The following is a 57671-nucleotide window of genomic DNA, read 5'->3' on the forward strand; positions in this document are numbered from 1 at the left end:
GCTTTTTGACTCCCCAATCGGGACGTTTAATCCGCTCGGTAATCAACCAATCACAAATCCATTGTGGTGTCGCATTGGGGCGGTGATGAGGCTTTCGAGAAAGCTCTTTCAAGCCATTAAATCCCATCTGTTCGTGGCGTTTAATCCATTTATCAGCCGTTGGACGACTAATGCCAAACTGCTGACACAGACTGGTTTTTGTATAATCTTGGGACAACCAGGCTTTAATAAATAACACTCTTTGTTCCATTATATTCGTTTCTTTCCAAGGCATCTTATTTCTCCACGAGAATTTTGATGCAAGTTTACAAGATTGTAATGTAAACGATGTATTTGGGTTATGATGTAAAGGATGTTATCAGGTTGTACCCGCAGGCGGAGGGGGGAAAAGAGCGGTTACTTTTCACTGAGTTTTTGCAACTTTGTTGCAATCCCCCTTAAGGTGCCGCCTCGCTCCCTGTAAAAGGAGGGAGCGAAAAATTATCTATTTGTGCAACTGCTACATAATGCCGTATATTCTGACCGCACTTTTTCTTCAGCCGGTATTGTCAAAAATAATGATAATAGGATTTATCGGTACTCAAGCCGATTTTGTGTCGCTTAACCGTTGAAGTTTACGCAAAATCACACTCAATACCACACCGTAAGCGGGAACGAATAATAAAATGCCGATAAATAATTTGAATAAATAATCGACAAATCCCAGTTCAGTCCAGTGTGCCGCCATAAAAGGATCGGTGCTTTGATAGAAGGCAACACTGAAAAACACAAAAGTATCCGCCATGGAGCCTAACGTCATCGAACAGCTTGGTGCAATCCACCACGTTTTGAGCTGCCTCAAGCGATTAAATACCGTCACATCCAATAATTGCCCCACCACATAAGCCAAAAAACTCGCCAATGCAATGCGGAAAACAAACATATCAAAGCCACCTAACGCCTCTATGCCTTGATATTGGGAATTGGAGAACAACACGGAAATAACATAGCTGACAATGAGGGCAGGAATCATCACGATAAAAATAATCCAACGGGCTTCTTTGGCACCAAACACGCGCACCGTGAGATCCGTGGCAAGAAAAATAAAAGGAAATGTGAGCGTTCCCCAAGTGCTATGAAATGAAAAATCTTGTGCTGCACCAAGTACGGTCAGTTTTAGGGAAATTTCAAAGGGAATTTGCACTAAATAATTGCTTGCCGCAATAATGAGAATATGGAAAAAACTCAACCAAATGAGCGCATTACGCTTTTGTTGCGCATTAAAAATTGGATAATTAATGTTCATATTTACCTTTTTGAATAGAAAATCGGGGTGAGGGAACCCGAGAGTAAAAATCAGAGGCGAATAATACGCAGATTTATTGAGATTGCAAGTGAAGAGAAAAAAATAAATGCTTAATTTTTGTCATTTGGGTCGCTTGACATTAAATGCAAAAAAAAACGATAATAATTATCAAATTTGTAATCTAAGGATAAAAATATGAAAAAAATCAAGTTTACGTTGCTCCCGTTAAGCGTATTTGTCGTGTTGAATGTGCAAGCAAATTCCGATCAACTGGATACGATTGACGTTGTGAGTGACAACTATTCCCCCCAAGTATCCAATGTAGCCGCAAAAGGTGTGGTGAAAGTTCGCCAAGCGACAAAAATGTCAGATGTATTGCGCACTGTGCCGGGTGTCAATGTGAACGGCGGGCGTTCGGTTGTCGAGCGTTATAATATTCGCGGTGTATCGGAAGAATACTTAACGGTGACGGTTGATGGTGCGCGCCAAAATGGCTATGCATTCCATCATTCCGGAAACTATGGTATCGACCCTGAAATTTTAAAACGTGTGGATATTGATGTCGGTTCCAACTCTGTTGTTGCCGGAGCCGGTTCATTAGGAGGATCAATTAAATTTGAAACCGTTGATGCGGCGGATATGCTTGAAGAAGGTCAAAATTTCGGTGGAAAAGTGAAATATGGTTGGGGGAGCAACGGTAATTCCCATCAAACCACAACTATGCTGTATGGTCGTGCCGGTGCATTGGATTTATTAGGCTATTTTAATTACCGCCATCAAGAAAATGGTAAAGATGGCAATGGGTTAAAAAATCAAAATGAAGGTCATCTTCAAGATTATCTTTTCAAAGCAAAATATAACATTAGCCCGGATCAATGGGTAAAATTCTCCGCAGAGCGTTATAACAATACCGCTTTAAGTTGTTTTCGGGCAAACTTTGGAATGTGTTTAGGCGATGTACCCCAACCTGGAGAAGAGGGGTTCATCAACGCAAACCATGGTAAAGCATATACCGGGATTAAACGTGAAACTTACACGCTTGCTTATGGATACAACCCGGTTAATAATCCATTAGTGAATATTAAAGCCAATGCTTATAACACCGATTCCAAAACATCCTCTATGGGGCAGCTACAAACCAATATCAGAACAGTGGGTGGCTCACTTTCTAATACATCGGAATTGGATTTAGGTGCAACACATCATATGGTTTTATTCGGTGGAGAATATTTTAATACAAAAGCACGGGCTTACAGTGAAGGACCAAATGGCTACATAACAAAAGTTGACAGTACATCCATTTATTTAGAAGATCAGATCGCATTAGGCGACTTTGTGATCACTCCGGGGTTGCGTTATGACTATCATAAAGCCCGTTTATCTCCAACATTTGATAAACACTATAGCCGTTTTTCCAAAGCTTTAGGGATTAAATATCTCACCACTGAAAATCTCATACTATTTGCCAACTATACCGAATTATTTAAAGGACCTGATGCTGGAGAGGTCACACTGAATGGCTCTCGTGCGTATTCTCCATCGCTTGAGGCAATTCGAGGTGATAATAAAGAGGCAGGAATTAATTTTGCCAAGGATAATATTTTTAGTGGTGATGATTCATTCTCTATCACCGCAAAATATTTCCAAACGGATTATGACAATATTAATAAAAATATTAACTTAGGCGGGTTTAGCGGCTATCAAAACATTGGTGCAGTTAGATTAAAAGGGGTTGAGGCTTCTGCGAAATATCGCTTTGAAGATCTTACTCTTGGCTTAAGCTATGCACGAGCGAGAAGCAAACAAACCACGGATGTAGGCTCACAAGTTAAAGGCTCTTCCGGCTATGCAGCCTTCCCTGATAGTGGCGATCGCTATAATCTTTTTGTCAATTATGTGATCCCGAAGGCACAACTTGAATTAGGTTGGAACACCATGTGGGTAAGAGGCATCAATTTATATGAAGAAACTAATGTAGGAAGTCGAAGAGCACCGGTTTATGTGCCCGGCTATTCGGAGAAATCCTCTTACTCCGTCAGCAACGCCTATATCTCTTGGGCACCGATGCAAGTTAAAGGATTAGAGCTCACCTTTGGGATAGACAATATCTTTAACGAAGCCTATAAAGATCATAGTACACAATATTATGGCGCAGTGGATTTGGAACCCGGTCGCAATTATAAACTCTCTGCTTCCTATAAGTTCTAATCTCCCTAAAGTGCGGTGGAAATTGAGGTATTTTTTCACCGCACTTTTGCATAAAAATAACTTACCCATTCTTCATCGTCCCAAAATTTGAAAACTGTCATAAATTTATAACATTTTTAATGCATTGCCTTGAAATGGCAAAATCTATTGATAACATCGATGTTGTTTACAGGGCACAATAAACGTTCAAAACTTAGCACCATATGTCAATCAGAGAACGGGCGATGATATTAAACAATCCTCTATCGATTATGAAACCCATAAAATGATGCGCACTCAAGTAAAAATATTTATATCGGTACGGGGGAAAAACGTGAAGGAATGTATTAAGTAGGGTTAAAAAAAGGCAGCTTTGGCTGCCTTTTACAACGAATAATCTAAATTAACGTTCGTTCCAACGTTTGATGGATTCACGAATCACTTCTTTCGCTTCTTCTACATCGCCCCAGTGTGTCACCTTTGTGCTTCCCGGTTTTTTCAATGCTTTATAGTTGTTGAAATGAAATTCAATTTGTTTGATTAATTGCGCCGGCACATCAGCAAGGCTGTTATAAGCATTGCCGGTGTCGCGATCATCCGCCGGGACACAAACAATTTTATCATCCACTTCGCCATCATCGACAAATTTCATCACACCAATCACTTTCGCTTCAAGGAATACGCCTGTGGCAAGCGGTTGGCGAGTGATTAATAACACATCCAATTCATCACCGTCTTCATCCAATGTTTGCGGAATAAAACCATAGTTTGTTGGTTTGGCAAAAATTGCAGGCTCTACACGGTCTAATTGGAATGCGGCGACTTTGCGGTTCCATTCGATTTTGTGGCAACTGCCTTCCGGAATTTCATTTACCACATTGATGATCCCGGCATCCACATCACCCGGAGTTAAAATTTGGTTAAAATCAGCCATTGTCTTTCCTTATTTCATTGAGTTAAAAACGGCGAGAGTATAGCAGTTTTTAGGTGATTTTGTCGCCCTAAATTTTCATTTAAAAACGACCGCACTTTAGTTACGCAAACGTTTACATCTTCTTTTGTTTCTGTAAAATAGCCCCTTTCCATTCCGACTTATCTTTAGAGGCAATATGTCTAATTTAGAAAAAATCTTTGAACTGCAAAAACGGGGTTCAACCCTTCGCCAAGAAATCATTGCCGGTTTAACCACATTTCTTGCAATGGTCTATTCTGTGATTGTGGTGCCCAATATGCTTGGTGCAGCCGGTTTCCCTGCCGCATCAGTTTTTATCGCCACTTGTTTAGTGGCAGGATTAGGCTCGATTTTAATCGGTTTATGGGCGAATGCGCCGATGGCAATTGGCTGTGCCATTTCCCTTACCGCCTTTACCGCCTTTAGTTTGGTTATCGGTCAAGGCGTTTCCATTCCTGTTGCATTAGGTGCGGTATTCTTAATGGGGGTTACGTTCACCTTAATTTCCGCAACGGGGATTCGAGCGTGGATTTTACGTAATCTTCCTTCCAGTATCGCCCACGGGGCGGGAATCGGTATTGGCTTATTTTTACTTTTAATTGCCGCCAACGGGGTAAATTTAGTGGTGAGTAATCAAGCCGGTTTACCGGTGAAATTAGGCGATTTCACCTCGTTTCCCGTAATGATGTCTTTAATCGGCTTGGCATTCATCATCGGTTTAGAAAAAATGCAAGTAAAAGGCGGTATTTTATGGGTGATTATTGCCATTACGATTATCGGTTTAATCTTTGATCCCAATGTGAAATTCAACGGTGAAGTGTTCAAAATGCCAACTTTTGGTGAAAACTCATTATTTTTGCAATTAGATGTACAAGGGGCATTACAGCCGGCAATTTTACCTGTCGTATTTGCTTTAGTAATGACGGCCGTTTTTGATGCAACGGGAACAATCCGTGCCGTAGCAGGGCAAGCGAATTTGTTGGATAAAGACGGGCAAATCATCAATGGCGGCAAAGCCCTAACCTCGGATTCCGTCAGTAGTTTATTCTCAGGATTATTCGGTACAGCGCCTGCAGCGGTCTATATTGAATCGGCAGCCGGCACGGCAGCAGGCGGAAAAACAGGCATTACTGCCGTTGTGGTCGGCGTATTATTTTTATTAATGCTTTTCTTTCAACCCCTTGCTTTTTTAGTTCCGGGTTACGCAACGGCTCCCGCCCTTATGTATGTGGGATTATTAATGCTAAGCAACGTGAGTAAATTGGATTTTGATGATTTTGTGGGGGCGATGAGTGGATTAATTTGTGCGGTATTTATTGTTCTCACCGCCAATATCGTTACCGGCATTATGTTGGGTTTTGCCGCATTAGTGATTGGGCGTATCGTGAGCGGGGATTTCAAACGTTTGAATATTGGTACGATATGTATTGCGGTGGCTCTGGTTGTTTTCTATGCCGGCGGTTGGGCGATTTAATGCTATACAAAAAATTTATCCGATAAAATGACCGCACTTAAAAAAGTGCGGTCATTTTTTATCAAGATTTTAAATAAAAAATTAGGCGACTTAATAAAGCCGCCTAACTTGAAATTATTGATTGTTTTGAACGTAGTCAATCGCTGATTGAACAGTGGTAATTTTTTCAGCTTCTTCATCAGGAATTTCGATATCAAATTCTTCTTCTAAAGCCATTACTAATTCAACTGTGTCTAAAGAATCCGCACCTAAATCTTCAACGAAAGAAGCTTCAGATTTAACATCTTCTTCTTTAACACCTAATTGTTCAACGATGATTTTTTTTACGCGTTCTTCAATACTCATTTGTTTTTCCTATGTTGTCATAACTCATTGCTGAGGGTTAGTAGTGTATGGATTTTTAACGGCTTTGCAACTTTTTCATGAGTGGTTACACCACAAAAAGCGCAAATAAAAATACATACAGAAAAAATAGTTACAGACCTTTACACTACGCATAAGGCGTAACCAAATCAGGTTGCGGGGCAGATTTTAACATTATCTAAAATCTTTGGCTATGATTTTATCAGGGAAATGCCCCCAACACAGAGTGCGAAAAGCACTAGCTCATATACAAGCCACCATTGACATGCAACGTAGTCCCGGTGATATAAGCCGCATCATCAGAGGCTAAGAAAGCCACCGCTTTGGCAATATCTTTCGCTTCACCTAAACGACCTGCCGGCACATTGGATAAAATTCCTGCCTTTTGGTCATCAGTTAATACTTCTGTCATATCTGTGGCAATAAAACCTGGTGCTACGACATTTACAGTAATACCACGAGAAGCCACTTCTTTTGCTAAGGCTTTTGAGAAACCAATTACACCCGCTTTCGCCGCACAATAATTACTCTGCCCCAGATTCCCCATTGAGCCAACTACTGAACCAATGTTAATAATACGTCCAAAGCGTTTTTTCATCATAGAACGTAACATTGCTTTAGAAAGGTGATAAATCGAGGTTAAATTGGTTTGCATAATATCAAACCATTCTTCATCTTTCATACGCATAAGAAGATTATCACGAGTAATGCCCGCATTATTAACGAGAATATCAATGTCGCCAAAATCCTTCTTGATTTGTTCTAATACGGCTTCAATAGCGGCATTATCTGTAACATTTAATACTAAGCCTTTGCCTTTTTCCCCTAAATAAGCAGAGATCGCTTCTGCCCCTTTTTCAGAGGTTGCCGTACCAATCACAAAGGCGCCTTTTGATGCCAATTCTTCGGCAATAGCACGGCCAATACCACGCGTTGCCCCAGTCACTAACGCAATTTTATTTTGCATATTTTCTTCCTTTTACGCTAAAAATTCTTCAATGGTATTCAGTGAGGCAAGATCATTGACTGATGTTGCTTGTAAATCACCCACGATACGTTTGGTTAAACCGTTTAATACTTTACCCGGCCCGATTTCCACTAAAGCTTGAACGCCCTCTTGAGCCATTTTTTCGACAGTTTCTGTCCAACGCACCGGGCTGTAAAGCTGACGGATAAGTGCCTCACGAATGGCCGCACTTTCCTCTTCCTTAGCCACATCGACATTATTAATAATAGGGATAAGCGGCGTTTTTACCTCAATACTTTCTAAGGTGGCGGCTAATTTATCTGCTGCCGGTTTCATCAATGCACAATGCGATGGAACACTCACTGCTAAAGGTAATGCCCGTTTTGCACCGGCTTCTTTACATAATACCGCAGCACGTTCTACTGCCGCTTTTGCACCGGCAATCACCACCTGCCCCGGTGAATTGAAGTTCACCGCAGAGACCACTTCGCCTTCCTCTGCTTGCTGGCAAGCCTTAATAATCGCTTCATTATCCAAACCAATGATGGCATACATTGCACCACTACCTTCAGGCACGGCTTGTTGCATGAGTTTTCCTCGTAACTCCACCAATTTAATAGCATCTTGAAAGTCTAGCGCACCTGAACAAACCAAAGCAGAGTACTCACCTAAACTATGACCGGCCATCACAGACGGTGTTAAATGAGGATATTTTTCTTGCCATACCCGATAGATCGCAACAGAGGCGGCCAAAAGTGCCGGCTGGGTTTGCCAGGTTTTATTCAGCTCTTCAGCAGGACCTTGTTGCACAAGTTGCCATAAATCATAGCCGAGAACCTCAGAGGCCTGTTTAAAGGTATCGGTAACGATAGCATATTCTGTAGCGAGTTCAGCCAACATACCTACGGCTTGCGATCCCTGTCCGGGAAATACCATTGCAAATTTTTTCATTTTTATTTCACCTCTAAATATAAAACTTATAAAAAATTGACCGCACTTTAACTTGAAATGACCTTAATGCCCAGTCCAACCATTAAACCGCCAAGAATACGATCAATCCAATGACCTGCCCGTTGAAATTGACTATTCACCGATGGAATAGAAAGTAAGAACGCAACGCCGGCAAACCAAAGAAAAAGTAAGAACATCATCCATCCGCCATAAACGCTAAGTTGCCAAATTGGCATATCAGGCGAAAGCACAACGGTAAAAACAGAAACAAGATAGACTGGTGCTTTGGGATTGAGCACATTACACAAAACTCCTTTCCATAAGGTGTGTAATGCCGATTCGGGTTTTGCCTCTACTTTACTGATTTCTACCACTTCTTTTTTGGCTTTTGCCTTTAAGCCTTGATAGCCTAAATAAACCAAATAAGTCCCCCCCAATACTTTAATCAGGGTGAGTAACCAACTTGCTGAGGCAATGACAGCCGCTAAACCCAATATTGAATATAAAATATGTATACCAAAACCTAATCCCACACCTAAGGCACAAATGAGCCCCGCCTTTCTTCCACGGCTTAAAGTTTGCTGGGAAACATAGATAAAATCCGGTCCAGGAGAAATGGCTGCAAGAATATGAATACTTGTGATAATGAAAAAACCTTGCCAAAAATCCATTAATACCTCTATTGTTTTTTATTGAGGAAATTATTTAAAAACGCACTAATGCAGAACCCCAAGTCCAACCACCACCGAAGGCTTCTAGTAATAACAACTGTCCACGTTGGATACGCCCGTCACGCACAGCCTCATCTAATGCCACCGGCACGGTTGCCGCACTATTGTTGGCATATTTATCCAGAGTGACGACCACTTGAGACATCTCCATATCTAATTTTTTCGCCGTTGCACTGATGATACGTAAATTTGCCTGATGCGGCACAAGCCAATCTAAGTCTTTTTTATCCAGATTGTTTGCCGCTAAAGTTTCTTCTACTACATTAGAAAGTTCACGCACGGCAAGTTTGAAGGTTTCATTACCTTGCATTTCGATATAACCGGATTTTACCACGCCACGCTCGGATTGCGGTAAAACCAAGGCATTATTTTTGTCCGCCGATGCGTGCAGATGCGTTGAAATAATGCCTTCTTGCTCGCTTGCCTCCAAAATCACCGCACCGGCACCATCGCCAAATAGCACCACGGTGCTACGATCTGTTTCATCTAATTTGCGGGAGTTAAGATCCGAACCAATCACTAAGGCTTTTTTTACTTTTCCGGTTCGGATAAATTGATCGGCAACGCTTAAGGCATAAACAAAACCGGTGCAAGCTGCCGCTAAATCAAAAGAAATGGCATCATCAATCTCCAACATTCCTTGGATTTGGCAAGCCGCACTCGGATAAGCATGTGATGCACTTGTGGTGGCCACAATAATGAGATCAAGATCTTGAGGATTAATGTCCGCACGTTGAATGGCATTTTTCGCCGCTTCAAACCCCATTGTCGCCACGGTTTCATCCTCAGCGGCAATACGGCGTTCATGAATACCTGAGCGGGTGACAATCCATTCATCTGAAGTATCAACCATTTTTTCAAGATCCGCATTGGTGCGGATTTGGCTTGGTAAATAACTACCGGTAGATAAAATTCTGCTATTCATAATCAATCATTTCAGTCATTAATAACGGGTTAACCCCGCCAAAATTTTTTCAGGAAGTTTCTGACGGGCTTGGAAAGCGGCATCAGCAATGGCGTGAGCAAAAGCTTTTACATTTGCACTGCCATGGCTTTTTACCACCACCGCAGTCAATCCAATAAGCGATGCCCCATTATATTCATCGGGATTAATACGTTTTAAACGTTGATACTGTGTTTTAAACAAATAACGCATTCCCCAAAAAATAGGCTTTAAACAATAATGTTTAGATTGTCCTTTAAATAAAGATAAAACATTTTTGGCAGCACCTTCTAAGGTTTTCAAGGCAATATTGCCTGAAAAACCATCACTGACAATCACATCCGCTTTACCGTTTAATAATAAATCACCTTCCACAAACCCGATATAGTTAAGTGCGGTCGATTTTTCTAATAAATTGGCAGCATCACGAATAAATTGATGTCCTTTAATTTCTTCTACACCAATATTTAATAATCCGATTCTGGGATAAACTAAATTGAGCCGATGCTCGGCAAAAATGCTCCCCATTATAGCAAATTGATAAAGATTTTCTGCACTGCATTCAAGGTTTGCACCAAGATCCAGCATCACCGATTTTTCACCGCCAACAGTTGGTATCAAAGAAACCAAAGCTGGACGGGCAATCCCCTTGAGAGGTTGTAATAAGATCTTTGATAACCCCATTAACGCCCCGGTATTGCCGGCACTGACACAACCTTGCGCCATACCGTGTTGAACCGCCTCAAGGGCTAAACGCATTGAGGTATTTTTGCTATGACGCAATGCATAGGAAATTCCCTGATTATTATCAATAGTGCGTGTGCAATGATGGACTTGAATACGATCTAAACTGGCTTTCGGAATGTTTTCAAGGAAAGGGGAAATTTGTTGGCTATCGCCAAATAGGATTAAAGAGAGCATCGGATCACTTTCCAACGCTAAGAGAGATGCTGGGAGAGTAATACGGGGACCAATGTCCCCGCCCATCACATCTAACGCTAAGGTTAGACGACTCAAGTGAATACCTATAAGTAAAAATTACTTATTAATCACTTTACGACCACGATAGTAACCGTCTGCAGTTACGTGATGGCGTAAGTGAGTTTCACCACTTGCTTTATCCACTGACACCGCAGCAGTAGTTAACGCATCGTGTGAACGACGCATATCACGACGTGAACGAGATTTTTTATTTTGTTGAACAGCCATTGGCTATACTCCTAAATTTAATTTACTTTTGTTTTAAATTAGCTAATACAGCGAACGGGTTCGGTTTTTTTGCCAACTCTTCCGGCAATTCGCCAAAAACCTGTTCCTGCGCGTACACTTCACAGTGTTCAGATGAATGCTTTGGTACAAGTGGTAGTGTTAAAATTAACTCATCTTCCACCACACCAAGTAAATCTATTTCGCCAAACTCATTAACTTCAATCGGCTCATAAATTTCCGGCAATACATCAACCTGATCCCAATTAGCCACCGGACTGTAAAGAAAATCACATCCCAATGTCTGTCTGAACGGCTCGCCACAACGCTGACATTCTAATTCAACATCAACTTGTGCTTTCCCTTTCATCACTACTAATTTTTGCGGATCAATATAAAACGATAATGTTACCTGTGCCTCGCTAAGCACATTTACCACAGATTCAGCTAACCGCACCAACTGATTAATCGTGTAACAACCTTCATAATCAATTCGCTGTTGTGCGCCTTTAACCGGATCAACGGTGAGGGGTAGTTTTACCTTTTGCATAGGGCGTGAATATTACCCCTTGTAAACAAAATAGTCAAAGGGAAATCACACTTTTACACAATAAAAAAGAGTAAATTTCAGATCAAATTAACTTTTACAAAAATTCCCTTTTTTCATCTCTTTACCAAAACCATTTTGGGACATCAGGTTTTGAAAGATTATTCGGTGCATATTTTTGAACAGAATAAACCAAATCTATTTGCCACTGACTCCATGATAACAAACTTGGGTAATATACATCGCCCCAATGCCGTCGCTTTTAACTGAAAATATCAATGTGTCAGCGAAAAATAAAAGTCAATAACTTATGCAAAGAGTTGGTTATATTTAGTCATAAAAAAATCTGCACCTTAATTAGTTGATATTTACTCCAACTTTTGAGGTGCAGATCAATTTTGACCGCACTTTTACTTGATTGAGGTCACTTAAACTTTCGGTATTTCCTCACCTGAAGCAAGTAGATCTTGGATATCCGATTTCAGTACATCAGCCTTTGGCCCGTAAATGGCTTGAACCCCTGTACCTTTAACGATGAGCCCCATCGCACCAGCTTGTTTCCAACCGGCTTCATCGCCGACTAACTCAGCATTGTGTACGGAGATGCGTAAACGTGTCATACAAGCATCCACATTGGCGATATTATTGCGTCCGCCGAGTAAATTCACAATTTGTATCACTTGAGCACTGGCGTTCGCTACTTTTGGTTCATCGCTTGAACTTTCATCTGCGTTTTTCGCATCGTAGTTGCCGTTTCTGCCAGCAGTGGCGAGGTTGAATTTCTTAATCATAAAGTTAGCGATAAAGAACATCACCACAGCGAATAGGATTGATACCCAGATGAAGTTAATCACGTCCATTCCGATGCCCGCTTTCACCGCCATTGGAGTACGGGTTAAAAATTCGATATTACCGAAAGAATGCATACGTAGATCTACGATATCCGCCATGGCGAATGCGGCACCTTGCATTAAGGCATATACGATGTAAAGTGGAAGAGCTACGAACATAAACATATATTCGATTGGCTCTGTTACGCCGGTTAAGAACACGGCGAGTGCGGATGAAAGGAAGATACCTTTGTAAACTTTTTTCTTGTCTGCGTCTACATTCACATACATCGCAAGGGTTAAACCCATTAAGATACCGCTAGAACCGATCATTTGACCCACTTTAAAACGTGCAGGAGTCACCGTTGAAAGCAATTGGTTATATTGTTCTAAATTGCCTGCATCTTTAAGGTTGATTAGGTCGCTTATCCATGCCAGCCATAACGGATCCTGACCAAATACTTGAGCCCCTTGATGTGCCCCGGTTAAGAAAGTGTAAGTACCGCCCAATGAGGTATAGTTCATTGGAATAGTAAGCATATGATGCAACCCGAAAGGCAATAATAAACGCTCTAAAGTACCGTAAATAAATGGAGCAAGAATTGGTGCCGTATTTTGCGAGTTTGCAATCCATTGACCAAAATGGTTGATTCCTGTTTGAACTAACGGCCAGAAGAAGGCTAATACAATTGCGACAACAACTGAACGATAGATCACCACAAACGGAACAAAACGTTTACCGTTAAAGAAAGTTAATACTTCGGGTAATTTGCGGAAATTATAGTATTTATTGAAAGTAGTAGCCCCTACAAAGCCAGCGATAATCCCCACAAACACCCCCATATTTAATGCAGGTTGCCCGAGGACATTCACAAAGTAGTTTGCAACCGGAATTTCACCTGCAAAAAAAGTACTGACGTGAGCATTTGGATCAGCGAGCATTTCAATTTTCACACCGAAGAAATGCCCTGTAATAAGGTTGATTAAAATGAAGGCTAAACCAGCAGCAAATGCACCGCCTGCACGCTCATTCGCCCAGCTACCACCAATGGCAAGGGCAAATAAAAGGTGAAGATTACCAATAATCCCCCAACCTATTTGGGCGATGATATTCCCTACACGTGACACCCATTCTGCATCGCTCAGTAACGGTAATGAGTTACCGATACTCACCATTAAACCGGCAGCAGGTATTACGGCAATCACCACCATTAGGCATTTACCAAATTTTTGCCAAAATTCAAAACTCAGCAGTTTTTTCATTATGTACTCCTAAAGAATAAGATCGACTTCCACACCAAAATGGTCGGAAACTACGGCTTTATTTTTGCCATTGAAAATCACTTGGCTCAATAAAACCCGTTTTGTTTGATTTAAAAAAATATAATCTAATCGCTTCTCTTCGCTATAGTCACGCCAACCATCAATCTCTTTTTCCACTGTAACACCGGAATCTTTTTGCTCGGCAAGCTTATAGGTGTCAAGCAGCCCTAACGCTTTGATTTGTTCATAGGCTTTTGGATTGCCGATTGCATCGGTATTAAAATCACCCATTAAAATTTTGAGATTATCGCTTTGCGTACGTTCCACAATATTGCGAATGTTCTCAAGCTGATTCTCTTCTTTACAATCAGGCAAATTGATATGGCAAGAGTAGCACTCCACCAACTGTCCTTGATATTCCACAGTGAGCCCAAGAATTTTGCGGGAAAGAATGGAATCAAGACGTTGATGTTGGCTGCAATAAAAGGGATCGACATCATACACAGGCAAGCGGGTTAAAAATGCAATGCCTTCGTCATATTTATCGTAGCCAATATGTGAGTTGCTCCAAAATAATGAATATTTTTGCTCAACTTGCCGGTTAATTTGGCGTAATAAAATCACGCCATAATTATCTTGTTTTAAAGCCCCTGAAATAGCGGGAGCCGACATCAGCTGATTGACTTCTTGCAAAGCAATCACATCATAGCCTTTTTCCACAATGGTTTGAGCAAGTTCATTGATTTTGACTGCTTGGTTGTCCTCCAACCAAGCGTGTACATTGAGGGTCAGTAATTTCATTCCGCCCCCTTAACCCTCACAATGCCAAATATCAGCGTTATATTGAGCAATGGTGCGATCTGACGAGAAGAAGCCTGCTTTCGCAATATTGCAAATCACTTTTTTATTCCAGCTATCTTGGTCTTCGTAATCTGCCAAAATTTGCTCTTTCGCTTCCACATAAGCATTAAAGTCGATTAAGGTCATAAACCAGTCTTTGTTCAATAACTCATTGTAAAGACGCTCTAAACGTGTTTTGTTACCCAATTTCACTAAAGCAGAATCAAGGATAAAATCGACCGCTCTTTTGATGTTTTCGTCATTTTTATAGTAATCTTTCGACACATAACCTGAGGTTTCGTAAAGTTTGATAATGCTTTCAGAATCTTTACCAAAGGTATAAATATTTTCCGCTCCGGCAAGCTCTGCGATTTCAACATTTGCCCCGTCCATTGTACCTAAGGTTAATGCACCATTGAGCATAAATTTCATATTACCTGTGCCTGATGCTTCTTTTGAGGCAAGGGAAATTTGTTCAGAAATGTCTGTTGCAGGAATCAATTTTTCCGCTACGCTCACATTATAGTTTTCCACCAAATGCACATTTAAATATTTACTCACTTCAGGATCGTTATTGATTAACTCTGACAAGCAAAGAATTAAGTGAATAATATCTTGAGCGATAATATAAGCCGGTGCTGCTTTACCACCGAAAATCACGGTAATTTTGCGTTTTGGTAATTTACCTGCTTTAATTTCAAGATATTTATGAATTACATAAAGTGCATTCATTTGCTGGCGTTTATATTCGTGGAAACGCTTAATTTGTGTATCAATAATTGAATTTTCGTCTAATTCAATACCTTTATTTTCTTTAAGATAAGTTTTTAACGCTAACTTATTCTGGAATTTAATTTCTGTTAATTTTTGATGCACGTCTTTATCATCTTCAAATGCAAGTAATTTTTCTAATTGCGTTGCATCTTGTAAATATTCCTCACCAATTAGCTCTTTAATGTAAGCGGCTAAATTTTGGTTAGAAAACTCCAACCAACGGCGGAAAGTAATACCATTTGTTTTATTATTAAATTTCTCCGGATAAATTGTATAGAACGCTTTCAATTCTGAATTTTTCAAAATTTCAGTATGTAATGCGGCAACGCCATTTACCGAGTTGGAGAAATGAATATCCATATGTGCCATATGCACACGGTTATTTTCATCAATAATTTGCACCGCAGGATCTTGATATTCTGCACGTACTAATTTATCTAATTTTTTAATGATAGTAACTAAGTGTGGTACCACTTCATCCAAATAAGCAAGCGGCCATTTTTCTAACGCTTCTGCAAGAATAGTGTGGTTGGTATAACCCACCATATTGCGCACAATGTCCACTGCTTCATTAAAATCAATACTGTGTTTTTCAGTGAGTAAACGAATTAACTCCGGAATCACCATCGAAGGGTGGGTATCGTTAATTTGTACATAAGCGTAATCGGCTAAATCGTGTAAATTGCTGCCACGCTCAATGGCTTCATCAATCAATAATTGTGCTGCATTGGAAACCATAAAATATTGTTGATAAATACGTAATAATTCTCCGTTTTTATCAGAATCATCAGGATAAAGGAAGAGTGTTAAATTTTCTTCAATTTTAGTTTTATCAAAGTCAATACCCTCTTTAATTAAATGATAATTTACCGCTTGAATATCAAATAAATTCAAATAATTTTTAGTTTCCTTTTTATAACCTAAAATATCAATACGATCTAATTTAGATTTTAAAGTGAAATTTTTAAACGGCACATCATAGCTAATATCTGTTGGGATTAACCAAGCATCTTTTTCAATCCAGAAATTTGGATCAGTATGTTGCTCATTGCGTTTAAATACTTGTTTAAATAAACCACAATGATAATTTAGTCCTACGCCTTCTGCATTTAAACCAAGCGTTGCCATAGAATCAATAAAACAAGAGGCAAGACGACCTAAACCACCGTTACCTAAAGACGGCTCCGGCTCAATATCTTCAATATGACTTAATGATTTACCTGCATTCGCTAATTCATTTTTAATTTCTTCATAAACACCAAGATTGATTAAATTATTGGATAATAATTTACCAATTAGGAATTCAGCAGAAATATAATAGACCTTACGTTTACCAGTATTTTTGGCTTTATTTGCTGAAATCTCTTTTACGTAATTTAATAACTGAACGTAAATTTCTCTGTCAGTTAATTGATCTAATGTTTTGTTGGCTTTACTTGCTACAAATTGGTTAAATTTAATCATTGTTGCTTTCCTTATTTGCCCGTTGATATAACGAAGTCATTTGAGTTAAAAAATCTTTTTTATCTTGGGTTAAATCGCTCTCAAGCATACGCCATTCCCAGTTGCCGCCAATAGTGGAAGGCACGTTCATTCTTGAACTTCTTGGTAAATCCAACACATCTTGCATTGTCGCAATCGCTGTGTTACTCACTGTTGCGAAAAGCTGGCGAATCATGGCTTGGCAAAGTGTTTCACTCTCTCCTCGATGAGTATAAGCGTTGATATATTGTTGTTGTTCCGATTTCAAATCTGCATACCAACCATTCAACACATCGTTATCATGGGTGCCTGTATAAGTGATTGAATGCGGAATACTGTGATGTGGGCTATCGAGACTTTCGCCGCTGACATCTTCAAAGCCGAATTGCAAGATTTTCATACCGGGATAACCGCAATCGGCTAATAATTTTCTTGCTTTATCGTCAATGTTGCCTAAATCTTCCGCAATAATCGGTAAATCACCCAATTGCTGTTTCACCGCCTCAAACAACGCATAACCGGGACCCGGTTGCCAACTACCGTCTTTCGCTACTTCTGCATCGCCATCTACTTGCCAGTAGTCAGAGAACCCTTTGAAATGGTCGATACGAAGCACATCATAAATTTTAAAGCTTTCTGCAATACGATAAATCCACCAAGCATAGCTCTGTTTTTTATGCTCAGCCCAATCATAAAGCGGATTTCCCCAAAGTTGTCCTGTTTCACTGAATTGATCTGCCGGCACACCCGCTACGAAAAGCGGCTTACGCTCTGCATCTAATTGGAAAAGTTCAGGTTTTGTCCACACTTCCACGCTATCCGCCGACACATAAATCGGCATATCACCGATAATCTTGATACCTTTTTGATTCGCATAGGCTTTCAACGCTTGCCATTGTTGGAAGAAGAAATATTGCGTCACTTTGAAATATTGAATGGTTTCCGCCAACATTGAGCGATATTTTTCAAGAGCTTCAGGCTCACGTGCGACCACTTTTTTATCTTCCCATTCTTGGATCGCTTTATTATCGAAATGCTCTTTAATCGCCATAAATTCAGCATAATCTTCAAGCCAAGTGCGGTTGTTTTTTTCAAAGTTTTCGTAATCGGCTTGGAATTTTGCATTTCCTACAAAATTTCTGACCGCTTGTTCCAACACCGGGCGGCGGGCATAAAAAATTCGCTCGTAATCAATTTGCGTTGGATCATCGCCGAAATTCACGTTTACATAATCTTCCGCTTTTAACAGCCCTTGTTTTGCCAATAAATCAAAGTCAATTAAGTGCGTATTACCCGCAATAGCAGAGAAAGACTGGTAAGGCGAGTCTCCATAACTTGTTGTGGTTAATGGCAGAATCTGCCAGTAAGTTTGTTTCGTCTCAACCAAAAAATCCACAAAATCATACGCAGATTGCCCGAAAGAGCCAATGCCATACGGGTTTGGCAAAGAAGTGATGTGCATTAAAATACCGCTTGAACGAGTAAGCATATTATGTCTCCTAGGAGTAAAGGTTGCCGCCAATTTTAACCGAAATCTATCTTCATGCAACATCTTTTACGTAAAAGTTTTATCATTAACGGAAAAATATGATTTCAATCAAAATTTATACGTATAAGTTAGTTTTTTTATGTTATTCTATAAGAAAAGAGAATGGAATCTAAGATAAGCAGACAGAAGCAGGATATGAGTAAATATAGAAAAGTTTATCACGATATAAAAACAAGAATCACCAATGGTATCTTAATTGCAAGGCAAGAATTACCGAGTGAAAGTGAATTGATGCAACATTATGGTTTTTCAAAAGATACTATCCGAAAAGCCCTTTCACTACTGGAAATAGACGGCTATATCCAAAAACAGCAAGGTAGAAATTCTATTGTTTTGGAACGTCATTTGCCCAAACCGCAAATGCTTTCTGAAATTAAAACAGTTGGCGAATTAAACCGCACTTCATCTCATCAAATCAAAACAACTTTAACCAGTTTGTATATTGTACAGGGTGAAGAAGAATTAATGCGCGTTTTTAATGTCAATGAGCAGATTGATTTTTACCGTATAGGCCGCACTCGTACGATTGATGGCGAAAATGTGGAATATGAAATTTCATACTTCGACCGCCGTATTGTGCCCTTTATTAACCGAGAAATCGCTGAACATTCAATTTACCACTATTTAGAAAGCGAATTAGGCTTAAAAATCAGCCATTCCCAACGGGAAATTACTTTCCGCTATGCTAATGAAGAGGAAGAAAACGTGATGGATCTTGGCGAGTATAATATGGTGGTGAGCGTAACCAGCACCACTTATTTATCCGATGGGCGCCTGTTTCAATTCGGCAGCATCAGCTATCGCCCGGATAAAATCACCTTTGCCTCTACAGCGGTTCGTGAGGCAAAAAGCTGATTTTTATTAAGGCGGGGAAAGTGCGGTCGTTTAGCCGTCTAGATTGTCATTTATTTGTTTTTTATTTAGAATAATCGCGTTTATTTGGTTTTGAATTAAAAGGTGCGTTATGGCAGATTGGGACGGCAAATATATCAGCCCTTATGCGGAACATGGAAAAAAAAGTGAGCAGGTAAAGAAAATTACCGTGTCCATTCCGATTAAAGTATTAGAAATTTTAACGAATGAACGCACCCGCCGCCAGTTAAAAAATTTGCGTCACGCCACAAATAGTGAATTACTTTGTGAAGCGTTTCTCCACGCCTTTACCGGTCAGCCCCTTCCGACCGATACCGATTTAATGAAAGATCGTCATGATGAAATCCCGGAAGATGCAAAAGAGATTATGCGTCGTTTAGGAATTATTCCCGAAACTTGGGACTATTAATTTTTCTCGTTATTTAATCCCGCCAAAATGGCACATTCAGGGCAATCATTGCCTTGACAGGTATCGTGCCACCGTTGTAATTCTTCCACCATTCTCTCTAATTGTTTAATCTGTTGCTTTAATGTATTGATGTGCTGCGAGGTTAAGGTTTTCACTTCTCGGCTGCTGCGATTCGGATTATCTTGCAGCGCAATCAACTGTTTGATTTGTTGTAAAGAAAAACCAACATCACGTGAATGACGAATAAAATGTAATCGTTCAATATCTTTTTCCTCATAGTGGCGATAGCCGGAAAAACTCCGTTGTGCCGGTTTGAGCAACCCCAATTTCTCATAATCTCTAATTTGCTTTGTGCTGAGCCCGCTCAATTTTGCCGCTTGACTGATGTTCATAAAAAAGCCCTTGACCTTCACCTTAAGTTAAGGTTTATAGTATGCCACGATTCATTAACCATTCAATAATAAACAGGAGAAAATAATGAAAGATGTTCGTTTAACCGTAACAGGGATGCATTGTGGCGGCTGTGTAAAAAGTGTTACTCGAGTATTGGAAGAGTTAGAGGGCGTTGTGCAAGTGAATGTTGTACTTGACGGCTATGCCGATATTCAATTTGATGATGCTCAAATTTCCGTTACACGGTTAATTGAAGCCATTGAGGATGCGGGTTTTGATGCAACAGAGTAAAACCATCACCCTTCAAATTGAGGGAATGACTTGCCAATCCTGTGCCAATCGAATTGAAAAAGTGCTGAATAAAAAAGCCTTTGTCAAAGAAGCCGGTGTCAATTTTGCCGTGGAGGAAGCCAAAGTCGCATTCGACCCTACACAGGCAAGTGAAACCGATATTATTGATATTATTCAAAAAACGGGATTTAAAGGCATTTTGAAAACCGACACGCCACGCATTCAAAAAGAGGAAAAAAAATCCCATTGGCGGCTTTGGTTATTGTTGCTGATTAATATCCCGTTTTTAATCGGTATGGTGGGAATGCTTATCGGTAATCACAATTTAATGCTACCGCCAATGTGGCAATTTGTCTTGGCGAGTATTGTGCAATTTGTCTTGGCAATCCCGTTTTATCGTGCGGCAATCGGCAGTATTCGAGGCGGTTTGGCGAATATGGATGTGTTAGTGAGTTGCGGTACACTCACCATTTATTTCTATTCTGCTTATATGCTGTTTTACTATACCGCACAAGGACACGATGCATTACACCACATTTACTTTGAAGCGGCTGTGATGGTGATAGGCTTTGTGAGCTTGGGCAAATTTTTGGAAGAACGAACCAAAAAACACAGCCTCAACAGTTTGGAATTATTGCTACAACTCACGCCAAAACAAGTGGAAATTTTCCGTAACGGAACTTGGCAAAATACACCGCTTAACCTAGTAAAGATCGGCGATTTGCTCCGTGCGAATCAAGGTGAACGTATTGCCGCCGATGGGGAAGTTGAAAGTGGAGAGAGTTGGTGCGATGAAAGCCATTTAACCGGTGAATCATTGCCGGAAATGAAACAGGCGGGAAGTACAGTGCTTGCCGGTGCGATGGTCACAGAAGGCAGTCTAACCTACCGTGCCAATCAGTTGGGTCACCAAACCTTGCTTGGCGATATGATGAAAGCGCTTTCCGAGGCTCAGGGAACAAAAGCCCCTATTGCGCGCTTTGCCGATAAAGTGGCGGGAATTTTTGTCCCGGTCGTGCTTGCTATCGCCGCACTTACCTTTTTACTGACTTGGTGGGTAACGGCAGAGGTGAAAACCGCTATTATTCATTCGGTGGCAGTATTGGTAATCGCCTGTCCTTGTGCCTTGGGGCTTGCCACGCCGGCGGCGATTATGGCGGGAATGGGCAAGGCGGTGAACCACGGTATTTGGTTTAAGGATGCTGCAGCGATGGAGCAAGCGGCACATATTGATACGGTGGTATTAGACAAAACCGGTACGCTGACAACAGGTGAGTTAAACATCGCCGCGCTGTGGTTACCCGAAAGTGCGGCCATTTCCGAAGAGGAACTCTACCGCCTCGCCGCTACCGTAGAACAATATGCTACCCACCCTCTCGCCAAAGCCATTGTGCGTGAAGCCATGGAAAAAAATCTCGCCATTCCGACCGCACTTTCGGTGAAAACGGAGATTGGCGCAGGAATTTCCGCTGAGATCGAAGGAATGGGCGAGGTAAAAGTAGGATCCCCTGAATTCTGTGGATTCAATTTACCCGCCCAACAGGATGATATATGGCAGATTGCCAGTGTCGTTGCGGTTTCCCTAAACAGTCACATTGTCGGTGCTTTTGCCCTCACGGATACATTACGTGAAGAAAGTAAATTGGCAATTGAACGCTTAAAACAGCACCATATTGAAGTGATGATAATGAGTGGCGACCGCCAATCCGTGGTGAATTATGTGGCACATCAGCTAGGTATAAAAACCGCATTCGGCAAACTTAGCCCACGAGATAAAGCCGCCAAAATTCAAGCCTTGCAACAGGCTGGGAAAACCGTGGCGATGGTGGGCGATGGCATTAATGATGCCGCCGCTTTGGCGATGGCCAATGTGAGTTTTGCCATGAAATCCGGTTCTGATGTGGCAATGCAAACGGCTTCCGCAACATTAATGCGACAATCGGTCAATCAACTGGCGGATGGGATTTTTATCGCACAAGCGACCCTGAAAAACATTAAGCAAAATCTCTTTTTTGCTTCGATTTATAACGTTTTGGGCATTCCCCTTGCGGCATTGGGCTATCTGAATCCCGTCATCGCCGGTGCAGCGATGGCACTCAGCTCCGTTTCCGTTTTGACGAATGCTTTAAGGTTGAAACATTTGAAACTTGAAAATAACTAATCTCATGGTGGGTGTTAAACCCACCATAAAAACTTTTATAAATCAAATGTTTGAATTAAACTGACATGCAAGCGAACATCAACATTGCCACGCGTAGCATTGGAATAAGGGCAAACTTCATGAGCTCGCGTGATAAGTGTGCGGGCTTCCTCTTCGTTTAAACCGGCAACGGTGATGGTGATGTCGATATCCAACCCAAATGCACCATCTGCTTTCTGACCAATGCCTACCGCAACATTAGTCGAAGATTTCGTTGGTTTTAAGCCTAGTGTTGGCGCAACATGATTCATTGCACTATCAAAGCAGGCTGCGTAGCCCATCGCAAAAAGCTGCTCCGGATTCGTTCCCTGTTTACCACTTTCATTTTGAAAGCCCACTAAATCGAAACCGATTGAATGATCATCGACTTGGGTATGCCCATCACGTCCGCCTGTTGCCGTTGCTGAAGTTTTGTAAAAAATTTTCATTGTTTTTCTCCGTATGAAGCGATTTAAGATGCAATCATTTTATTGTGTCCGCTTTTAAAGTGATATAACATTCCTACAAAACTCTTGCCTATTTCTACAAAAATTATGTTTTCATCTTCATTTATTCAGCGGGTTTTGAACGTTATTCCTCATAATACAAACTATATTTCTCCTATTGAAGGTTTGATTATCCGTCATTCCGATCGACCTTTTTCTTATGTGGGGATTATTCAAGAACCCAGTATTTGTATCGTATTAAGCGGTGAAAGATTCATCCAACTTGGCGATCAATGCTACCAATTTAATAGTCAGCACTATATGTTTTGTCCTGTCAATGTACCAATGTGTGGCGAAATAAAAAAAGCCACGGTCAATGAACCGTTTTTAGTGATGTCGATGAAAATTAATATTACAACTGTTCAAAAAATTCTTTTGAAACAAACCGCACTTTCTATCCCGAAATATGACCATAAAGACAGCTTTGGAAACCGGATACTCGATGAAGATTTAAAACAGGCTTTTGAACGACTTTTACTCTTGCATGAAAATCCAAAAGATATTAATTTTCTTGCACCTTTGATTCAACAAGAAATTTACTACCGTTTGCTAACAGGTGAACAAGGTCAAAAACTCAAACAAATGGCAAGTATTGATTCAAATATGCATAAAATCGCCCAAGCAACGACGTATTTACGCCAACATTATCAAGAATCTGTTACGATTGATTCTCTTGCAACATTATGCGGTATGTCTGTTTCGGGCTTTCATAGCCATTTCAAAAAATCACCACGATGTCGCCACTTCAATATCAAAAATCTTTACGTTTAATGGAAGCAAAGCGATTGATCGTACAGGAAAATCGCCTAGCAAGTGAAGCCGCTTTTGAGGTGGGATATGAAAGTGCCAGCCAATTTAGCCGAGAATATAAGAGAATGTTTGGGTGTTGTCCAAAAAACGATGTGAGGGATGGCAAAAGCATGCGTAAATAATTTATCGTTTACGCACCGATTTTCCCATGCGTGAAACGATATTTTACGCTACGAAAAAAGTTCGGTCGGTTTTGACCGCATTTTTTTTTACATTCGTAATGCCTCAACCAATGCCCTAAATAGCGGCGAATCTTGGCGGCGATTGGGGTAATAAAGATAATATCCCTCGTAGCTCATATTCCAATCCTGCAAAATCGGAACAAGTTTTCCGCTATCAATTTCCTGTCGAATCACATCCTGCGGTGTCCATAAAATCCCCAAACCATTGACAGCATAATTTTTATGTAGAAAGCCTTGATTAGTTTTCAGCCGTCCTTGCGGTTGAATTTTGACAATATGTTTTTTCGCTTTTGGATTGCAAAATTCCCACACCATATTGCCACCGCTGGTCGGTAAGCGGTGAATCAAACATTCGTGTTCCATTAAATCATAAGGCGTTTTCGGCATACCATATTTGGCGAGATAATCGGGGCTGGCGGCAGTGCACATTTGTAGTTCCTCCGAAATTCTCACAGCAACCATATCTTTGGCGACATGATGTCCCAGTCGAATTCCAGCATCAAAACGCTCGGCAACAATATCAATAAAGCGATCCTCCACCACTAATTCTAAGTGGATTTCCGGATAATCATGCGTGAATTTAGCAAGTTTTTCATTCAATACATAATGGAAAACGTGCGCATTACCAACGGCTCGGAAATTGAGTACTCCCTTACCTACAAAGGGGAAGCCTTTGAAGGACATAGCGTTTCACGCAAAAGTATTGCGGATTTTATCGGCAAATTGGTTGCCGATGAGCAATTAGGCAGCCGTCAAAGTATCGGCATTGCAAAAATTTAACTTTTTATAGGAGAAAAAAATGACAATGAACCAACTTATCGAACGCCAAGCGCTAAAAGATTTGGTGGATACCTTTTCTAATTTGGCGGATGAAAAACGGGTGGCAGAACAAATGCCATTATTTACTGAAGATGCGCAAGTCACCACTTATATTGGCGGGCAATTATTTGCGGATATGAAAGGGCGAGCGGAAATTGAGAAGGTATTTAGCGACTTTTTAGCCGGTTTTCATACTGTTTATCATCTGAACGGGCAACACACCGTAACCTTTACCGGCGATACCACGGCAGATGCCATCAACTACTGTGAGGTGAAATTAGTCAGCGAACAAGATGGCAAACAAATGTTGCATAACCATAGTGTGCGTTATCAAGACAGTTATCGGAAAGTGGAGGGAAAATGGCTGATAACCAAACGCATTGCCCATTTTATGATTAGTAATATTTATGAAATTGGCACACAAAATTGAATGGCGCAATGAACAGTTTTGGTCATAATTATCGCTGCAATTTAAAGGTGGCTCAAAGTGCGGTCAAATTCACCGCACTTTGAGCGTTTCCCTCGTCTTATTTTTTTAAGGCCTTGCGCAAAAATCCCTTCTCTTTTTCCAATAATTTCTTTGCCTCATCTTTTGGCAAGCCGCTAAGGATCATCATAATCGCCAGTTTAGCGTTTTGTTCCGCACTAATGAGGGTTTGTTCCGCCGTGGTTTCATTGCAATCGGTAGCTTGCATCACAATGCGAACGGCACGTGCCTTGAGTTTTTCGTTGCTTGCTTGCACATCCACCATTAAATTCTCATAACATTTCCCCATTAAAATCATTGAGGCAGTAGAAAGCATATTCAGCACCAATTTTTGTGCTGTACCGGATTTAAGGCGACTTGAGCCGGTCAGCACTTCCGCCCCCACCACCGTATCAATAGCAATATCCGCCACTTGCGCCATCACTGAATTGGGATTGCTGGCGATGGAAATAGTGCTTGCGCCTAATTCTTTGGCGTAATTTAATGCGCCCAGCACATAGGGCGTGCGACCGCTGGCGGCAATGCCTACCAACACGTCCTGTTCAGAAAAATTTATGGCACGTAAATCTTCCACGGCGGCGGTTTGGCTGTCTTCCGCCCCTTCAACGGGATGACGGATCGCACGCTCGCCACCGGCGATAATACCTTTCACCATTTCTCCGCTCACCCCAAAAGTAGGAGGGCATTCCGAAGCATCCAATACACCTAGCCGTCCGCTGGTGCCTGCCCCGATATAAATAAGCCGCCTGCCTCGCTGAAAGGCACGCACAATGGCTTTCACCCCTTGAGCAATTTGGGGTAGCACTCGTTCAATAGCAAGGGGAACCTGCTTGTCTTCCTCATTCATCAAGGACACGATTTCCAATGGGGAAAGTTGATCGATGTTCATTGAATGGGGGTTTCGTTGTTCCGTTATTAAGGTTGAAAGAGTATTAATTAGTGGTTTGTTCATCATCGCGCTATTTTGACAAGCCGGTAGAAATTTCTCCCGGAGATTTTAATATAAAGTTAAGGCATCGGAAAAACCGCCCCTAAACCGACCGCACTTTTTGCACCGGTCACTTCAGGTAAATTCCCCGGTTGGTTGTGCATTCTGCGGTAGGCGAGCCACGCAAAGGCTGCTGCCTCGACATAATCCGAATCCATGGCAAACTCATTGGTGGTATGAATTGACCATTGCGGCAATCGGTCGGCAAGGCGTTGCATCATCAAGGTATTTTTCGCCCCACCACCACAAACAAGCAGCCGTTTAGGCAGTGGGGTGCGAATCAGTTTTAAACTTTCTGCAACACTACACACCGTTAATTCCACCAAGGTAGCTTGCACATCTTGCGGCAAAAGTGCGGTGGAATTTTGACATAATTTTTGAATTTTTTGTTCCAACCAAGCCAAATTAAATAATTCTCTTCCCGTGCTTTTTGGGGGCGGTTGCCGGAAAAAGGGTTCGTCTAACAAAGCATTAAGTAAAGCTTCATTAACCTCTCCGCCGGCTGCCCAATCGCCGTTTTTATCATAGGCGACGTTTTTGTGTTTTTCGATCCATTGATCAAGCAAGGTATTGCCCGGTCCGGTGTCAAAACCCACCACTGGCTGATTGGGGATTAAGAGGGAAATATTGCTGATACCGCCGATATTTAATACGACGGTGGCACACCGGGGATCGAAAAATAGAGCTTGGTGAAAGGCCGGGACGAGGGGAGCCCCTTGTCCGCCAAATGCCATATCTTTGCGTCGAAAATCGCCAATGGTGGTGATGCCGGTGAGGGCAGCAAGCAAATTCATATCGCCAATTTGCAGAGTAAAAGGGAATGCTCCTTTTGGCGAATGCCATACGGTCTGTCCATGACAGCCAATGGCTTGAATGTTTTGCGGAGAAAGTTGATGTTTCTGTAAGAAAACATTGACACAATCGGCATAAAGCCGCCCTAACTGATGATCCAATTCACCGAGTTGTTGAAGCGTGGTTTCGCCCGATTGAACAAGAGCGGTGATGTTTTTCCGTAAATGTTGGGGCATCGGAGTAAAATCCGTCGCCAGCAATTTAGGCTGAGCAAAGGAAAAATCCACTAATGCGATGTCAATGCCGTCCAAACTCGTTCCGGACATCATCCCGATATAATATTGCGTTTTCATTTTAACTTAACACATAAGGCAGAGGTTGAATCACAAGGGGAGAACCGTCTTCCGGCAAACGGAAAAGTTGGTGGGTATCCACATCGTTGTTCATGACCACTTGCAACCACAAAATGCCCTCAATATTGACCGCACTTGTAATCGTACCGGTTTTTCGCCAGTTATTTTCAATTTGCATTTCAATGGCTTCACCGATAGTAGGTTGTGATGGTGTTTCGCCTTTTAGAATAAACATAGCGCGCTTATTTGCCCCACGGTATTTTGCCCGTGCCACTGTTTCCTGCCCGATATAACAGCCTTTCGTGAAAGAAACCGCCTGTTCAATGGCTTGCAAGTTCAACGCTTGCGGAATAAATTCATTTTGTGTTTTGTCGGTTAAATTTGGCAAGCCGGCTTGAATATCTGCCGCCTCCCAGTCTTTTTCATCAGCATTAAAAGTGAGGGATAATGGCGTTTCATTGAGCAAAATCGTCCGTTGTTCATCAATGTCCAATGAAAAGTGCGGTTGAATTTTTCCGCATTTTTCCCCTATCACACCAACAATTTGCCAATCACGCAAATCAAAACTCACTTTAGAAAATACGGCGTATTTTTTTAAGGCATCTTGCGCACTTGGCAGTAAATCTTTTTTCACCAATAAAAAAAACTGTGTTTGACTCACTTTGAATAAGCGAAAAATAGCATTCATTTTCCCTTTAGGATCACAATGTGCCGTGAGTGTGGTAGCGCCACTCGGTAATGCGATCACATCGGTGGTGAGTTGTCCTTGTAAATAGGTTTCGGCATCCGCTCCGTGTGCTTCAATCAGCTGATAATGATTGAGTGGAATAAATTGAGCCATCCTGTTCTCCTATTCTAAATTCTGAATTTGTTCACGCATTTGTTCAATTAACACTTTCAATTCCACCGCTGAAGCTGTGATGTCCGCATTGATGGATTTTGACGCCAGTGTATTGGATTCTCGGTTGAGTTCTTGCATCATAAAATCCAATTTACGTCCGACCGCCCCGCCTTTTTTCAAGATATTCGTTGTTTCTTTCACGTGCATTTGTAAGCGATCGAGTTCTTCTGCTACATCCACACGTTGCGCAAGTAAAATCATTTCTTGCTCAATGCGTTGCGGATCAAGGCTAATCTGCGCTTCTTCAAAGCGTTGTAGCAAACGTTCACGTTGCCATTGTAAAACTGCCGGCATTTGTGACCGCACTTTGTCTGCTTCCACAGAAATGGCAGTTAGGCGTTGCTGAATGACATCTTGTAATTTTTCCCCCTCCCGGGCACGCATTGCAATAAAATCAGCGAGCAATTCATCAAAGGCCGCCAATAAATCTTGACTAATAGCGTCCAAATCCTGCTCTTGGGTTTCCACCACGCCCGGATAACGCAAAACATCCGTTAAATTAATTTCGCCTTCACCCGCTTGAGTTTTAATCCATTGCAAAGATTGAATCACTTGGTTTGCCAATTCTCTATTGAGATTTAGCTCCCCATTAACTTGTTTTTTCGCCTCAATGCGTAAAGCACATTCCACTTTACCACGGGTAAGATTTTGTCGGAGTTTTTCGCGCAAGGTGTTTTCCAAGCCACGGAATTGTTCCGACAGACGAAAGAAGGTTTCCAAATAGCGTTGATTGACGGAACGGATTTCCCACACCGCATTGCCCCAGTCTTTTTTCACTTCAAGGCGGGCAAAGGCTGTCATACTATAAATCATAAGAGCTCCTGTTTTTTATGTCTTAGTTGATTTGTCGGCTATTGTAACGAGAAAGTGCGGTGAATTCTAAGGATATTTTTGAAGGTGTTTACAGTGTGTAAATTTTGAAATACAATCTTTGTAAATTTTACGTTACAAATGAGGAAAGAACGATGAACAAAACCATTGGTAGCACGTTGCTGGTTTCCGGCACAATGATCGGGGCGGGTATGCTGGCCATGCCGCTTACTTCCGCCGGAATCGGATTTGGCTTTACGTTGGTTTTATTATTAGGGCTTTGGGCGTTGTTGACGTTTACTGCTTTATTATTTGTGGAACTCTACCAAACCGCAGAAAGCGATGCGGGGATAGGTACGCTTGCCGAACAATATTTTGGTCGATTCGGACGGGCTGTTGCCACAGCCGTACTCATTGTTTTCCTCTACGCCTTAATCGCAGCCTATGTGAGCGGAGGCGGTTCTTTACTAAGCGGTTTATTACCGGAAGGGATAGGCAATCAAATCAGCATTGTATTGTTCACCTTGATTTTTGGCTCATTTATTGTGATCGGCACTCACAGCGTGGATAAAATCAACCGGGTTTTATTTTTCGTTATGCTGGCGGCCTTTGCGGTGGTATTAGGCTTGATGTTACCGGAAATCAAAATGGACAATTTATTGGCTATTCCTATTGATAATGCGTTAATCATTTCCGCCAGCCCGGTTTTTTTTACCGCTTTTGGTTTTCACGGCTCTATTCCGAGCTTGAATAAATATTTGAACGGTAACGTTAAAGCTCTGCGAATTTCCATTTTAGTGGGGTCGGCAATTACGCTTGGTGCTTATATTTTATGGCAACTTTCTACACACGGTTTGCTCACCCAAAATGAGTTTTTACAGATTCTAAAAGACGATGCCACGTTAAACGGTTTAGTAAAAGCAACCCTTGCCATTACAGGAAGCACGGTGATTGCAAGTGCAGTGAAATTGTTCTCCACTTTAGCGTTAGTCACCTCATTTTTAGGCGTGGGATTAGGCCTATTGGAATGTATCGAAGATCTGTTAAAACGTTCATTTAACCTTTCAGCAGGGCGTATTTCCCTTGGTTTATTAACATTTATTCCACCGTTAGCATTCGCTCTTTTTTATCCGGAAGGGTTTATTTTAGCGTTAGGCTATGCCGGTCAAATGTTTGCTTTTTATGCGGTGGTATTGCCGGTCAGCCTTGTTTGGAAAGCTCGTCGTCTTCACCCAACCCTTCCATACCGAGTATGGGGTGGTAATTTCACCCTGCTTATCGTATTGATCCTCGGCGTGGTGATTACTTCTATCCCATTTGCTATCCGTGCCGGTTATCTCCCATTTGTGGTGGGCTAAAAATATCTTGAAAACTAACCGCACTTTGAAATAGGTAAAGCAAAGTGCGGTCATTTTTTATAGTGAATTTATACTTTTCTTAGGGGATTTTAGCTTGCCTTTTTGTTCGAAAAGTGTAAAATTCCCAGGCTTTTTGTCTATATATACAGAGAAAAAAGTAAGCTATATTTTTAAGTGACTTTCGAGCTTAGAAATATTCTTTTAATCATCAAATAATTAGAGGAAGGTTATGGTAACCATTCGTTTATCTCGTGGCGGAGCTAAAAAACGCCCTTTTTATCAAATCGTTGTTGCAGACAGCCGTTCACCTCGTGATGGTCGTTTCATTGAGCGTGTAGGTTTTTTCAATCCAATTGCACAAGGTAATGCTGAACGTCTTCGTATTAACTTAGACCGTGTAAACCACTGGGTAGGTCAAGGTGCATCATTATCTGATCGCGTTGCGTGTTTGGTAAAGGAAGCTCAAAAAGCCGCTTAATTCGCTTTTGAGTAGAGAATAGGTGAAAAATATGGAACAGCAACGCATTGAAGTTGTGGGCAAATTGGGCTCAACCTACGGTATCCGTGGGTGGTTGCGTATTTATTCATCAACCGAATATGCCGAAAGCATTTTTGACTATCAACCTTGGTTTTTGAAAATCAAAGGGGAATGGCAGCCAGTTGAGCTTGAAAATTGGCGTCATCACAATCACGAATTGATAGTGAAGTTAAAAGGCACTGACGATCGTGAAGCCGCTCAGGTTTTAGCGAATGTTGAAATTGGGGTGGATCTTTCTGTATTCCCGAAATTGGAAGAAGGCGATTATTACTGGCACGATTTAATCGGTTGCACAGTCATCAACCTTCAAGGCTATACCATGGGAACGGTTACGGAAATGATGGAAACCGGTTCAAATGATGTACTGGTCGTCAAAGCTAATAGCAAAGATGCTTTTGGAAAACAAGAGCGGTTAATTCCGTTTTTGTATGAACAAGTAGTTAAAAGAGTCGATCTCACCACAAAAACCATTGAAGTGGATTGGGACGCTGGTTTCTAATCTCAGGTATGCTCGAACGTAATGTCGTCTGCTTTAAACAACATAAGGCTGAATTATGCAGATCGGAATAATTACCTTATTCCCCGAAATGTTTAAAGCCATTACGGAATTTGGGGTAACTGGTAGAGCCGTAAAACACAATCTCTTACAAGTGCAATGCTGGAATCCTCGTGATTTTACGCAGGATAAGCATAAAACCGTCGATGATCGCCCTTATGGTGGGGGACCGGGAATGCTAATGATGGTGCAGCCTTTACGGGATGCTATTCACGCAGCAAAAGCGGTTGTGGGAGAAAATACAAAGGTGATTTACCTTTCACCACAAGGACGTAAACTCGATCAATCCGGTGTCGTAGAGCTGGCACAGAATCAAAAATTGGTTTTGGTGTGCGGGCGGTATGAAGGGATTGATGAACGGTTGATTCAAACTGAAATTGATGAGGAATGGTCAATCGGTGATTACGTTTTAACCGGCGGTGAATTGCCGGCAATGACATTGATTGATGCCGTTGCAAGGTTTATTCCCGGTGTATTAGGCAAACAAGCTTCTGCAGAAGAAGATTCTTTTGTCGGAGGTTTACTTGATTGCCCGCATTACACCAGACCGGAAGTGTTAGAAGGCTTAACCGTTCCACCCGTGCTGATGTCGGGGAACCACGAAGAAATTCGCAAGTGGCGGTTAAAACAGTCGCTTGAAAGAACGTGGCGCCGTCGCCCGGAGCTCTTAGAAGGCCTAGCTCTGACTGACGAACAACGTAAGCTGTTAAAAGAAGTGAAAACGGAAAGTAACGGTAAATTCAGTTAATTCTAGGATCATTAGATCAATTAAGGATCAAAAAAATGTCTAACATTATTAAACAACTTGAACAAGAACAACTAAAACAAAACGTACCTAGCTTCCGCCCGGGTGATACTTTAGAAGTTAAAGTATGGGTTGTGGAAGGAAGTAAACGTCGTCTGCAAGCATTCGAAGGCGTGGTTATTGCAATTCGTAACCGTGGCTTGCACTCTGCATTTACTTTACGTAAAGTATCAAACGGTGTGGGTGTTGAGCGTGTATTCCAAACTCACTCACCAGTGGTAGATTCCATCACCGTTAAACGTAAAGGTGCGGTACGTAAAGCGAAACTTTACTACTTACGTGAACGTTCAGGTAAATCTGCACGTATTAAAGAGCGTTTAGGCGACTAATTTCGCAGAGAGAAGAGTACAAGGCTTGGATTTTCCAAGCCTTTTTTATTCTCAAAATGAGAAAAACTTAACAAAACTTGCAAAATATCAAATTTTGTTGAAATAACACTTAGCCATATCTTGCAAAGCATACCTAAGAGAGTAAAATATCCACGATTATAATATTAAAAATAAATTATCATATTTGGTTGTACTATGTCAGAGGTTAAAAATTCTTCCACAGTAGCATTAACGCCGGTTGAAGCAACAGATTTTGCAGAAAATGCGGCTGTTTATAAAGCGAAAAAACGTCCATTTCTTTCTTTTATGTCAGGAATTAACGCTGGAGCATGTATTGCCTTAGCGTTTGTTTTTTATACAACCACACAGACAGCCTCCGCAGGTGCCCCTTGGGGGATGACTAAATTAGTGGGAGGGCTAGTATTTTCCATTGGGGTGATAATGGTAGTGTTGTTAGGATCTGAGCTTTTCACTTCATCAACACTCACTTTTATTGCACGAGTTAGTGGAAAAATTACGACATGGCAAATGATTCGTAACTGGATTGCCGTGTATTTTGGTAATTTTGTCGGTGGATTGATTATTGTTGCTCTGATTTGGTTTGGAGGCCAAACGATGGCAGCAAACGGACAATGGGGCTTGACAATTCTTAATACGGCACAACATAAGATTCACCATACTTGGTTTGAAGCATTTAATTTGGGCATTTTGTGTAACATCATGGTGTGTTTGGCTGTTTGGTTGTCTTATTCGGGTAAAACGGTTGTTGATAAAGCATTTATTATGATTATGCCGATTGGTTTATTTGTTGCATCAGGTTTTGAACACTGCGTGGCGAATATGTTTATGATTCCGATGGGAATTATCACGGCGCATTACAGTTCCCCTGAATTTTGGCAGCAGCTAGGCATCGAGGCAGCAAAATATGCTGATTTAGATGTTTATCATTTTATTGTAAAAAATTTAATCCCGGTAACGTTGGGGAATATTGTGGGTGGGGCAATTTGTATTGGTTTATTCCAACGTTACTTAACAAAATCCCACTAGGAAATTGAAATAAATTATTTTTATTAATTAACAAAGGAAATGACTATGTCAGAACTTAATGAAGCGCAAAAAGTTGCTTGGGCCGGTTTCACCGGTGGTGATTGGCAAGAAAATGTCAATGTACGCGACTTTATTCAAAAAAACTACACACCGTATGAAGGTGATGATTCTTTCTTAGCAGGTCCGACCGAAGCCACCACAAAACTGTGGGAATCGGTGATGGAAGGAATTAAAATTGAAAACCGTACACACGCGCCATTAGATTTTGATGAACATACACCATCAACCATTACTTCTCACGCACCGGGCTATATCAATAAAGATTTAGAAAAAATTGTTGGTCTTCAAACCGATGCCCCGTTAAAACGGGCCATTATGCCATTCGGTGGTATCAAAATGGTGGAAGGTTCATGTAAAGTTTATGGTCGTGAACTTGATCCTGAAGTGAAAAAAATCTTCACCGAATATCGTAAAACCCATAATCAAGGGGTATTTGATGTCTATACGCCGGATATTTTACGTTGCCGTAAATCCGGTGTATTAACCGGTTTACCGGATGCTTATGGTCGTGGTCGTATCATTGGGGATTATCGTCGCGTAGCACTTTATGGTGTTGATTTCCTCATGAAAGATAAATATGCACAATTCTCTTCTTTACAAGAAAATCTTGAGAATGGCGTAGATCTTGAAGCCACTATTCGTTTACGTGAAGAGATTGCAGAACAACATCGTGCCCTTGCTCAAATGAAACAAATGGCAGCAAGTTACGGTTACGATATTTCTAACCCTGCGACTAACGCACAAGAAGCCATTCAATGGATGTATTTCGCCTATTTAGCGGCAATCAAATCGCAAAATGGTGCGGCAATGTCATTCGGTCGTACGGCGACTTTCATTGATATTTATATCGAGCGTGACTTAAAAGCAGGCAAAATCACCGAGGTGGAAGCACAAGAATTAGTTGACCACTTAGTGATGAAATTACGTATGGTTCGTTTCTTGCGTACCCCTGAATACGATCAATTATTCTCCGGTGACCCAATGTGGGCAACCGAAACCATCGCCGGTATGGGGTTAGACGGTCGTACATTAGTTACCAAAAATACATTCCGTATTTTACATACCCTCTACAATATGGGCACTTCTCCGGAACCAAACCTCACTATTCTTTGGTCCGAACAGTTACCGGAAAACTTCAAACGTTTCTGTGCGAAAGTGTCTATTGATACCTCTTCCGTTCAATATGAAAACGACGATTTAATGCGTCCTGATTTCAACAACGATGACTACGCTATCGCCTGTTGTGTATCGCCAATGGTAGTGGGTAAACAAATGCAATTCTTTGGTGCCCGTGCAAACTTAGCGAAAACTTTGTTATACGCAATCAATGGCGGTATTGATGAAAAATTAGGTATGCAAGTCGGTCCGAAAACTGCCCCAATCACTGATGAAGTATTAGATTTTGATACGGTGATGACCCGTATGGATAGCTTTATGGATTGGTTGGCAAAACAATATGTGACAGCCCTAAACATTATCCACTATATGCACGATAAATATTCCTATGAAGCGGCATTAATGGCATTACATGATCGTGATGTGTTCCGTACTATGGCGTGCGGTATTGCCGGTCTTTCTGTGGCGGCAGACTCACTTTCTGCGATCAAATACGCTAAAGTGAAACCAATTCGTGGCGATATTAAAGATAAAGACGGTAATGTGGTGGCCTCTAATGTAGCTATCGACTTTGAAATTGAAGGCGAATATCCACAATATGGTAACAATGATAACCGTGTTGATGACATTGCCTGTGATTTAGTTGAACGTTTTATGAAGAAAATTCAAAAACTCAAAACTTACCGCAACGCAGTACCTACTCAATCTGTTCTTACCATTACATCTAACGTAGTGTACGGTAAGAAAACAGGAAATACACCGGATGGTCGTCGTGCAGGTGCGCCGTTCGGACCGGGTGCAAACCCAATGCATGGTCGTGACCAAAAAGGTGCGGTCGCCTCATTAACCTCTGTGGCAAAACTTCCGTTTGCTTATGCAAAAGATGGTATTTCTTATACCTTCTCCATCGTACCGAATGCGCTAGGTAAAGATCCGGAAGCACAACGCCGTAACCTTGCCGGTTTAATGGATGGTTACTTCCACCATGAAGCAACCGTTGAAGGTGGTCAGCACTTAAATGTGAACGTATTGAACCGTGAAATGTTATTGGATGCAATGGAAAATCCGGATAAATATCCGCAATTAACTATTCGTGTATCAGGCTACGCGGTGCGTTTTAACTCTTTAACCAAAGAGCAACAACAAGACGTGATTACCCGTACTTTCACGGAATCAATGTAAAAAACATTGAAAAAAACGACCGCACTTTAGCGGACGTATAAAATGATGATGAGCCTGATTCAACTCAGGCTCATTTTTTATTATCGAATATTCTGATAAAATTTAGCTATATTATTTGATTGTGAGTGGTGTATGTCTGTTTTAGGAAAAATTCATTCCTTTGAATCCTGCGGTACAGTTGATGGTCCGGGGATTCGCTTTATTTTATTTATGCAAGGCTGTTTAATGCGTTGCAAATACTGCCATAACCGTGACACATGGGATCTAGACGGCGGCAGAGAAATTAGTGTTGAAGAATTAATGAAAGAAGTAGTGAGTTATCGCCATTTTATGAATGCCACAGGCGGTGGGGTGACTGCTTCGGGCGGTGAAGCAATTCTTCAGGCGGAATTTGTGCGGGATTGGTTCCGTGCTTGTAAAAAAGAAGGGATTAATACTTGCCTCGATACCAATGGTTTTGTTCGCCATTATGATCCTGTTATTGACGAATTATTGGATGTGACGGATCTGGTATTACTGGATTTGAAAGAACTCAACGATAAGGTTCACCAAAATTTGATCGGCGTACCTAATAAACGAACGCTGGAATTTGCCAAATATCTGCAAAAACGCAATCAAAGAACGTGGATTCGCTATGTTGTCGTGCCGGGTTATACGGATAGCGATCACGACATTCATTTACTAGGGCAATTTATTGAAGGGATGGAAAATATCGAAAAAGTCGAGTTATTACCTTATCACCGCCTTGGGGCGCATAAATGGAAAACTCTCGGTTTTGATTATGAGCTTGAGGATGTCGTACCACCAACCCGTGAATCGCTAGATCATATAAAATCTATTTTAGAAGGCTACGGACATACCGTTAAATTCTAGCTAATAGCCGGCTAACATTAGGCTAAGGAGTAAATAATGAAAAAACTGGCTTTAATTTTTCCTATGGCACTACTTGCTGCTTGTACCGTTCAAAGTCAAAAAACGGTTGAGCCTCAAGACGTTAAGCTTTCCCCACCAACGGAAGATCGCAAAGGCTATGCACGCTTGGTAAAAGACATCAATTATTATATTGATACGGATTCAATTTGGATTGATAACGAAGAGCCTCAAGAGGTTCATTTTGATGCAGTGATCAATTTAGCCCAAGGATTGTATGTTTATCCGAAAGAATCAAAACGCTACGCCCGTTCCGTTCGCCAATATAAAATTTTAAATTGTAAAAATTACCGTTTAACGCAAGTGCGCACGGATTTCTATGATGAATTTTGGGGTGAAGGACTGCGTGCCGCACCAAAAAAACAAGATAAATACAGTATTCGCCTAAAGCCAAATACCACGCTTTATAATGCAGCACAGATTATTTGTGTAAACTACAGTAAATAATCTATTTAGCAAGTAAAAGGTCGCGCATTGCGACCTTTAAACGATTTCAATATTTAAAAAGTTAAGCGATCACGATTTTTTTCAAGGGTCGCCTTACCAATACCTTGAACTTCAAGTAGTTGCTCGGCATGAGTAAAATTACCGTGTTTTTCACGATATTGCACAATGGCTTCCGCTTTTTTTGCACCAATTCCCGTTAAGGCTTTTTGGATTTCACTTGCCGTTGCCGTATTTATGTTGAGTTTATCCTCAACTTTTTCTGCGGCTACTTTCTCCACGGATTCGGTTTGTGCTGCCAGTGTTTCAGTCGCTTTTTCCATCGCAAATGAAGATGAAGCGAATAATGCGCCACCTAAAATCAGTGAGCTAATTAAGGTTTTCATTAATTTCATAGCGTTTCCTTGTTAATAGTGAGAATGTTGATACAATCAACGTCAATATTTTTTCTATTCCTATAAAAATAAACAAGAAACCGACCGCACTTTTGCGAGCCTTATCGCAAAATTTATATCAAAGAGAATAAAAACCGATATTTATGCGATACCGTTTAAATTGCCACATCATTATGTTTAAATATCTCACTTTTTTCACCGTACTTTTCCTTTCTTTTTTTGCCTGTGCCGAACAATTCGTTTCACTAACCCTTTGCAGCGATAGACTTTTGGCAGAATTAGCCCACCCTGAACAAATTGCGGCACAATCGCCCTATTCTAAAAAACCGCTGATGATGTTGGATAAAGTGAATACAGACAAACCCACGCTTGAACCACAACTGGCGGCACTGTTACCCTATTTGGACAAAACTCTGCTTATCAACGAAACCTTTTATCCGCAACTGGTGACAGATCTGAAAAAGCTCGGAGCGAAGATCGTGCAGATTAACGATACCCCACAAACGCCCGAAGAACTTTTCACCTTAATCTTACAACTGGGTAAACTTACGGGTAACGAAACACACGCTGAACAACTGGTGGAAAAATTGAAATCGCAAAATACACGCCTAAACCTACAGTTTACCAACACCTTGATGATTTCCGACACGGGTATTGTTGAGAGCTATTTTCCCCAATATTCCACACTACTTAACTTGCTCGGACTGACTCCACTCAAAATGCCGTTAACGGAACAAAATTTCTCGCTCGAAAAAGTATTACTTGCTCAACCGAATATATTAATTGAAATTTCCGATCAACAAAGCTATAACGAACGGACGGAATTACTCAAGCATCCACTTTTGCAAAATCTCTTTAAAAACCAACCGCACTTTCACATTCCAATGAAATACACCTATTGCTTTGATCATGGACTATGGAAAGGGGCGGAACTAATTTATAACCAAGCACCGACTTTACATTAAGGATAAGTAAAATGAAGAAAATAATACCTATAGTATTGTTGCTTGTGATGATCATTTTCAGTGCTGCTTTTTCGATACCTAAACCTATGCCCGATAACCTACTAAAAGGCGAAAAAGAAGCGGATCCGCAAGTTTTAAATATGCAACCCCTACCTAAAAATGCCAATATTACACGTTTAGTCGTGTTCAAAAGCAAACGACAAATGTGGGCGTATGACAAAGACAAATTGATGAAAATCTATCCGGTTTCCCTTGGTGGAAACCCAGTTGAACATAAACAATTTGAGGGCGATCAAAAAACGCCCGAAGGCATCTACCGCATTAATGAACGCAATCCACATAGTCACTACCATAAGAATTTGGGCATTTCCTATCCAAATACCCAAGATAAAGCCTACGCGGCCTCACAAGGTAAATCAGCAGGCGGATTGATTAAAATCCATGGTTTGCCAAATCGATCTTTTGATATTGGTCGCCAACATTTACGTTACGATTGAACAAACGGCTGTATTGCCGTTACCAACGAAGAAATTGATGAACTCTTCCAAGCTGTGATTCACAATGCGGAAATTGAGATTAAACCGTAAAAATAAAAATGACCAAAATTAAAAAACTCAACCTAACCCTTTCCAGCACTTTACTTCTTATTGTTGCTTTCGCCATCTGCCATCAACTTGGCAATTTTGCCTCTCTAAAAAATGCAGATGGTGTGCTGACGGATATGCGTGCAATCGTACTGTGGGATATCCGCTTTCCACGCATTGGCTTGGCATTGCTGACCGGTGCAAGCCTCGCCATGGCAGGAAATGCTATGCAGGGAATTTTCCAAAACCCGTTGGCAAGTCCGGGGCTTCTCGGCAGCAGTGCCGGTGCAACCACGGTCAGCGTATTTTTACTCTACTATTTTTCCGTGCCAACAACTTTCTTGATTTTTGGTGGAGTGACGGGCGCTTTGACAAGTTTTTTACTGGTCTATTTTATCGCTAAAAATCACGGCACAACAGCAATGATCTTAAGCGGTTTGGCGGTGAATATGTTACTTTCCGCCGCGGTGGCTTTACTACTTTCCAACGCCGAAAGCCCGTGGGCATTGGCAGAGCTTTATCGCTGGTTACAAGGTTCATTGCTGTGGGCAAAAATGGATACGATCATTTTATCGCTCCCCATTATACTGCTCGGTTGCTTTTGCCTTTTTCAGCAACGGCATTATATTGATTTTCTCACTTTCGGCGAAGAAACCGCCTCAACAATGGGGATTAATCCCAAACGGAGTTTTTTTATCACCACATTAGGCGTGGCATTACTCGTAGGGGCAACCATTCCACAAACGGGTACTATCGGTTTTATCGGTTTAATCGCCCCTCATTTCGCCCGAATATTACTCAAAAAACGCCCCTCTCAACTTTATGTGAGCAGTGCATTGATCGGTGCTTTATTACTGCTTATCGCCGATCTCAGCGTGCAATATATTCCCCTGTTTTCACATATTTATATCGGTACATTTACTGCCATTATTGGTGCGCCGGTGTTGATTTGGATTTTACTGACACAACAGCGGAGGCTTGCCCGTGATTAACGTTAAACAAGTTAGCCAGCCCTATGGCTTAACGAATGTCAATTGTCATATTCCGCCGGGAAAACTGGTCGGCATCATGGGGGCAAACGGCGCAGGGAAATCAACCCTGTTGAAAAGCATCGCCGGGATTTTACCGCTTGCAAACGGTGAAATTTGGCTTAATCATTACAAATTAAGTGAAATGACACCACGGCAAAAAAACGAACAACTCGCCTACCTTGCCCAAAATACGGCAATTCAGTGGGACTTATCCGCCTATGAAGTGATCGCTTTGGGCTTATCTTACCCCCTTCCTCCTGCAAAAGAGCAGGAAAAAGTGCGGTCGATTTCAGCGCGATTTTCTGTTTCTGCCTTATTGGATAAACCCTTTCAGCAACTTTCAGGCGGTGAAAAAGCCCGTGTGCAACTGACGCGGTGCTGTATTAAAGATGCACCATTACTGCTTGCTGATGAGCCGATCGCCCCGCTCGATCCTTATTATCAAATCGATATAATGGAACAGCTTAAATCCCTCACACCCAAACAGACGTGCGTGGTGGCAATCCATCATTTATCACTGGCGTATCAATTTTGTGATGAAGTGATTTTGCTGGATAAAGGCAAAGTGCTAGCCAGTGGCGAAACGCAAGCGGTGCTAAATGCGGAAAATCTTGCAAAAGCCTTTGGCGTGCGTGCTGAATTTGATTTAGTGCGAAAAGAAATGTTGTGCGTACAGAAGTTGGAAAGCTAATCCCAACTTCTTGGATTGTTAGGAAAATTGGACGTTGATTTCCCATTTAGGAAATCAACCATGCAACCGCTAACCTTCTTTACAACTCAGCCAACGCACCTGCGTGCCTTGATCGTTTTTATAATAAGTCGAACTATGCTGGCGCGCGACTAAATCCACAACACTCCCCTCAATCGGCTGATAGGAACGGTAAATGACCTCAAATCTCGAACCACGCATATTTAACGCTCGGTTCTCAATATGATCAAACGGCACTGCCTTGCCCCCATCTAACTGAAAATAAATCCCAAAATTCTCTTTCAAACGGCTCTCTCTCGAAAGCGGGAAATAGGTTGTTAAATAAGAAGTGGATTGGGTTTCGGCATTTTTACAAATATAGTAATAGCGTTTATAAGCGGTGGGATTATTGAGTTCCGCTTGGGTGATATTTTCTTTTAAGAAACGGGTTTTAACAGGCTTCTTCGGCGGTTGTGTGGTACAGGCAAAGAGAACGAAGAGCGTAGCAAAAAGGAAAAGTTGTTTAAGTTTGTTCATATCAATATGAGTACCGAGAAAATAAGGTGGGTATGATAGCGAAAATCGGAGAGAGTGCAAGTTTGAGAAAATGACGCTTGGAAATTGACTTCCTATTTATAGGAAAATATAAAAAATTAGAAACCATATTGTTTATTTCTTAAGTCTTGGAATGATTTTTCAACAAGCGATCAAAATCACTTTCAAAATTGCGATCTTGAATCACACGGTATTTTTCAAATTCTGTTTCAGCATATAATTTGGCATCATCGAAACTGATTTTGCCTTTGCCGTCTAAAATGGGTAATTCGTCCGCATTTAAGAAAATATCCAATCGTTTCGCCCAATCTTCCATTGTCATGGGAATTTGTCGTCTGGCTCGGCGTTCGGCTAAATCTAAAAATGCGTTGACGATAGCCCCTAAATCTTTCAATTCTTCATTGTTCAAATAATTTTTTGCCGCCGAGACATCACTTTTTAAAATCTTTCCATCTGGGGACTTTGCCCAAGTCGTTAGCCCCATATTCGGCTTATCACTATCGGCGCGTTCTGCAATTAATTCGGCGGTGGTATGTTGATGAATAGCGTAATGTAATTTATTTTGCACGCTGGCAAAGAACGTCTTGGTCGTAGGTGCATTTTTATTGTAGTCCACCGCTGTGGCGTAAATATCGGTAATTTTCTGATAAAAACGGCGTTCTGACAGGCGAATTTCACGGATTTCTTCCAATAAACGTTCAAAATAATCTTCGCCTAAGAAAGTACCGTTTTCCATACGTTCACGATCTAACACATAGCCTTTTTGTGCAAACTCACGCAGCACTTGTGTCGCCCATTGGCGAAATTGCGTTGCTCGCACGGAATTGACCCGATACCCAACGGAGATCACTGCATCAAGGTTGTAGTGCTTGGTGTTGTAGTTTTTGCCGTCTCTGGCAGTTATTCGGAAATTCCGAATAACTGAAAGTGCGTTTAATTCTTTACTTTCAAAAATATGTTTTAGGTGTTCATTAATAGTTGGTAGTGAAACTTCAAATAATTCGGCAATTCGCTTTTGCGTCAGCCAAATTTCGTTATCTTCATACCGTACTTCAATACTTTGATTTCCAGTTTGATTGGTGAAAATCAGAAATTCAGCGGTACTGTTGCGAATAAGTGTTGTCATAAAATTTTCCTTATAAATTTTCCAATAAATGTAACTGGTTGTAGGGGAATTGTCGAATGGAAATGTGGGATTTTTCGATGGAGATCGCAAAATAGAAAAATACAGGAATGGTTTACAAGCGATCAAATTTGCTTAATATTTTGCAAATTATTAAAATCTATCGCTCGCACTAGGGGATTATGATATTGAATAAAATTTTTTATTATGTAGAATAATAATCAATGTGGGTATAGATAGATTTTTCACTTTTGTTTCTGAAGTGGTTACATAAAATGTCAAGAGTTGATGTATATAATTATCGTAGTATTTTAATACTTCGATTACTTAGCATTACTAATGAGTATCTATACCCACTCCTAACTACTAAATGAGTTAAAAATGGCTAAATATATTGATAGATTAAGAAAATGCACTTGTATTGCTGATCTGGTATCAGAGTTTAAGCTAAAGGTAACCGCAAAAGAATTTGGATATGTAGTGTATCATCTAAGTGATGATTTAAAATATGAAGAGTTCGATATACCCAAGAAGAATGGAACTTTACGGAGAATTCACTCTCCAAAACCAACATTAAAATATATACAAAAAGAATTTTCATTAATTATATTTAATTGCATAAATGAAATTAGACTAGATAATGCTAATTATCTTGCTTGTAATCATGCTTTTGAGAGAGATAAGTCAATATTATCTAATGCTGATTTGCATAAGAATAAGAAGTTTATATTAAATATAGATATTAAAGATTTCTTTGATTCTATTCATTACGGTAGAATTAAAGGTTTTTTAGCTAATGATAGTCATTTTAAATTAAATGAAAAAGTCTCCCAAATTATAGCTAGGTTAGCTACTTACCATAAAATTTTACCTCAAGGTTCTCCTTTATCTCCTATCTTGGCGACGTTAATTGGAAATATAATGGACGTTAGATTTCTAAAGTTGGCTAAAAAATATCGTTTTACTTATTCTAGGTATGCAGATGATATAACTCTCTCATCAAATAAGGCATTTGATAAAAATATTGTTTATTGGTGTGAAAATAATAAAAAATGGGTGGCCGGAGAAATAGTTATTAATATTTTGACAGATTCTGGATTTACTATTAATTCAGAAAAAACAAGAGTGAGCTACTCTAACGATAGACAAACTGTTACAGGTATTGTTGTAAATAAACAGAGAAATGTTACTTTAGAATATAGAAGAACTAATAGATCAATGGTTTATTCTTTATTGTCGACAGGAAGTTTTCGACTTAATGATAATGTTGGTAAGATAACCCAACTAATGGGAAGATTAAACCATAGTATATATATAAAATACTATGATAGTAAGTTTTCTATTCCTTTAGATATGAATGAAAGAATAAAATATAAAGAGAAAAAGCAAAAGGAGTTAATTAAAATTATTAATGACAATTGGAAATCTGATAAAAATAATATTACCTGCGCAGATCACCAAATGAAACTTCTGAGGAGTGTGATTTATTTTAAGTATATTATAAATGTGGATCAGACAACTATATTTCCAGAAGGATTTACAGATCCAATATATTTTAGTAGTGCTAAAGAAAAATTAAATATTAATAGTAACATTAAATTTCAGAAAATAAATAATGGATTAAAAAAAATAGGTTTGTTAGGATGTGCATCTTCAGTTAATACATTTATTCATAATGTAAAAGAAAAAATTGATAAATTTATTAGCTATAAACAGATTGGAGTCATACCTAAGCATCCTGTTATATTTATATTGGATTATGATGATGGTTTAGATGATTGTAGATTTATTCTAGATAAAATTCAAATCGATCAACAATATGTGTTTATAAGAGATAATATATATGTACTATTGCTAGAGCCAAAAGGTAAGAGTAAAAATCATCATAAAACAATAGAAAACATGAGTTGTATAGAAAATTTGATTTCATTTGAAGGCAATAGAATTGAAGCAGTACAAGGTAAAAAAGAATATATTAATTTTAAAGGTATAGAGTTTAAGAAAGGCAGTTTTGCAAATTACGTAAAAGAACATTCTTCTGATTTTGATTATAGCGGATTTGATAAAATTTTTAAGAAGATAACGGAAATAGAAGAGGATTATGCTAAAAGAATGATTACTAACGCATAGCTAACCATTTTCATATAAAAATGGCGGGTTTTAACTCGCCATTACATTAGATGTTTCAGCCTTCGACTTGATATCTCTACCCCATCGCCACCCCCAACCACTTCACCATTTCTTTCTCATTCCACCCCTTGCGTTTGGCATAATCCACTGCCTGATCTTCATCAATGCGACCAAGAGTGAAATAATTACTCTCAGGGTGGGTGAAATACCAGCCACACACACTGGCGGCAGGCCACATGGCATAGCTTTCGGTGAGTTTCATACCAATGCGTTGTTCGACTTCCAGTAAATCCCAGATGATCTGTTTTTCAGTGTGCTCTGGGCAACTTGGGTAGCCAGGGGCGGGGCGAATACCGACATAGTCTTCGCGGATCAAGCGGTCGTTTTCAAAGGTTTCTTTGCTATATCCCCAGATTTTTGTACGAAGTTCAAAGTGCAGATATTCCGCCATTGCTTCGGCAAGGCGATCGCCAACGGCTTGCAGTAAAATGGCGTTGTAGTCGTCTCCTGCGGCTTTGTAGCCTTCGACTAAATCGTGTTCTTCAATCCCCGCACAGACGGCGAACATGCCGAACCAATCTTGCTTACCACTCTCTTTACTTGCGATAAAATCGCTCAAACAAAGGTTATACGGGCTTTTGCTGTTTTTGCCCCGTTCGCCTTGTTGACGCAGATTATAGGCTTTGCCGATAACAGAAGTGCGGTCAGAATTTTGATAGATTTCAATATCATCACCCACGCTGTTAGCAGGGAAAATCCCCATCACACCGCTTGGGTTGAGCTTGTGATTTTGCTCTAATTCGTCCAACACTTTTTGGGCATCATTCCACACTCGGCGGGCTTCTTCGCCCCCTTCAGGATAGTCAAAGGCATCAGGGTAACCGCCCATCAAGCCCCATAACCGAAAGAACGGAGACCAGTCGATAAACTGGCGTAACGTGGCAATCGGCACATTTTTATATTCCACAATGCCGGTATATTTTGGATGAGGCACTTGGTAATCCGACCACTCGCCGCTGAACGCATCAAAGCGGTTGGCTCTGGCTTTCTCGATTGGTAACTGCTTGCGAGGCGCTTTTTTGTTGGCAAAAGCATGCTGGATTTGCTCGTACTCTTTTTTCGTTCTCGCCCACAATTCTGCTTTCGTTTCTGGATTCATCAACGCGGCACAGACGGTAACGGCACGGGAAGCATTGGTGGTGTAAATAACTTCGTGCTGATATTTCGGGTAAAGTTTAATTGCCGTGTGCTCTTTGGAGGTGGTCGCCCCGCCGATAATCACGGGAATGTTCAACTTCAAGCGGTTCATTTCGCCTAAAAAGTATTCCATTTCATCAAGGGACGGCGTGATCAAACCACTCAAGCCGATAATATCCGCGTTTTCGTCAATCGCCGTTTGAATGATTTTATCCGCAGGCACCATCACGCCCAGATCAATCACTTCAAAATTATTACATTGCAACACGACGCTGACGATATTTTTGCCGATGTCGTGAACATCGCCTTTGACGGTTGCAATCACCACTTTACCACTTGATGAGCCTTTTTGCTTGGTGGCGTTGATAAACGGCTCTAAATAGGCGACCGATTGCTTCATCACACGGGCGGATTTCACCACTTGCGGCAGGAACATTTTACCGTCCCCAAATAAATCACCGACCACGTCCATACCTGCCATTAGAGGCCCTTCAATGACTTCCAGTGGAGATGGGAGTTTTTGGCGGGCTTCTTCGGTGTCTTCCACAATATAGGTGGTGATCCCTTTCACCAAGGCGTGTTTTAAACGCTCTTCCACCGCCCAAGTCCGCCATTCTGCGATAGAATCGACCGCACTTTCGTTACCTTGATGGCGATATTTCTCGGCAATATCCAATAAACGTTCTGTGGCATCAGGGCGGCGATTGAGCACAGCATCTTCCACCACATCACGCAATTCAGGATCGAGATCGTCATAAATCGCCAACTGCCCTGCATTCACGATCCCCATATCCATTCCTTGCTTAATGGCGTGATAGAGGAAGACGGCGTGAATGGCTTCACGCATCACATTGTTACCACGGAAAGAGAAGGACACATTCGACACCCCGCCTGAAATTTTGGCATGCGGTAAAGTGCGTTTGATCCGCCCTGTGGCGTTGATAAAATCCACGCCATAATTGTTGTGCTCTTCAATGCCTGTGCCGATGGCGAAAATGTTGGGGTCGAAAATAATATCTTCAGGCGGAAAGCCCACTTGATTGACTAGAATATTGTAAGCTCGGGTACATATCTCTACTTTGCGTTCTTCGGTGTCCGCTTGCCCCACTTCATCAAATGCCATCACGACAACTGCTGCACCGTATTTACGCACTAATTTTGCTTGGGTGATAAATTTTTCCTCGCCCTCTTTTAACGAAATAGAATTGACAATCCCTTTTCCTTGAATGGCTTGCAAACCTGCTTCAATCACATCCCATTTAGAGGAATCGATCATCACCGGCACTTTTGCCGCATCGGGTTCGGTCGCCATAATATTGAGAAAACGGGTCATGCATTTTTGTGAATCAAGTAGGGCTTCGTCCATATTCACATCAATCACTTGTGCCCCGTTTTCCACCTGATCGATGGCGATCTCAATAGCTTCGGCAAATTTTTCTTCTTTGATTAATTTTTTGAATTTTGCCGATCCCGTTACGTTATTACGCTCCCCTACATTGACAAAGAGCGTGTCATCATCAATGGTTAGCGGTTCAAGCCCTGATAAACACATTGCCGTTTTAATTTCAGGCAATGGGCGTGGCGGAATGTTTTCTACCGCTTGAGCAAAGGCTTTTATGTGTTCGGGCGTGGTGCCACAACAGCCGCCAATGATATTGACAAAGCCACTTTCCGCCCACTCTTTTAAGTGTGCTGCCATTTCAGCCGCGCCTAAATCATAGCCGCCAAAAGCATTAGGTAAGCCGGCGTTAGGGTGAACGGAAACGTAGGTTTCACTAATTTTCGCCATCACTTCCACATAAGGTCGTAATTCTTTCGGGCCTAAGGCGCAGTTCAAGCCAAAGCTGAGCGGTTTGGCGTGGCGGAGGGAATTATAAAAGGCTTCGGTAGTTTGCCCTGAAAGGGTTCGCCCGGAGGCATCGGTAATCGTGCCGGAAATCATTATAGGCAATTCCACGCCCAGCTCCTCAAACACCGTTTCAATGGCAAAAACGGCAGCTTTGGCGTTGAGCGTGTCGAAAATGGTTTCGATCATAATAATGTCTGAACCGCCCTCAATTAAACCTTTAGCGGCTTCTGAGTAGGCATTGACCAATTCCATAAAAGTGACGTTACGAAAGCCCGGATCGTTCACATTAGGGGAAATAGATGCAGTTCGATTAGTCGGTCCAAGAACGCCCGCAACAAAACGAGGTTTTTCAGGCTTGGTATATTTATCGGCGGCAAGACGTGCTAATTTTGCTCCGGCAAAATTCAGCTCATAAGCAATGCTTTGTAAATCATAATCCGCTTGCGCAATAGTGGTGGAACTAAAGGTATTGGTTTCAATAATATCCGCCCCCGCTTCAAGGTACTTTTCATGAATAGCGGAAATCAACAGTGGCTGTGTGAGGGTAAGCAAATCGTTATTACCACGTAAATCAACCGCACTTTCTTTAAACCGTTCGCCACGGAAATCCGCTTCAGTCAGTTTATATTTTTGGATCATCGTCCCCATCGCACCATCAAGGATTAAAATGCGTTGGGCAAGGGCATTTTTGAGTTGGTTGAAAGCCTGTGTTTGCATATTATGTGATATAGTTTTTGGCATAGTTGAAATGGTTAATAAAAGAAATGAGCAATGGGCTGATGATAGACAGAACGCTGGGGAGTGTCAAATATCCAATAAAAAAGCTAAGGTATAAAATTTATTCCTTAGCTTTTTTTCATTTGTTTTTAAATTATTGGCAATAAACACGAGCCGTACGAGGGGTGTAAATACCCAAAGTCACTATGCCCAATAAGATATTTTTGCCTGTTAATTCGCTTTCAACTTTCGCAATTTTTTCTTCGCTTCCGCAAACCTTTACGGCATTCACCGTTTCTTCTTGACCGACACCAAATAGGAAGAACGTTTGGTTATCTTCAAGCGTTAATTTACCGGTTTGGCTTTTTACATAGGCGGTTTGAGTTGAACAAGCAGAAAGTAGTAAGGTGGTAGTGGCTAAAAGCGTCATTAAAAATTTTTTCATCATATCATTCCTTATTTTTTGCAATAGATTCTCATATCTCTCGGGCTATAAATGCCATAAGAAATCATATTTAATAACCCGTTTAAGAAAGTTTGTTGTGTTTGTACTTTAGCCGTGCTGCCATTGGCACAAACCTCATTGGTCTCTTTTTCAACTTGTTGCCCAATGCCGGCAACAAAGAAATGTTGCATTTTATCGAAACTTGCTTTTTCTTGAGCGGGTTGTTCAGACACAATATAGGTTTGAGTTGAGCAGCCAACCAGACTTGCCAGTAATATTGCTACAGTTGTAGCGAGTGAGAGTTTTTTCATGACGACCTCATCTGTTTTATATGAAAATTTAGGGGAAATTAAAACTGTAACTGCTAGATTTGTCAAGGCTATCTCTTGCATTTCTAAAAATCAATTTATTTAATCACACCACACGCCATACGAGCTCCGCCACCACCCAGTGGCGCCGGGTGATCGGAATGGTTATCTCCACCGGCGTGAATCATCATGGAACGACCACGCACTTCATCTAAATGTTTAATGCGTGGAGCTAACACCGGATTGGTTGCGGTGCCGTCATGTAATACGGTTAATGCCGGTAAATCCCCTAAATGGGCATCATCTTGCCAGGGGTAACCGTGTTGTTTGGCTTCTTTTGGATCCCAGTGACCACCGGCGGCGAGACCTGCGGTGAGTTTGCCGTCTTTTTCTTTTGGTTCACAACTTGGGTTTTGGTGAAGATGAAAACCGTGTAAACCTTCTGTTAGCCCTTGTAAGTTTGGTGTGAAAACTAAACCATAAGCGGATTCGGTAATCGTGACTGTGCCGACATCTTTATTGCCTTTTACCGGGTCAAGTTGTTGCACCTTGACTTCAATGGATTTATCGGTGGCTTGTTGTGCATTGACCAAAGTCGATGTACAAGCAGCTGTTAACGTTAATGCCAAGAGAGTTTTTAGATTCATATAAGCTCCTTATTGTTGAAAACTCATTCTCATTATAATGAAAGATTGGATAATAATTCGACAAGTTTTTGCAACAATTTAACATTATCGTGTAATTTTTAATTGTTGGTAGAGATAGTGGCGATAATCATTGACCAACTGGCTATCAGCACTGTCTTCCAATTTGCCCTTGCTTAAATGACGCATCGCTTTATTCGCTTTCATAAAATCATCTTGTGCCGCTAGCCCTGCTACATCCAGCAATACCCCGCCGGCAAAAGCAAGATCGAGAAAATCCTGTTCTTGTTTAAAAGTGGTATCAACATTCGTTCTTACCACAAATTGGGTAATGTAATCCGGCAAAGGTAAATCGCCTTTTTTGGCAGGAATAGCGTTATCAAAGGCCACTTGATGATCGCCAAAATAACCAAAAACAAAGGGCTTATTGCGTTGGTGTAAATAGTCATCCATTTTTTCAATGGCGTCATTGAGGGCAACAATACGTTGGGTGTAATCATTGAGCGCGGAAATACTCTTATCACTTAGCTCCGGCATAGCAAGGTTATAGCGATTTTCCATATCCAAACGATAAGGGCCGTGTTCACGCATGGTGAGCACATAGACAAACAAAGGTTGATTAATGTTTTCCAGTGAAGGGTGCTGTTTTTCTAAAATCATTCTGGTGTATGTCATCATTTCTTCACTGCTGATCGTCCACAAATTTTTACTCAAAGGAGCAGGGTAGCCTAAATCTTGCGGTTGTAACATTAAATCAAAACCAAAATGATCGTAAGCGGATTTTGCGTTGTAGTTACCTTTGGTGAAAGGCGAAAGTGCGACACAAAAATAACCTTGTGCCCGTAAATTTTTAACAAAACTTGATTGTAAATGTGGCACAACAGAATAGAACACGCCACTGGCTAATGCGCCAAAATCTGTACAAGGCACGCCGGCAAGAAAACTAAACTCCGATCGCCAAGTGGCCCCCGCAAAAGTATGCACCCGTAATGGCGAGATAAATACCGTATCATTTTGCTGTTCAAACATTGGTAAAGGGGGAATATTTTGTTGGGTGAAAGCAAATTGATGCGGATTCAGGGTGGATTCTAACAACGCCACCACAATATCCGGTTTGGTGGTGGGTGCTTGCTCTGTTTGCTCAGCATAAAGTGCGGTCATTTTTTTCGTAAAATTTTCACCTTCTCCGAGGAATTGTGGCACTTTAAAGAATATCCCCCGGCAAGACATCGGTAAATTTAAAAAGACATCACGTCCATCGTCCGGTAAAGAATCCAACCAAACCTGTAAAGCCTGAGGTTTTTTGGAATAATGCCACATAAGGGCAAAGCTGCAGAGAAATAATATCCCTCCGAAAAGATGCCCGAATGCGCCTAAGGATTCGACATCTGACCAGCCGAAAATCGCATAGCCAAGTAAGCCGAGCAAGCCTATCACGCCGACTAATGCCCCTTTATAGTGCATAAGGGTTTCCCAGTTTCGCCAATCCACCACAAGAAAAAAATCGGAAATGAGTAAGGGCTGTTTGTAATAATGGATTTTCAAGCGGTGGAATAACATCAATGCAACAAAGAGGACGGAGGCGAAATTAAGCGCGCGTTGCCATTGCCCGGTGAGGGCAAGCATTCCGCCGAAGAAGAAAACAAATAACGAAATGGCAAAGAGATAAGTCCATCGGTAATGGGAATTGATGATAAAAATTATTGCCGCAATAGTAAATAAAGCTAAAAAGGTGTAAGCAATCATTGCATTATTCCTTGTAATGATAAGTGTCAAGTCACCTGCGAGATAATAGGGGGAAGGGGAAAAGCTGTCAAACGCTATCAGGGAATTTCAGAAAGTGCGGTGAAAAAATGCCGAGAATTTTCACCGCACTTGAATGTATTAACGCAAAAATGCCGGGATATTTTTCTCGTATTCGGCGATTTTGTTTTCGTGCTGAAGGGTAAGCCCGATATTATCTAAGCCATTTAATAAGCAATGGCGACGGAATTCATCTAATTCAAAGTGATAGATTTTCTCGCCTACGGTCACTGTCATGGCTTCTAAATCCACATGAATTTGTTTACCTTCATTTGCCCATACCCATTGGAAGATTTCTTCTACTTCTTGCTCGCTCAAACGAATTGGTAGCATATGATTGTTTAAGCTATTGTTATAGAAAATATCGGCAAAACTTGGGGCGATCATCACTTTAAAACCGTAATCGGCCAGTGCCCAAGGGGCGTGTTCACGAGAAGAACCGCAACCGAGATTTTTACGCGCAAGTAAAATGGTTGCCCCTTGATATTGTGGAAAGTTCAACACAAATTCCGGGTTCGGTTGTGTACCTTCTGCATCTAAATAACGCCATTCGTGGAATAAATGTTTGCCAAAGCCTACTCGTGTAATGGCTTGTAAAAATTGCTTAGGAATGATGGCATCCGTATCCACATTTGCCGCATCCAATGGTACGACTAAGCCTGAAAGTTGTTTAAATCCTGCCATTTTATTTTCCTCTTTAATTTAATGCCACATCACGAATATCAACAAATTTACCGAACATACCCGCAGCCGCCGCCATGGCCGGGCTGACAAGGTGGGTTCGGCCGTTACGGCCTTGACGACCTTCAAAGTTGCGGTTGCTGGTGGAGGCGCAACGTTCCCATTCGCCTAGGCGGTCATCATTCATCCCTAAACACATAGAGCATCCCGGGTTACGCCATTCGGCACCTGCTTCAATAAAGATTTTATCTAAGCCTTCTTTTTCTGCCTGTTCTTTGACAAGCCCTGAACCCGGCACGACGAGAATACGTTTCACGTTATCGGCTTTTTTACGCCCTTTCATCACAGCCGCAGCAGCACGCAAATCTTCAATACGGGCATTGGTACAAGAGCCGATAAAGACTTGATCTACGCTAATATCCTTCAAATCCGTATTCGCTTCTAAACCAATGTATTGTAAGGCTTTTTCGGCAGATGCACGGGTGATAGGATCGTCCATTTCTGCAGGATTAGGCACTAACTGATTAATGCCAATCACCTGCCCCGGGTTGGTTCCCCAAGTGACTTGTGGTGCAATATCTTTGGCGTCTAAGGTGACAACCGTATCAAATTCTGCATCATCATCGGATTTTAGGGTTTTCCAGTATTCCACTGCATCATCCCAATCTTTCCCTTTCGGTGCATAAGGGCGACCTTTTAAATAGGCAAAGGTGGTTTCATCAGGTGCAATTAAACCGGCTTTTGCGCCCATTTCAATTGCCATATTACAAACGGTCATTCGCCCTTCCATGGAAAGATCACGAATGGCTTCACCGCAAAATTCTACAACGTGTCCTGTGCCGCCCGCCATGGTGGTTTTACCGATGATAGCAAGGATAATATCTTTGGCGGTAATACCCGGTGCAACCTTACCTCGCACCTCTATTTTCATGCTTTTCGCCCGTGCTTGCTTTAAGGTTTGGGTGGCTAAAACATGTTCCACTTCAGAGGTACCGATACCAAATGCCAATGCACCGAATGCACCGTGAGTGGCCGTGTGGGAATCCCCACAAACAATGGTCATCCCCGGTAGGGTTAAGCCTTGTTCGGGCCCCATGACGTGCACAATCCCTTGTTCTTTCGTCTTCATATCGAACAATTGAATACCCGTCGCTTTGGTATTTTTTTCCAGTTCTAATACTTGAATTTTTGCCTGACCTTCTAATTTATTCACATCACGCACTTGAGTGGAAATGCTGTGATCCATCGTGCCGAAGGTTTTTCCCACCTGACGCACATTGCGACCTGCTACACGCAAGCCGTCAAAGGCTTGTGGTGAAGTCACTTCGTGAATCAAATGGCGATTAATATACAAAATTGGCGTTTCGCCTTGTGCTTCGTAAACAATGTGAGCATCGAATAATTTTTGATAAAGTGTTTTTGCCATAATTTTTTCTCTGTTTTATGAGGGAGAAAGTGCGGTTGAAAAATACGTTAGATTTTGACCACACTTGTAGGGTGTGTGGATTGGTACAATCCACACACGCACCAATTTATTTTAGGTTATTCGTGCGTGAACCCAAGGGTTCACACACCCTACGATTAAATTGCTTCCGCAATTAACGTTCCCATTTCCGCCGTGGAAACAGGCGCTGAATCATCCGCTAAATCACCGGTGCGATAGCCGCTTGCCAGAACTTTTTGTACGGCATTTTCAATGGCATCAGCCGCTTCATTTAAATTGAAGCTATAACGTAGCATCATCGCTGCTGATAAAATTTGAGCAATCGGGTTGGCGATACCTTTTCCTGCAATATCCGGTGCAGAACCGCCTGCAGGCTCGTATAAACCAAAGCCTTCTTCGTTCAAACTGGCGGAAGGTAACATTCCCATTGAGCCTGTAATCATCGCCGCTTCATCGGAAATAATATCGCCAAAAATATTCGAGCAGAGCAACACATCAAAAGATTCCGGTGCTTTGATTAATTGCATGGTCGCATTATCGATATACATATTTTCAACGGTGACTTCAGGGTAGTCTTTGGCAATTTCTGCGACGGTTTCACGCCATAAAATAGAGGACTGTAACACATTGGCTTTATCCACCGAGGTGAGGTGTTTACGGCGTTTCATGGCTGCCTCAAATGCTGCACGGGCAATGCGTTCGATCTCATATTTATAATAGACTTCGGTATCGAAGGCTTTGGTTTGTGCCCCTTCACCTTCACGCCCTTTCGGCTGACCAAAATAAATCCCACCGGTAAGCTCACGCACCACCACCATATCAAACCCTTTTGCGGCAATATCCGCACGCAATGGGCAGAATTTTTCTAATCCTTTATAAAGGGTTGCCGGACGCAGGTTACAGAATAATTTGAAATGTTTACGCAATGGTAATAATGCCCCACGTTCCGGCTGTTGATCAGGGGGTAAATTTGTCCATTTTGGGCCACCTACGGAGCCGAATAAAATTGCATCTGCGGCTTCACACCCTTTTAAGGTTTCTGCAGGCAATGGACTACCACAGTAATCGATTGCCGCACCGCCTACATAAAATTCATTAAAGTTGAATTTAACATCGAATTTCTCTTGGATTTTATTGAGGACTTTGAGTGCTTCGGCCATCACTTCAGGACCGATACCGTCACCGGGGAGGACGGCGATGTTGTATGATTTCATTTGGGTTTTTCCTATTTTTATGTATTGAGTTTCGCCCAATGGGCGACCTACTTTTCTTTGCTTGTGCAAAGCAAAGTAGGCAAAAGAAACACACCCCAGTTAAATTGCTGATCTTTGCTTGGTTTCAATTTTCTTGACGGCAATTTTCTGAACCCGCCGCAAGCGGCTCAAACAGACGAAAATTTCCTAAAAATTGAAAGTCGCAAAGGCAATTTATATGGGGCCCCAAATTTATCGGAGCGTTATTTTAAAAGTGCGGTTGATTTTAAGTTTGTTTTTCCACCGCACTTTATTCGTAGAAAGAACAAAATGGGTTCCCTTCTTTGCCGCCTTTGTGTAATTGAATTTGTAGGAAATTTTCGTTTGTTTGAGCGTAGCGAGTTTAGAAAATTTCCGTTAAGCAAATTCAATGGAACAAAGGATTAAGGCAAAGCAGGGTTGCCTTTCTTTTGGTTACTTTTCTTTGGCAAAGCAAAGAAAAGTAACTCGCCCTTCAGGGCGAAACCTGAACGGGATTAAGCCCCGACTGCTTTATGATGTTTAATATCCGCCACTTTATGAGCTCGATAAATCGCATTAATCGCATGCACCAACGCCAATGCGGAGGATTCCACAATATCTGTGGCTAATCCCACACCGTGGAATTTTCTGCCTTCGTGTTCTACCACAATATCTACTTGGCCTAGGGCTTCTGCGCCTTCGCCTTTAGCGGTGAGGTGGTAGTGGGACATTTTGATGTCTAAGCCTGTTAAGGTCAAAATCGCATTATAGACGGCATCGACCGGGCCGTTTCCACCGATAGAGGAGGTGCTTAATTTTTCGCCGTCTAATTGTAGTTGAACAAAGGCGGTGGCAGGGTATTCTTTGGTCGAGTGCGCAGAAAGTTTATCCAATACCAAACGATCTTCATCGCCTTGTTGCATATCAATAAAGGCTAAGGCTTCTAAATCGTAATCAAACACTTGCCCTTTTTTATCGGCTAATTTCAAAAACGCATCGTATAATTTATCCAAATCATAATCTTGCTCGGTGTACCCCATATCCGCCATATGGCCTTTCACTGCGGCACGACCGGAACGGGCGGTGAGGTTCAATTTCTCTTTTTTCAACCCAATGGTTTCCGGCGACATAATTTCGTAGGTATTTTTATTTTTTAACATTCCGTCTTGATGAATACCGGAAGAATGGGCGAAAGCGTTAGAACCCACAATGGCTTTATTCGGTTGAATTGGCATATTGCAAAGCTGGCTCACCATTTGGCTGACACGGTGGATCTCTTGCGTGTTAATACGGGTATCCACACCGAACAATTCTTGACGGATTTTAATCGCCATGACCACTTCTTCAAGGGCGGTATTACCGGCACGTTCGCCGATACCATTAATCGTACATTCAATTTGACGTGCCCCATTTTGTACTGCGGTTAAGGAATTGGCAGTTGCCATACCCAAATCGTTATGGCAATGCACGGAAATCACCGCTTTATCGATATTCGGTACTCGGTTACGCACTTGCGCAATAATATTACCGTATTCCGTTGGCAAGCAATAACCTACGGTATCAGGGATATTAACGGTGGTCGCCCCGGCGTTGATTGCCGCCTCGACAATACGACAAATATTATCAATACCGGTACGACCGGCATCTTCGCAGGAAAATTCTACATCGTCGGTGTAATTACGGGCACGTTTTACTGCCGCTACCGCCATTTCTACCACCTCATCAAAGGTGCGTTTTAATTTCGCTTCCACGTGCAAGGCAGAACTGGCGATAAAGGTGTGAATACGGAAGGCTTCCGCCACTTTTAAGGCTTCATAGGCAGCATCAATATCTTTATCCACTGCTCGGGATAACGCTGCCACACGCGAATTTTTGATATGGCGTGCAATGGTTTGCACAGATTCAAAATCTCCTTGGGAAGAAACCGGAAAACCCACTTCCATCACATCCACCCCTAAGCGTTCCAACGCCAAGGCAATTTGCAATTTTTCTTTCACGGTCAAACTTGCTTTTAATGCTTGTTCGCCATCACGCAACGTGGTGTCAAAAATAATCACACGATCTGTCATAACAATGTCCTTCTAAAATCACGCCAAAAGTGCGGTTGTTTTTTGCAAAATTTTTTAAACAAAAACCCGCAACTTTTTGAAGTGCGGGTTGGTTGAATGAAGAGGATTTACATTGACTTGTTTTTCATCCACAACTTAGCCGCACAAAGCATGTGAGCGCAGCAGGTTGAGGGATAAAAAAACAGAAGAAAACATAAAAATCCTATGAAAATTCGTTGTAAAACCCTTGCTATGTTACGAATAAATCAAACGCTGTCAAATGCTTTTTTAGCGTTTTATCTTTTAATTTTAGATATTTACCGAAATAATCTAGAAGATTAAACTAAA

The 57671-nt window shown here is 41.4% G+C and carries 57 protein-coding genes and 1 pseudogene; 24 read left to right on the plus strand and 34 right to left on the minus strand.

What is annotated here, in order from left to right:
• A partial coding sequence (locus BKK52_RS01825) for a helix-turn-helix domain-containing protein (protein WP_143531376.1) occupies positions 1 to 274 on the minus strand: 274 nt, incomplete at its 3' end.
• 306 nt (positions 275 to 580) lie between these two features.
• A complete protein-coding gene (locus BKK52_RS01830; RefSeq protein WP_077420178.1) occupies positions 581 to 1285 on the minus strand; it encodes a 7-cyano-7-deazaguanine/7-aminomethyl-7-deazaguanine transporter in 705 nt (234 codons plus the stop codon).
• Positions 1286 to 1480: 195 nt separating this feature from the next.
• Here BKK52_RS01830 and BKK52_RS01835 point away from each other — a divergent pair, with 195 nt between their 5' ends.
• Positions 1481 to 3493, plus strand: coding sequence for a TonB-dependent receptor domain-containing protein (locus BKK52_RS01835; RefSeq protein ID WP_077420177.1), 2013 nt, complete (start codon positions 1481 to 1483; stop codon positions 3491 to 3493).
• A 382-nt stretch (positions 3494 to 3875) separates the two neighbouring features.
• On the opposite strand, the gene BKK52_RS01840 is transcribed toward BKK52_RS01835, so the two are convergent.
• Entirely contained in the window at positions 3876 to 4406 is a 531-nt protein-coding gene (locus tag BKK52_RS01840) for an inorganic diphosphatase (RefSeq protein ID WP_077420176.1), read from the minus strand.
• A gap of 175 nt (positions 4407 to 4581) precedes the next feature.
• On the opposite strand from BKK52_RS01840, the gene BKK52_RS01845 reads away from it, so the two are divergent.
• Positions 4582 to 5898: an NCS2 family permease gene (locus tag BKK52_RS01845; RefSeq protein ID WP_077420175.1), complete on the plus strand. Its 1317-nt coding sequence runs from the start codon at positions 4582 to 4584 to the stop codon at positions 5896 to 5898.
• Between the two features lie 114 nt (positions 5899 to 6012).
• Here the strand turns inward: BKK52_RS01845 and acpP are convergent, their stop codons facing one another.
• From acpP to malQ, 12 genes are all read right to left on the minus strand, one after another.
• A complete protein-coding gene (gene acpP / locus BKK52_RS01850) occupies positions 6013 to 6243 on the minus strand; it encodes an acyl carrier protein (protein ID WP_005627318.1) in 231 nt (76 codons plus the stop codon).
• A 256-nt stretch (positions 6244 to 6499) separates the two neighbouring features.
• Positions 6500 to 7228: a 3-oxoacyl-ACP reductase FabG gene (gene fabG, locus BKK52_RS01855; protein WP_077420174.1), complete on the minus strand. Its 729-nt coding sequence runs from the start codon at positions 7226 to 7228 to the stop codon at positions 6500 to 6502.
• Between the two features lie 12 nt (positions 7229 to 7240).
• On the minus strand, positions 7241 to 8179 hold the full coding sequence (fabD, locus tag BKK52_RS01860; protein WP_077420173.1) for an ACP S-malonyltransferase: 939 nt from the start codon (positions 8177 to 8179) through the stop codon (positions 7241 to 7243).
• Between the two features lie 47 nt (positions 8180 to 8226).
• The gene (locus tag BKK52_RS01865) at positions 8227 to 8850 is read right to left on the minus strand and encodes a LysE family translocator (protein ID WP_077420172.1); all 624 of its coding nucleotides are present in this window, start codon (positions 8848 to 8850) and stop codon (positions 8227 to 8229) included.
• Positions 8851 to 8884: 34 nt separating this feature from the next.
• Positions 8885 to 9835, minus strand: a complete 951-nt coding sequence (locus tag BKK52_RS01870) for a beta-ketoacyl-ACP synthase III (protein ID WP_077420171.1) — start codon at positions 9833 to 9835, stop codon at positions 8885 to 8887.
• 18 nt (positions 9836 to 9853) lie between these two features.
• Positions 9854 to 10870 (minus strand): phosphate acyltransferase PlsX, encoded by a 1017-nt coding sequence (plsX, locus tag BKK52_RS01875; RefSeq protein WP_077420170.1) that lies wholly within the window; start codon positions 10868 to 10870, stop codon positions 9854 to 9856.
• A gap of 21 nt (positions 10871 to 10891) precedes the next feature.
• Positions 10892 to 11062 carry a 50S ribosomal protein L32 gene (rpmF, locus tag BKK52_RS01880; protein WP_005544470.1) on the minus strand — a complete coding sequence of 57 codons (171 nt, stop codon included), beginning with the start codon at positions 11060 to 11062 and terminating at the stop codon, positions 10892 to 10894.
• 22 nt (positions 11063 to 11084) lie between these two features.
• Complete coding sequence (gene yceD, locus BKK52_RS01885; RefSeq protein WP_077420169.1) at positions 11085 to 11609, minus strand: 23S rRNA accumulation protein YceD; 525 nt, start codon at positions 11607 to 11609, stop codon at positions 11085 to 11087.
• A gap of 425 nt (positions 11610 to 12034) precedes the next feature.
• Positions 12035 to 13699 carry a PTS transporter subunit IIBC gene (locus BKK52_RS01890; RefSeq protein WP_077477709.1) on the minus strand — a complete coding sequence of 555 codons (1665 nt, stop codon included), beginning with the start codon at positions 13697 to 13699 and terminating at the stop codon, positions 12035 to 12037.
• A 9-nt stretch (positions 13700 to 13708) separates the two neighbouring features.
• Positions 13709 to 14500, minus strand: a complete 792-nt coding sequence (locus tag BKK52_RS01895) for an endonuclease/exonuclease/phosphatase family protein (RefSeq protein WP_077477711.1) — start codon at positions 14498 to 14500, stop codon at positions 13709 to 13711.
• Between the two features lie 9 nt (positions 14501 to 14509).
• Positions 14510 to 16777 carry a glycogen/starch/alpha-glucan family phosphorylase gene (gene glgP, locus BKK52_RS01900; protein WP_143530042.1) on the minus strand — a complete coding sequence of 756 codons (2268 nt, stop codon included), beginning with the start codon at positions 16775 to 16777 and terminating at the stop codon, positions 14510 to 14512.
• Positions 16770 to 18284, minus strand: coding sequence for a 4-alpha-glucanotransferase (gene malQ, locus BKK52_RS01905; RefSeq protein ID WP_242650035.1), 1515 nt, complete (start codon positions 18282 to 18284; stop codon positions 16770 to 16772). Before malQ ends, glgP begins: the two co-directional genes overlap by 8 nt.
• A gap of 195 nt (positions 18285 to 18479) precedes the next feature.
• On the opposite strand from malQ, the gene BKK52_RS01910 reads away from it, so the two are divergent.
• Both BKK52_RS01910 and metJ read left to right on the plus strand, forming a co-directional pair.
• Positions 18480 to 19199 (plus strand): UTRA domain-containing protein, encoded by a 720-nt coding sequence (locus BKK52_RS01910; protein WP_077420165.1) that lies wholly within the window; start codon positions 18480 to 18482, stop codon positions 19197 to 19199.
• A 109-nt stretch (positions 19200 to 19308) separates the two neighbouring features.
• Entirely contained in the window at positions 19309 to 19626 is a 318-nt protein-coding gene (metJ, locus tag BKK52_RS01915) for a met regulon transcriptional regulator MetJ (protein ID WP_077420164.1), read from the plus strand.
• Here the strand turns inward: metJ and cueR are convergent.
• Positions 19623 to 20018: a Cu(I)-responsive transcriptional regulator gene (gene cueR, locus BKK52_RS01920; RefSeq protein WP_077420163.1), complete on the minus strand. Its 396-nt coding sequence runs from the start codon at positions 20016 to 20018 to the stop codon at positions 19623 to 19625. The genes metJ and cueR overlap by 4 nt on opposite strands.
• An 85-nt stretch (positions 20019 to 20103) precedes the next feature.
• On the opposite strand from cueR, the gene BKK52_RS01925 reads away from it, so the two are divergent.
• Complete coding sequence (locus BKK52_RS01925; RefSeq protein WP_077420162.1) at positions 20104 to 20310, plus strand: heavy-metal-associated domain-containing protein; 207 nt, start codon at positions 20104 to 20106, stop codon at positions 20308 to 20310.
• The gene (locus BKK52_RS01930) at positions 20285 to 22471 is read left to right on the plus strand and encodes a heavy metal translocating P-type ATPase (RefSeq protein WP_077420161.1); all 2187 of its coding nucleotides are present in this window, start codon (positions 20285 to 20287) and stop codon (positions 22469 to 22471) included. Before BKK52_RS01925 ends, BKK52_RS01930 begins: the two co-directional genes overlap by 26 nt.
• Positions 22472 to 22506: 35 nt before the next feature.
• On the opposite strand, the gene BKK52_RS01935 is transcribed toward BKK52_RS01930, so the two are convergent.
• Complete coding sequence (locus tag BKK52_RS01935) at positions 22507 to 22938, minus strand: organic hydroperoxide resistance protein (protein ID WP_077420160.1); 432 nt, start codon at positions 22936 to 22938, stop codon at positions 22507 to 22509.
• Between the two features lie 105 nt (positions 22939 to 23043).
• Here BKK52_RS01935 and BKK52_RS01940 point away from each other — a divergent pair.
• A pseudogene (locus BKK52_RS01940) lies at positions 23044 to 23927 on the plus strand (AraC family transcriptional regulator).
• A gap of 87 nt (positions 23928 to 24014) precedes the next feature.
• Here the strand turns inward: BKK52_RS01940 and BKK52_RS01945 are convergent.
• Positions 24015 to 24587 (minus strand): LysR substrate-binding domain-containing protein, encoded by a 573-nt coding sequence (locus BKK52_RS01945; protein ID WP_242650034.1) that lies wholly within the window; start codon positions 24585 to 24587, stop codon positions 24015 to 24017.
• Between the two features lie 6 nt (positions 24588 to 24593).
• Here BKK52_RS01945 and BKK52_RS13625 point away from each other — a divergent pair, with 6 nt between their 5' ends.
• Entirely contained in the window at positions 24594 to 24767 is a 174-nt protein-coding gene (locus tag BKK52_RS13625; protein WP_165688460.1) for a Rossmann-fold NAD(P)-binding domain-containing protein, read from the plus strand.
• A 19-nt stretch (positions 24768 to 24786) separates the two neighbouring features.
• Positions 24787 to 25236, plus strand: a complete 450-nt coding sequence (locus tag BKK52_RS01950; protein WP_077420157.1) for a nuclear transport factor 2 family protein — start codon at positions 24787 to 24789, stop codon at positions 25234 to 25236.
• 97 nt (positions 25237 to 25333) lie between these two features.
• On the opposite strand, the gene murQ is transcribed toward BKK52_RS01950, so the two are convergent.
• Genes murQ through BKK52_RS01970 form a run of 4 tightly spaced genes read right to left on the minus strand, consistent with a single transcriptional unit; the run spans position 25334 to position 29140 of the window.
• The gene (gene murQ / locus BKK52_RS01955) at positions 25334 to 26248 is read right to left on the minus strand and encodes an N-acetylmuramic acid 6-phosphate etherase (RefSeq protein WP_077477713.1); all 915 of its coding nucleotides are present in this window, start codon (positions 26246 to 26248) and stop codon (positions 25334 to 25336) included.
• Positions 26249 to 26301: 53 nt separating this feature from the next.
• A complete protein-coding gene (locus tag BKK52_RS01960) occupies positions 26302 to 27426 on the minus strand; it encodes an anhydro-N-acetylmuramic acid kinase (RefSeq protein WP_077420155.1) in 1125 nt (374 codons plus the stop codon).
• A 1-nt stretch (position 27427) separates the two neighbouring features.
• Complete coding sequence (ygfZ, locus tag BKK52_RS01965; protein WP_077477715.1) at positions 27428 to 28267, minus strand: CAF17-like 4Fe-4S cluster assembly/insertion protein YgfZ; 840 nt, start codon at positions 28265 to 28267, stop codon at positions 27428 to 27430.
• A gap of 9 nt (positions 28268 to 28276) precedes the next feature.
• Positions 28277 to 29140 (minus strand): YicC/YloC family endoribonuclease, encoded by an 864-nt coding sequence (locus tag BKK52_RS01970; protein WP_077420153.1) that lies wholly within the window; start codon positions 29138 to 29140, stop codon positions 28277 to 28279.
• A gap of 152 nt (positions 29141 to 29292) precedes the next feature.
• Here BKK52_RS01970 and BKK52_RS01975 point away from each other — a divergent pair, with 152 nt between their 5' ends.
• The 9 genes from BKK52_RS01975 (at position 29293) to BKK52_RS02015 (ending at position 37505) form a co-directional block, all read left to right on the plus strand.
• On the plus strand, positions 29293 to 30495 hold the full coding sequence (locus tag BKK52_RS01975) for an aromatic amino acid transport family protein (protein WP_077420152.1): 1203 nt from the start codon (positions 29293 to 29295) through the stop codon (positions 30493 to 30495).
• 229 nt (positions 30496 to 30724) lie between these two features.
• Positions 30725 to 30973, plus strand: coding sequence for a 30S ribosomal protein S16 (gene rpsP / locus BKK52_RS01980; protein ID WP_077415156.1), 249 nt, complete (start codon positions 30725 to 30727; stop codon positions 30971 to 30973).
• 31 nt (positions 30974 to 31004) lie between these two features.
• Positions 31005 to 31532, plus strand: coding sequence for a ribosome maturation factor RimM (gene rimM, locus BKK52_RS01985; RefSeq protein WP_077420151.1), 528 nt, complete (start codon positions 31005 to 31007; stop codon positions 31530 to 31532).
• A 55-nt stretch (positions 31533 to 31587) separates the two neighbouring features.
• Complete coding sequence (gene trmD, locus BKK52_RS01990) at positions 31588 to 32337, plus strand: tRNA (guanosine(37)-N1)-methyltransferase TrmD (RefSeq protein ID WP_077420150.1); 750 nt, start codon at positions 31588 to 31590, stop codon at positions 32335 to 32337.
• 35 nt (positions 32338 to 32372) lie between these two features.
• Complete coding sequence (gene rplS, locus BKK52_RS01995) at positions 32373 to 32723, plus strand: 50S ribosomal protein L19 (protein ID WP_077420149.1); 351 nt, start codon at positions 32373 to 32375, stop codon at positions 32721 to 32723.
• 195 nt (positions 32724 to 32918) lie between these two features.
• Positions 32919 to 33770 carry a formate transporter FocA gene (focA, locus tag BKK52_RS02000; protein ID WP_077420148.1) on the plus strand — a complete coding sequence of 284 codons (852 nt, stop codon included), beginning with the start codon at positions 32919 to 32921 and terminating at the stop codon, positions 33768 to 33770.
• A gap of 45 nt (positions 33771 to 33815) precedes the next feature.
• Positions 33816 to 36128, plus strand: coding sequence for a formate C-acetyltransferase (gene pflB, locus BKK52_RS02005; RefSeq protein ID WP_077473888.1), 2313 nt, complete (start codon positions 33816 to 33818; stop codon positions 36126 to 36128).
• 132 nt (positions 36129 to 36260) lie between these two features.
• Positions 36261 to 37001, plus strand: coding sequence for a pyruvate formate lyase 1-activating protein (gene pflA, locus BKK52_RS02010; RefSeq protein ID WP_077420146.1), 741 nt, complete (start codon positions 36261 to 36263; stop codon positions 36999 to 37001).
• A gap of 36 nt (positions 37002 to 37037) precedes the next feature.
• Entirely contained in the window at positions 37038 to 37505 is a 468-nt protein-coding gene (locus BKK52_RS02015) for a surface-adhesin E family protein (protein ID WP_077473887.1), read from the plus strand.
• 53 nt (positions 37506 to 37558) lie between these two features.
• Here the strand turns inward: BKK52_RS02015 and BKK52_RS02020 are convergent, their stop codons facing one another.
• A complete protein-coding gene (locus BKK52_RS02020) occupies positions 37559 to 37897 on the minus strand; it encodes a helix-hairpin-helix domain-containing protein (protein ID WP_077420144.1) in 339 nt (112 codons plus the stop codon).
• A gap of 173 nt (positions 37898 to 38070) precedes the next feature.
• On the opposite strand from BKK52_RS02020, the gene BKK52_RS02025 reads away from it, so the two are divergent.
• From BKK52_RS02025 to BKK52_RS02040, 4 genes are all read left to right on the plus strand, one after another.
• Complete coding sequence (locus BKK52_RS02025; RefSeq protein ID WP_077420182.1) at positions 38071 to 38862, plus strand: ABC transporter substrate-binding protein; 792 nt, start codon at positions 38071 to 38073, stop codon at positions 38860 to 38862.
• Between the two features lie 11 nt (positions 38863 to 38873).
• Positions 38874 to 39359, plus strand: coding sequence for a L,D-transpeptidase family protein (locus tag BKK52_RS02030; RefSeq protein WP_208606138.1), 486 nt, complete (start codon positions 38874 to 38876; stop codon positions 39357 to 39359).
• Positions 39360 to 39457: 98 nt separating this feature from the next.
• Positions 39458 to 40438: a FecCD family ABC transporter permease gene (locus BKK52_RS02035; RefSeq protein WP_077420143.1), complete on the plus strand. Its 981-nt coding sequence runs from the start codon at positions 39458 to 39460 to the stop codon at positions 40436 to 40438.
• Positions 40431 to 41168 (plus strand): ABC transporter ATP-binding protein, encoded by a 738-nt coding sequence (locus BKK52_RS02040; protein ID WP_077420142.1) that lies wholly within the window; start codon positions 40431 to 40433, stop codon positions 41166 to 41168. The genes BKK52_RS02035 and BKK52_RS02040 overlap by 8 nt, the downstream gene beginning before the upstream one ends.
• 69 nt (positions 41169 to 41237) lie before the next feature.
• Here BKK52_RS02040 and BKK52_RS02045 read toward each other — a convergent pair whose 3' ends face one another.
• The gene (locus BKK52_RS02045) at positions 41238 to 41702 is read right to left on the minus strand and encodes a hypothetical protein (protein ID WP_077420141.1); all 465 of its coding nucleotides are present in this window, start codon (positions 41700 to 41702) and stop codon (positions 41238 to 41240) included.
• Between the two features lie 139 nt (positions 41703 to 41841).
• Positions 41842 to 42846, minus strand: a complete 1005-nt coding sequence (locus BKK52_RS02050) for a virulence RhuM family protein (RefSeq protein ID WP_077477717.1) — start codon at positions 42844 to 42846, stop codon at positions 41842 to 41844.
• A 378-nt stretch (positions 42847 to 43224) separates the two neighbouring features.
• Here BKK52_RS02050 and BKK52_RS02055 point away from each other — a divergent pair, with 378 nt between their 5' ends.
• Positions 43225 to 44973 carry a reverse transcriptase domain-containing protein gene (locus BKK52_RS02055; RefSeq protein WP_077477719.1) on the plus strand — a complete coding sequence of 583 codons (1749 nt, stop codon included), beginning with the start codon at positions 43225 to 43227 and terminating at the stop codon, positions 44971 to 44973.
• A 76-nt stretch (positions 44974 to 45049) separates the two neighbouring features.
• On the opposite strand, the gene metH is transcribed toward BKK52_RS02055, so the two are convergent.
• From metH to leuB, 8 genes are all read right to left on the minus strand, one after another.
• A complete protein-coding gene (gene metH / locus BKK52_RS02060) occupies positions 45050 to 48736 on the minus strand; it encodes a methionine synthase (RefSeq protein WP_208606139.1) in 3687 nt (1228 codons plus the stop codon).
• A gap of 154 nt (positions 48737 to 48890) precedes the next feature.
• A complete protein-coding gene (locus tag BKK52_RS02065) occupies positions 48891 to 49184 on the minus strand; it encodes a Bor family protein (protein ID WP_244160207.1) in 294 nt (97 codons plus the stop codon).
• A gap of 8 nt (positions 49185 to 49192) precedes the next feature.
• Positions 49193 to 49492, minus strand: coding sequence for a Bor family protein (locus BKK52_RS02070; protein WP_077420135.1), 300 nt, complete (start codon positions 49490 to 49492; stop codon positions 49193 to 49195).
• A 95-nt stretch (positions 49493 to 49587) separates the two neighbouring features.
• Entirely contained in the window at positions 49588 to 50136 is a 549-nt protein-coding gene (gene sodC / locus BKK52_RS02075; RefSeq protein ID WP_077420134.1) for a superoxide dismutase family protein, read from the minus strand.
• Positions 50137 to 50220: 84 nt separating this feature from the next.
• The gene (locus BKK52_RS02080) at positions 50221 to 51879 is read right to left on the minus strand and encodes an LTA synthase family protein (RefSeq protein WP_077420133.1); all 1659 of its coding nucleotides are present in this window, start codon (positions 51877 to 51879) and stop codon (positions 50221 to 50223) included.
• A gap of 138 nt (positions 51880 to 52017) precedes the next feature.
• Positions 52018 to 52620 carry a 3-isopropylmalate dehydratase small subunit gene (leuD, locus tag BKK52_RS02085; RefSeq protein ID WP_077420132.1) on the minus strand — a complete coding sequence of 201 codons (603 nt, stop codon included), beginning with the start codon at positions 52618 to 52620 and terminating at the stop codon, positions 52018 to 52020.
• A gap of 13 nt (positions 52621 to 52633) precedes the next feature.
• A complete protein-coding gene (leuC, locus tag BKK52_RS02090) occupies positions 52634 to 54043 on the minus strand; it encodes a 3-isopropylmalate dehydratase large subunit (RefSeq protein WP_077420131.1) in 1410 nt (469 codons plus the stop codon).
• 155 nt (positions 54044 to 54198) lie between these two features.
• A complete protein-coding gene (gene leuB / locus BKK52_RS02095; protein ID WP_077420130.1) occupies positions 54199 to 55275 on the minus strand; it encodes a 3-isopropylmalate dehydrogenase in 1077 nt (358 codons plus the stop codon).
• A gap of 217 nt (positions 55276 to 55492) precedes the next feature.
• On the opposite strand from leuB, the gene BKK52_RS14045 reads away from it, so the two are divergent.
• A complete protein-coding gene (locus BKK52_RS14045) occupies positions 55493 to 55615 on the plus strand; it encodes a hypothetical protein (RefSeq protein WP_256843269.1) in 123 nt (40 codons plus the stop codon).
• Between the two features lie 175 nt (positions 55616 to 55790).
• Here the strand turns inward: BKK52_RS14045 and leuA are convergent, their stop codons facing one another.
• Positions 55791 to 57344: a 2-isopropylmalate synthase gene (gene leuA, locus BKK52_RS02105; protein ID WP_077416000.1), complete on the minus strand. Its 1554-nt coding sequence runs from the start codon at positions 57342 to 57344 to the stop codon at positions 55791 to 55793.
• Positions 57345 to 57671 lie beyond the last annotated feature (327 nt).

The organism is Rodentibacter trehalosifermentans (assembly GCF_002000545.1).
Taxonomy (GTDB): domain Bacteria; phylum Pseudomonadota; class Gammaproteobacteria; order Enterobacterales; family Pasteurellaceae; genus Rodentibacter; species Rodentibacter trehalosifermentans.

Excerpts from the sequence above, each read along its gene's own strand:
- BKK52_RS01830 (WP_077420178.1), bottom strand. The coding sequence starts at position 1,285 with ATGAACATTAATTATCCAATTTTTAATGCGCAACAAAAGCGTAATGCG.
- BKK52_RS01835 (WP_077420177.1), top strand. The coding sequence starts at position 1,481 with ATGAAAAAAATCAAGTTTACGTTGCTCCCGTTAAGCGTATTTGTCGTG.
- BKK52_RS01840 (WP_077420176.1), bottom strand. The coding sequence starts at position 4,406 with ATGGCTGATTTTAACCAAATTTTAACTCCGGGTGATGTGGATGCCGGG.
- BKK52_RS01845 (WP_077420175.1), top strand. The coding sequence starts at position 4,582 with ATGTCTAATTTAGAAAAAATCTTTGAACTGCAAAAACGGGGTTCAACC.
- acpP (WP_005627318.1), bottom strand. The coding sequence starts at position 6,243 with ATGAGTATTGAAGAACGCGTAAAAAAAATCATCGTTGAACAATTAGGT.
- fabG (WP_077420174.1), bottom strand. The coding sequence starts at position 7,228 with ATGCAAAATAAAATTGCGTTAGTGACTGGGGCAACGCGTGGTATTGGC.
- fabD (WP_077420173.1), bottom strand. The coding sequence starts at position 8,179 with ATGAAAAAATTTGCAATGGTATTTCCCGGACAGGGATCGCAAGCCGTA.
- BKK52_RS01865 (WP_077420172.1), bottom strand. The coding sequence starts at position 8,850 with ATGGATTTTTGGCAAGGTTTTTTCATTATCACAAGTATTCATATTCTT.
- BKK52_RS01870 (WP_077420171.1), bottom strand. The coding sequence starts at position 9,835 with ATGAATAGCAGAATTTTATCTACCGGTAGTTATTTACCAAGCCAAATC.
- rpmF (WP_005544470.1), bottom strand. The coding sequence starts at position 11,062 with ATGGCTGTTCAACAAAATAAAAAATCTCGTTCACGTCGTGATATGCGT.
- yceD (WP_077420169.1), bottom strand. The coding sequence starts at position 11,609 with ATGCAAAAGGTAAAACTACCCCTCACCGTTGATCCGGTTAAAGGCGCA.
- BKK52_RS01890 (WP_077477709.1), bottom strand. The coding sequence starts at position 13,699 with ATGAAAAAACTGCTGAGTTTTGAATTTTGGCAAAAATTTGGTAAATGC.
- BKK52_RS01895 (WP_077477711.1), bottom strand. The coding sequence starts at position 14,500 with ATGAAATTACTGACCCTCAATGTACACGCTTGGTTGGAGGACAACCAA.
- glgP (WP_143530042.1), bottom strand. The coding sequence starts at position 16,777 with ATGATTAAATTTAACCAATTTGTAGCAAGTAAAGCCAACAAAACATTA.
- malQ (WP_242650035.1), bottom strand. The coding sequence starts at position 18,284 with ATGCTTACTCGTTCAAGCGGTATTTTAATGCACATCACTTCTTTGCCA.
- BKK52_RS01910 (WP_077420165.1), top strand. The coding sequence starts at position 18,480 with ATGAGTAAATATAGAAAAGTTTATCACGATATAAAAACAAGAATCACC.
- metJ (WP_077420164.1), top strand. The coding sequence starts at position 19,309 with ATGGCAGATTGGGACGGCAAATATATCAGCCCTTATGCGGAACATGGA.
- cueR (WP_077420163.1), bottom strand. The coding sequence starts at position 20,018 with ATGAACATCAGTCAAGCGGCAAAATTGAGCGGGCTCAGCACAAAGCAA.
- BKK52_RS01925 (WP_077420162.1), top strand. The coding sequence starts at position 20,104 with ATGAAAGATGTTCGTTTAACCGTAACAGGGATGCATTGTGGCGGCTGT.
- BKK52_RS01930 (WP_077420161.1), top strand. The coding sequence starts at position 20,285 with ATGCGGGTTTTGATGCAACAGAGTAAAACCATCACCCTTCAAATTGAG.
- BKK52_RS01935 (WP_077420160.1), bottom strand. The coding sequence starts at position 22,938 with ATGAAAATTTTTTACAAAACTTCAGCAACGGCAACAGGCGGACGTGAT.
- BKK52_RS13625 (WP_165688460.1), top strand. The coding sequence starts at position 24,594 with ATGGAAAACGTGCGCATTACCAACGGCTCGGAAATTGAGTACTCCCTT.
- BKK52_RS01950 (WP_077420157.1), top strand. The coding sequence starts at position 24,787 with ATGACAATGAACCAACTTATCGAACGCCAAGCGCTAAAAGATTTGGTG.
- murQ (WP_077477713.1), bottom strand. The coding sequence starts at position 26,248 with ATGATGAACAAACCACTAATTAATACTCTTTCAACCTTAATAACGGAA.
- BKK52_RS01960 (WP_077420155.1), bottom strand. The coding sequence starts at position 27,426 with ATGAAAACGCAATATTATATCGGGATGATGTCCGGAACGAGTTTGGAC.
- ygfZ (WP_077477715.1), bottom strand. The coding sequence starts at position 28,267 with ATGGCTCAATTTATTCCACTCAATCATTATCAGCTGATTGAAGCACAC.
- BKK52_RS01970 (WP_077420153.1), bottom strand. The coding sequence starts at position 29,140 with ATGATTTATAGTATGACAGCCTTTGCCCGCCTTGAAGTGAAAAAAGAC.
- BKK52_RS01975 (WP_077420152.1), top strand. The coding sequence starts at position 29,293 with ATGAACAAAACCATTGGTAGCACGTTGCTGGTTTCCGGCACAATGATC.
- rpsP (WP_077415156.1), top strand. The coding sequence starts at position 30,725 with ATGGTAACCATTCGTTTATCTCGTGGCGGAGCTAAAAAACGCCCTTTT.
- rimM (WP_077420151.1), top strand. The coding sequence starts at position 31,005 with ATGGAACAGCAACGCATTGAAGTTGTGGGCAAATTGGGCTCAACCTAC.
- trmD (WP_077420150.1), top strand. The coding sequence starts at position 31,588 with ATGCAGATCGGAATAATTACCTTATTCCCCGAAATGTTTAAAGCCATT.
- rplS (WP_077420149.1), top strand. The coding sequence starts at position 32,373 with ATGTCTAACATTATTAAACAACTTGAACAAGAACAACTAAAACAAAAC.
- focA (WP_077420148.1), top strand. The coding sequence starts at position 32,919 with ATGTCAGAGGTTAAAAATTCTTCCACAGTAGCATTAACGCCGGTTGAA.
- pflB (WP_077473888.1), top strand. The coding sequence starts at position 33,816 with ATGTCAGAACTTAATGAAGCGCAAAAAGTTGCTTGGGCCGGTTTCACC.
- pflA (WP_077420146.1), top strand. The coding sequence starts at position 36,261 with ATGTCTGTTTTAGGAAAAATTCATTCCTTTGAATCCTGCGGTACAGTT.
- BKK52_RS02015 (WP_077473887.1), top strand. The coding sequence starts at position 37,038 with ATGAAAAAACTGGCTTTAATTTTTCCTATGGCACTACTTGCTGCTTGT.
- BKK52_RS02020 (WP_077420144.1), bottom strand. The coding sequence starts at position 37,897 with ATGAAATTAATGAAAACCTTAATTAGCTCACTGATTTTAGGTGGCGCA.
- BKK52_RS02025 (WP_077420182.1), top strand. The coding sequence starts at position 38,071 with ATGTTTAAATATCTCACTTTTTTCACCGTACTTTTCCTTTCTTTTTTT.
- BKK52_RS02030 (WP_208606138.1), top strand. The coding sequence starts at position 38,874 with ATGAAGAAAATAATACCTATAGTATTGTTGCTTGTGATGATCATTTTC.
- BKK52_RS02035 (WP_077420143.1), top strand. The coding sequence starts at position 39,458 with ATGACCAAAATTAAAAAACTCAACCTAACCCTTTCCAGCACTTTACTT.
- BKK52_RS02045 (WP_077420141.1), bottom strand. The coding sequence starts at position 41,702 with ATGAACAAACTTAAACAACTTTTCCTTTTTGCTACGCTCTTCGTTCTC.
- BKK52_RS02050 (WP_077477717.1), bottom strand. The coding sequence starts at position 42,846 with ATGACAACACTTATTCGCAACAGTACCGCTGAATTTCTGATTTTCACC.
- BKK52_RS02055 (WP_077477719.1), top strand. The coding sequence starts at position 43,225 with ATGGCTAAATATATTGATAGATTAAGAAAATGCACTTGTATTGCTGAT.
- metH (WP_208606139.1), bottom strand. The coding sequence starts at position 48,736 with ATGCAAACACAGGCTTTCAACCAACTCAAAAATGCCCTTGCCCAACGC.
- BKK52_RS02065 (WP_244160207.1), bottom strand. The coding sequence starts at position 49,184 with ATGATGAAAAAATTTTTAATGACGCTTTTAGCCACTACCACCTTACTA.
- BKK52_RS02070 (WP_077420135.1), bottom strand. The coding sequence starts at position 49,492 with ATGAAAAAACTCTCACTCGCTACAACTGTAGCAATATTACTGGCAAGT.
- sodC (WP_077420134.1), bottom strand. The coding sequence starts at position 50,136 with ATGAATCTAAAAACTCTCTTGGCATTAACGTTAACAGCTGCTTGTACA.
- BKK52_RS02080 (WP_077420133.1), bottom strand. The coding sequence starts at position 51,879 with ATGATTGCTTACACCTTTTTAGCTTTATTTACTATTGCGGCAATAATT.
- leuD (WP_077420132.1), bottom strand. The coding sequence starts at position 52,620 with ATGGCAGGATTTAAACAACTTTCAGGCTTAGTCGTACCATTGGATGCG.
- leuC (WP_077420131.1), bottom strand. The coding sequence starts at position 54,043 with ATGGCAAAAACACTTTATCAAAAATTATTCGATGCTCACATTGTTTAC.
- leuB (WP_077420130.1), bottom strand. The coding sequence starts at position 55,275 with ATGAAATCATACAACATCGCCGTCCTCCCCGGTGACGGTATCGGTCCT.
- BKK52_RS14045 (WP_256843269.1), top strand. The coding sequence starts at position 55,493 with ATGGGGCCCCAAATTTATCGGAGCGTTATTTTAAAAGTGCGGTTGATT.
- leuA (WP_077416000.1), bottom strand. The coding sequence starts at position 57,344 with ATGACAGATCGTGTGATTATTTTTGACACCACGTTGCGTGATGGCGAA.